The organism is Hydrogenophaga sp., from assembly GCF_030158645.1.
GTDB lineage: Bacteria > Pseudomonadota > Gammaproteobacteria > Burkholderiales > Burkholderiaceae_C > Hydrogenophaga.
The window spans coordinates 1-56189 of sequence record NZ_JAOASO010000013.1 but is presented as its reverse complement, the minus strand read 5'-3'; the positions used below and the strand labels follow the sequence as shown (position 1 = coordinate 56189).

Here is a 56189-nt window from a genome sequence, read left to right as displayed (position 1 = left end):
ACGTCAAAACCTTCACTCCGAAGCGCATACAGCAACGTGTCTGCGATGGCTTGTTCGTCTTCGAGCAGCAGGATGCGCTTTCGCATGGGCGGTTTCGGCGGGTGGATTTTGAGCGGCGGCTCATCTTAACGGTGGCCCTGGACACAGCTGGTTACCACCCTCACGCACAGGCTGCACATGCAGCGCACACCGATCCGGGACAATCTCCCCCCATGCCCAAGCCTTACCTTCGCCGTGCGGTGATCACCCTGGCCGTGATGCCCGCCGCCTTCTTCGCACCCGCCCTGCAGGCCTCAACCTTCGACCTGCCCCCGCTGGACAGCATCGTCAAGTACCAGCCCAAGTTGCCGCTGCAGGTGTTCACCGCCGACGGTGTGGAGATCGCGCAGTTCGGCACCGAGCGGCGCGAGTACCTGCCGCTGTCGCGCACGCCCAAGCTGCTGCAGGACGCCGTGCTGTCGGTGGAGGACGCCCGTTTTCGTGAGCACAACGGTGTTGACCCCCGGGGCATGGCCAGGGCGCTGGTGGCCGCCGTGACCGGTGGGCGCAAGCAAGGCGCGTCCACCATCACGCAGCAGCTGGTGCGCACCATGCTGCTCACGCGCGAGTTTTCCGCCGAGCGAAAAGCCAAGGAAATCTGGCTCGCCCTGAAACTGGAAGACGAGCTCTCCAAGGACCGCATCCTGGAGATTTACCTCAACGAGATCTTCCTGGGCCAGCGCGCCTACGGCTTTGCCGCCGCGTCACAAACCTATTTCGGGAAACCACTGGACAAACTCTCGCTGGCCGAGACCGCGATGCTGGCCGGTCTGCCGCAAAACCCTTACTACGCCAACCCGGTGGCCAACTTCGAGCGCGCCACACAGCGCCAGCGCGTGGTGCTGGAGCGCATGCGCGCGACCGACGCGATCACCGATGCGCAACTGGCCGCCGCGCGCGCCGAGAAGCTCACGATCCGCACGCCCGGCTTGCGCAGCGTGCACGCCGCCCACGTGGCCGAGATGGCGCGCCGCGCGGTGGTGGAGCGCTTCGGCACCGAGGCTTATTCGAACGGCTTGCGCGTCACCACGTCTTTGCGCGCGGCCGACCAGCGAGCGGCCCACGCAGCGGTGCAGCGTGGCGTGCTGGCCTTCGACCGGCGCGGTGCGTGGCGCGGACCGGAAGACATGGAGGCCCTGCCCTCGGGCGACGGCGCCGAAGTCGAACGCGCGGCCGCCGAAGCTTTGAAAGACCACCGTGACGACGAAACCCTGCGCGTGGGCATCGTGCTGTCCGCCAGCCCCAAGGCCATGCAGGTGCAGCTGTCCAGTGGCGAGCGCATCACCCTGCAGGGCGAAGGCCTGCGCTGGGCGCAGAAGGGCCTGGACCCCAAGGCCAAGGCGCCGTTGAAAGTCGCGCGCGGCGCCATCGTGCGGGTGGTGAGCGCGGGCAAGCTCAAGGGCCAGCCGGCCTGGGCCATTTCGCAATGGCCAGAAGCCGAGGCTGCGCTGGTGGCCATGGACAGCCACACCGGCCGCGTGCGTGCGCTGGTGGGTGGATTCGACTTCACCCAGCAGCCCTTCAACCACGTCACCCAGGGCTGGCGCCAGCCGGGATCGGCGCTCAAGCCGCTGCTGTATTCGGCCGCGCTCGAAGCGCGTGTGATGCCGGGCACCCTGGTCGACGACCTGCCTTTCACCGCGTCCAATGGCTGGAGCCCCACCAACAGCAACGGGCAGTACGCTGGCCCCATCACGCTGCGCCAGGCACTGGCCCAGTCCAGCAACATCGCCAGCGTGCGCGTGCTGCAGCACACCGGCACCCAGGTCGCACGCGACTGGACCGCCCGCTTCGGCCTGGACCCCGCGCGCCAGCCCAACGACCTCACCCTCGCCCTGGGCACGGGCAGTGTCACGCCGCTGCAGATGGCGCAGGCTTACGCCACGGTGGCCAACGGCGGCTGGAAGGTGGCGCCGGTGGTGGTGGAGAAGATCACCGATGCCCAAGGCAAGGTGCTGTTTGAAGCGCCCCCGCCCGAAGCGCTGACCGAGACCAACCGTTCGATCCCAGCGCGCAATGCCTTTGTGATGTCCAGCCTGCTCAACGAGGTGACGCGCAGCGGCACCGCCGCGCGCGCGCAGGCCATGCTCAAGCGGCCCGACGTCTACGGCAAGACCGGCACCACCAACGACGCGGTCGACGCCTGGTTTGCCGGTTACCAGCCCAGCCTGGCCACCGCCGTGTGGGTGGGCTACGACAAGCCGCGCAGCCTGGGCGGCGGTGAATCGGGCGGGCGCATCGCCCTGCCGATCTGGATCGACTACATGGGCGCTGCGCTCAAAAGCACGCCGGTGGCGCAGCCGCCCGCTGCGCCCGAAGGGCTGGCGCGCCAGGGAGAAGACTGGATCTACGCCGAATGGCAAGGCAGCGGCTCGGTGGCGCAGATTTCGGACCAGGGTGGCGTTCAGTACGCGCAGACGCCGGGTGCGGCGATTGGCGATGCCTTGAGCAGCTTCGGCGCCTGGTTGCGAGGCGACAACAGGCCCTGACCCAGGGCCTGCGTTGGGTGCTGATCTCGCTCCAGGCCCGCACGCTCACCAGCAGGCTCCACCCCAGGGCGATCAGCGCAAGCCGCGGCGGTACTTGTCGGCTTTCTGCGCTTCCAGAGCCGCTCGCTCGGCGTCCACCGAGGAACTCTCCTCCGTTTCTGTCGTGATCGGTTCGGACTGCAAAGGTGTGTCCACCGGAGCCGAGGGGCCTCCGCGTGGTCCGGAGAGCATCCGCTGCATGTAGAGCGCCAGTTCACGCAGGCGCTCGTTGTTGCTGCTCAGGGCCAGTTCGAGCACGGTTTGTGCGTATGCCGGATCGCTGAGCATGTTTTCCACTCGGATGCTGTGGCCAAACTCTCGCCGCATGGGCACCACCAGCTTGATCGCCTGGTGGACGAATGCACTCTGGTCGAAGGACATCACGGCCTCCTGGCTGTCGCATGCAGGCAGTCCACGTGCGGCATCACGTGGCGCTCTCGCCATGTTGAGCGAGGTCGAGCCCGACCATCTCCTGCTTCTCGGTCACCCGCAAGCCGATCAGCAGCTGTATGAATTTCAGCAACACGAAGCTGGTCACAAAGGCGTAGAGCATGACCGCCAAGCCACCCACCAGGTTGACCGCGAACGAACCCGATCCACCACCGACACCCGGCAGGGCAAACACAGGGGTCAGCAGGGTGCCCACCAAGCCGCCGATCCCGTGCAACGCGAACACATCCAACGAATCGTCAATGCCCGTGACCGTTTTCAAGCCGGTGACGGCAAAGAAACAGACCACGCTGCCCGCAGCGCCGATCGCCAGCGCACCACCCACGCCGGTGTAACCGGAAGCCGGCGTGATGGCGATGAGTCCGGCAATGGCGCCTGTGGCCATGCCCAGCACGCTCATCTGCTGACGGCGAAGCATTTCGCACACGCCCCAAACCAGCGCACCGGTACCCGCCGCCAGCTGCGTGCACAGCAGCGCGCCGGCAGCGCGGTTGCTGGCTTCGAAGGCAGAACCCGCATTGAATCCAAACCACCCTGCCCAGAGCAAGCCGGCGCCCAGAACGGTGAATGCGAGGTTGTGAGGAACCATGGGTTCGCGCCCAAATCCACGGCGTGGTCCGGCCGCCAGTGCAGCGGCCAAGCCGGTGGCGCCCGCCACGACATGAACCACAGTCCCCCCTGCGAAATCCAGGTGCCCCAAACCGGCGAGCCAACCTTCGGGATGCCACACCCAGTGAGCCACCGGGGCGTAGACCAGCACCAGCCACAACGCAGCAAACACCAGCGTCGCGCCGATCCGCATGCGCTCGGCGGTGGCGCCCAACACCAGGGCAAAAGCGATGATGGCAAAGGCCATCTGAAACAGAAAGAACACGGCTTCGGGAATGTGAGGCGCCAACACGTGTCCCGCGCCCTGGTTGCCGATCAGGCCAGCGGCCCACGCATTGCCGAACCCGCCCAACCAGGCTGAGCCCGACGCGAAAGCCAGCGAGTAGCCGATGACGGCCCAGAAAAACGTGATGACCCCGATCGCGCCAATGGTCTGAGCCATGATGGAAAGCGCATTGCGCTTGCGGAGCATGCCGCTGTAGAACAGCATGATGCCGGGCATGGTCATCAGAAACACGAGCACGGTGGACACCAGCATCCACGCGGTATCGGCACCGTTGATGCCGGTCGCAGGGGCCGGTGCCGGCACACCGGCAGCCGCGAACAATGGAAACATGAGGAGCGCTGTGAGCGCGCGGCGCAATGAAACAACGAACATGCGATTCACCTTGAAGGAAATAGAACCATGAACAACCCCCGGGCCGCAAAGTTGGCAGCCGGAATCGGTGACGCATCTTGTTTCAATTGTGGTTACTAGGTATGCATATTCCGATTGAAAGGTTATGAAATCCCGACGAAATAACTTTTTAGTATTCTTTTAGTGATGACTTGATGGGAGCAACCAGACTGGCAAAGACGCTTCCCCAGACACGACGGACCCTCTCCTGCCCTTCAAGTGACAGGCAAAAAAAAGCCGGCCTCAAGGCCGGCTGCGAAGCGATGGAGGGAGGGTCAGGGAGCGCAGATGCGCGCCTTGGCTTCCGCGTATTCGCGCTTGAAACGCGCCACCAGATCGGCCGCCGGCACCACTTCTCGGATCGCGCCGATGCCCTGGCCGCAGCCCCAGATGTCTTTCCAGGCCTTGGCAGCGTTGGCGCCCTCGCTGGTGCCGAAGTTCATCTTGCTCGGGTCGCTTTGCGGGAGGTTGTCCGGGTCCATGCCGGCATTCTGGATGCTGCCCTTGAGGTAGTTGCCGTGGATACCGGTGTAGAAGTTGCTGTAAACGATGTCGTCCGAGTTCGACTTCGTGATCATTTCCTTGTAGCCGTCCACTGCGCGCGCTTCGTCGGTGGCGATGAAGGCCGAGCCGATGTAGGCGAAGTCGGCGCCCATGGCTTGCGCCGCCAGGATGGCGCCGCCCGAGGAGATGGAACCCGACAGCGCCACCGGGCCGCCAAACCACTCGCGAATCTCCTGGATCATCGCGAACGGGCTCTTCACGCTGGCGTGGCCGCCGGCACCCGCCGCCACCGGGATCAGGCCGTCAGCACCCTTCTCGATCGCCTTGTGAGCAAACACGTTGTTGATCACGTCGTGCAGCACCACGCCGCCCCAGCTGTGCACACCCTGGTTCACGTCCTCGCGCGCGCCCAGGCTGGTGATGATGATCGGCACCTTGTACTTGGCGCACAGCTGCATGTCGTGCTCCAGCCGGTCGTTGCTCTTGTGCACGATCTGGTTGATGGCGAACGGCGCGGCCTTGTTGTCCGGGTGGGCTGCGTCGTGCGCGGCCAGGGCTTCGGTGATCTCGGCCAGCCACTCATCGAGCTGCGAGGCCGGGCGTGCGTTGAGCGCGGGCATGGAGCCCACCACGCCGGCCTTGCACTGGGCAATGACGAGCTTGGGGTTGCTGATGATGAACAGCGGCGAGCCGATCACCGGGAACTTGATGTTCTTGAGAACCGGGGGCAGGCTGCGGGCGGGTGCGGTCATGAAGTCTCCGTTGTGGTTGTGGTGGCGGATCAGAACGATTCGATGGCCAGCGACGTCACGGCCTCGGCACCTTCGACGATCGCATCGCGCGTGCCCGGGGCGCGGCTGAGGATGTGGTCGGCGTAGAAACGCGCGGTGGTGATCTTGGCCTGCATGAAGGCCACATCCTGTCCCTGGGCCGACAGGTCCTCGGCCACCATCAGCGAACGGGCGAGCTGCCAGCCAGCCATGAGGTTGCCGGCCAGCATCAGGTAGGGCACGCTGCCGGCAAACGCCGCGTTGGGGTTGCTGCGCGTGTTGGCGGCGATGAACTCGACCACGTCCACAAACGCCTCGCGCGCGGCCTTCAGGCGCTTGTGCACCGCCTTGGCGTTGGCGCTGTCGCGCTGGGCCAGCTCCGCCTCGGTCTTCTCGATCTGCGCCGCAATGGCCTTGGCACCGGTGCCGCCGTCGCGCGCGGTCTTGCGACCCACCAGGTCGTTGGCCTGGATCGCGGTGGTGCCTTCGTAGATGGTGAGGATCTTGGCGTCGCGGTAGTACTGCGCCGCGCCGGTTTCTTCAATGAAGCCCATGCCGCCGTGCACCTGCACACCCAGGCTGGTGACCTCCAGGCTCATCTCGGTGCTGTAGCCCTTGACCAGCGGCACCAGGAATTCGTAGAAGGCGGCGTTCTGCTTGCGCGTGTCGGCGTCCGTGTGGTGGTGAGCCGCGTCGTACGCGGCCGCGGCCACGGCAGCCATCGCACGGCAGCCCTCAGTCACCGATCGCATCGTCATGAGCATGCGCTTCACATCGGGGTGGTGGATGATGGGCGCAGCCGCAGAGAGCGTGCCGTCCACCGGGCGGCTCTGCACTCGGTCTTTCGCGTACACCACGGCCTTTTGGTACGCGCGCTCGGCGATCGCGATGCCCTGCACACCGACAGCGTAGCGCGCGGCATTCATCATGATGAACATGTACTCCAGACCGCGGTTTTCCTGGCCCACGAGGTAGCCCACGGCGCCGCCGTTGTCACCGTACTGCAGCACGGCGGTGGGGCTGGCCTTGATGCCCATCTTGTGTTCGATGCTCACGCAGTGCACGTCGTTGCGCGCACCCAGCGAGCCGTCCTTGCCGACCATGAACTTGGGCACCACGAACAGGCTGATGCCCTTCACGCCTTCGGGCGCGCCGGTCACGCGGGCCAGCACGAGGTGCACGATGTTCTCGGCCATGTCGTGCTCACCGTAGGTGATGTAGATCTTGGTACCGAACACCTTGTAGGTGCCGTCGGGTTGTGGCTCGGCTCGGCTGCGCACGGCGGCCAGGTCGGAGCCGGCCTGCGGCTCGGTGAGGTTCATGGTGCCGGTCCACTGGCCGCTCACCAGCTTTTCCAGGTAGGTGGCCTTGAGCTCGTCGCTGCCGGCGGTGAGGAGCGCTTCGATCGCACCATCGGTGAGCAGAGGGCAGAGCGCGAAGCTCATGTTGGCGCTGTTGAGGATCTCGCCACACGCGGCACCGATGGTCTTGGGCAGACCCTGACCACCGAAATCCGCCGGATGCTGCAGGCCTTGCCAGCCGCCTTCGGCGTATTGCTTGAAGGCTTCCTTGAATCCCGGCGTGGTGGTGACCTGGCCGTCCTTGAAGAACGAGGGGTTCTTGTCGCCCTCCCAGTTCAGCGGCGCGATCACGCCTTCGTTGAGCTTGGCACACTCCTCGAGCACCGCTTGGGCAGTTTCGAGTCCGGCATCTTCGAAGCCGGGCATCTGCGCCACCTGGTCGATACGCGCCAGGTGCTCGATGTCGAACAGCATGTCTTTGAGGGGTGCGGTGTAACTCACGGTCGTGTCTCCAGGAATGTCAGGGGTGCAGATACGAAAAGGGCATCGCGAACGATGCCCTTGCATTTTTCAGAGGGGTCAGAGTGCTTTGATCAATTCGGGCACGGCTTCGAACAGATCGGCCTCCAGGCCATAGTCGGCCACCGAAAAGATCGGTGCTTCAGGATCCTTGTTGATCGCCACGATGACCTTGCTGTCCTTCATGCCGGCCAGGTGCTGGATGGCACCGGAGATGCCGGCGGCGATGTAGAGCTGCGGTGCGACGATCTTGCCGGTCTGGCCCACCTGCCAGTCGTTGGGCGCGTAGCCCGCGTCCACCGCGGCGCGGCTGGCGCCCAGTGCGGCACCCAGCTTGTCGGCCAGCGGCGTCATCACGTCGTTGAACTTCTCGGCGCTGCCCAGCGCCCGACCACCGGAGACGATGATCTTGGCGGCGGTGAGTTCGGGGCGGTCGCTCTTGGCGATCTCGCTGCCCATGAACTTGCTCTTGCCGTCGTCGGCTGCTGCTGCTGCCGTTTCCACCGCGGCGCTGCCACCGGTGGCCGCTGCGGGGTCGAATCCCGTGGTGCGCACGGTGATCACGTGCGTGGCGTCCAGGCCCTGCACGGTGGCAATGGCGTTGCCGGCGTAGATCGGGCGCTCGAAGGTGTCGGCTGCAATCACCTTGGTGATGTCGGAGATCTGACCCACATCCAGCGCAGCGGCCACGCGCGGCGCCACGTTCTTGCCGCTGGCGGTGGCGGTGGCGGGGAACAGGATGTGGCTGTAGTTCGCGGCAATGGTCAGCACCTGCGCGGCCACGTTCTCGGCCAGGCCGTGTTCGAAGCGGGGGGCGTCGGCGTGGATCACCTTGCTCACGCCGGCGATCTGTGCGGCGGCGTCGGCGGCAGCGCCAGCGTTGTGCCCGGCGATGAGCACGTGCACGTCCCCTCCACATTGAGCGGCAGCGGCGACGGTGTTCAAGGTCGCGCCCTTGATGGAGGCGTGGTTGTGTTCGGCAATAACGAGTGCGGTCAATTGTCGGTTCCTCAGATCACTTTGGCTTCGTTCTTCAGCTTGTCCACCAGGGCGGCCACATCGGCCACCTTGACGCCCGCGCCGCGCTTGGGCGGCTCGCTGACCTTGAGCGTCTTGATGCGCGGCGTCACGTCCACACCGAGGTCTTCGGGCTTGAGGATGTCCAGCGTCTTCTTCTTGGCCTTCATGATGTTGGGCAGCGTCACATAACGCGGCTCGTTCAGGCGCAGGTCGGTGGTGATGACAGCCGGGATGGAGAGGGACACCGTTTCCAGGCCGCCGTCCACTTCGCGGGTCACATTCACTTTGTCACCGGCCACTTCCACCTTGCTGGCGAAGGTGCCTTGGGGCAGGTCGGCCAAAGCGGCCAGCATCTGGCCGGTCTGGTTGGCGTCGTCGTCAATCGCCTGTTTGCCCAGGATGATCAGGCCGGGTTGTTCTTTGTCGACCAGGGCTTTCAAGAGCTTGGCCACGGCCAGGGGCTGCAGCTCTTCGGTGGTTTCGACCAGGATGGCGCGGTCGGCGCCGATGGCCATGGCGGTGCGCAGGGTTTCCTGGCACTGCGTGACACCGCAGGAGACGGCGATCACCTCGGTGACCACGCCCTTCTCTTTCAATCTCACGGCCTCTTCCACCGCGATCTCGTCAAACGGGTTCATGCTCATCTTGACGTTGGCGATGTCCACGCCCGTGCCGTCGCTCTTGACGCGCACCTTGACGTTGTAATCCACCACGCGTTTGACGGGGACGATGACCTTCATGTTGGGTTGCTCCTGCTGTTGTGGAAAGGGACGTGCGAATTGACGTGCACGTCAACTGGCGGATTGTATGCCCCGCCCCTTTGCCGAGGGGGCCGGGGTGGGGAACGAGTCGGGATCTCGAAAAACGAACGATCGTGCTTTTTGGTGATTATAGGAGAACGATCCGAACCCACAAAGCCCTTATTTGTGGGCCCCCTCGCCAAGGTGTTTGCGCATTCACCGACCGAAGGGTCGGCGAACTCGGGTAAGCCATGAGACGGCGCACGATGGAACTGGCCTACATTGGCTGCGCTGATTTGTTTATGTTGAGCAACCATCTTCCTGCAAGCACATTGCACCCGTCCACAGGAGTTTCCGAATGAAGTCACGTTCCCTCGTTGCATTCGCCTTGTCATCCACCCTGCTTGCCAGCGGCTGGGTTTCGGCGCAAACGGTGTTCACCGTTTCCAGCTGGCTGCCGCCCAGCCACACGCTGAGCACATCGCAGAAGGCGTGGTGCGACATGCTGGAGAAGGAAAGCACCGGCCGCATGAAGTGCAACATCCTGCCCAAAGGGGTGGTAGCCGCCCCCGGCACCTTTGACGCGGTGCGCGACGGCCTGGCCGACATTTCGTACACGGTGGACGGCTACACCCCGGGTCGATTCATCAACACGCAGGTCGCCGAGTTCCCTTTTCTGGGCAACAACGCGGTGGCCACTTCAGTGGCTTACCAGCGGGTTTACAGCAAATATTTCGCCCCCCTGGGCGAGCACCGCGGCGTGAAGGTGCTGGCGGTCTTCACGCACGGCCCGGGCGTGATCTTCAACAGCAAGAAGCCGGTGAGTTCGGCCGCCGAAGCAGCGAGCCTGAAGTTCCGCATCGGCGGCGGCAACATCAACGAACTCTCCAAAGCCATGGGCTGGAACACCACGCTCAAGGCGGCGCCCGAGTCGTTCGAATTGCTGTCCACCGGTGTGATGGACGGCACATTCTTCCCGGACGAATCGATCGCCTCGTTCAAGCTCAGCATGATCAAGCACGCCACCGCCTTTCCTGGTGGCTTGTACAACACCAGCTTCGTCTTCATGATGAACCCGGCCAAGTACAACGCCCTCTCGGCGCAAGACAAGGCCGTGGTCGACAAGCTGTCGGGCGAGCCGGCCGCACGCCTGTTCGGCGAGGGCTGGGACAAGGTGGACGCGGCCAGCCGCGAGCTGCAAAAGACCCAGGGGGTGACCCGCATCACAGCAGACAAGGCTTTCGTGAAGGCGGTGATGGACAAGCAGGACTACCTGGAAACCAAATGGGCGGCCAGCGCGCAGGTCAAGGGCCTGAAGAACCCCAAAGAGGTGCTTGCAGAGTTCCGCGCAGAAATCGCCAAGGTGAAATAAAACCCGGGGCCACCTCGATGGCCCTGCCAGGCCGGCTGAGCGGAGCGCCCAGCCGGCCTTGTCACATCAAGACTCATCATGCTCAAGACGATCGAACGCACGCTGCGGTGGTCCACCGGACTCATGGCCGCCGTGGCCTTGTTCACCATCATGTGGCTCACCCTGGTGGACGTGACCGGGCGGCGCTTCTTTGACCACTCGGTGCCCGGCGGCCTGGAGATCACCGAGATCCTCATGGTCATCGTGATCTTCGGCGCCCTGCCCATGGTCTCCTGGCGCAACGAACACGTGGTGTTCGATTCGCTCGACACGTTCTTGCCCGACTGGGTTCGCGGCATCCAGGCCCGCCTGGTCAACCTGATCTGCGCGGGCGGCTTCGGTTTTCTCGCCTACCTCATGAGCACCCGCGCCGACCGTTTCGCCGAGTACGGTGACACCACCGTTTACCTTCAGGTCTCCATCGCCCCGGTGGCCTGGATGATGGCGCTGTTTCTGGCCATCACGGCCGCAGTGCACCTGCTGTTCGTGTTTGTCGTGGTGCCGGTGCCCTCGCCCCACCACCCGCCGCCGGCCGATCTGGAAGGAGCCTCCTCATGACCGAGGCCGCCCTGGGTTTTCTGGCCGTCTTTGCGATGGCCTTCCTGCGCATTCCGCTGGCGCTGGCCATGGCCATCGCAGGCCTGGCGGGACTGGGTCTCATGCGTGGCTGGCAGCCCGCATTTGCCAGCACCAGCCAGGTGATCTTCGAGACCGGCTTCGCCTACGTGCTGTCGGTGATCCCGCTGTTCATCCTCATGGGCAACCTCGTGGCGCGTGCCGGCATGGCGCGCGAGCTCTACACCGCTGCGAATGCTTTCGTCGGGCACCGCAAGGGTGGGCTGGCCATGGCCAGCATCATCGCCTCAGGCGGTTTCGGCTCGATCTGCGGCTCGTCGATCGCCACCGCCGCCACGATGACGCGCGTGGCCTACCCAGAGATGAAGCGCCACGGCTACAAGGACACACTGGCCACCGGCGCCATCGCGTCGGGCGGCACGCTGGGCATCCTGATCCCGCCTTCGACCATTCTGGTGATCTACGGGATCATCACCGAGACCGACATCGGCAAGTTGTTCATCGCGGGCATCCTCCCCGGTCTGGTGGCCATCATCTGCCTGTGCCTGGCGGTGGTCTACATCACCTGGCGCGACCCGCTCGCCGGCCCACCGGCCGAGCGTTTCAACTGGGCGCAGCGCCTGGCCGCCGTGCGCGGCATCTGGGGCGTGGGGTTGCTGTTCGCGCTGGTGATCGGCGGCATCTACGGCGGTGTGTTCACCGCCACCGAGGGCGCGGGCGTGGGCGCGGCGGGTGCGTTCTTCTTTGCCTTGTTGCGCGGCGCGCTCACCCCGCGCATCCTGCTCGACATTTTGGTCGAGAGCACCCGCACCACGGCCATGCTGTTCACCATCCTGATCGGCGCGATGGTCTTCACCAGCTTCATCAACTTCACCAGCATGCCGGGCGACCTGCGCGACTTCCTCCTGCAGTTCAGCCCGCACCCCCTCATGGTGGTGGTGGTCATGATGACGATCTACATCGCCCTGGGACTGGTGATGGAAGAGCTGTCGATGGTGCTGCTGACCATCCCGGTGTTTTTCCCGGTCATCACCGGGCTGGGCTTTGACCCGGTGTGGTTCGGCATCCTGATCGTGACCATCGTGGAGATCGGCATGATCTCGCCGCCGGTGGGCATGAACCTCTTCGTCATGAATTCCCTGCTGCCACTGGTGAAGCTCAAACACATCTTCCAGGGCGTCTGGCCGTTCGTCATGGCCGACATCGTGCGCCTGGGGATCCTGATCGCCTTCCCCGCCATCTCGCTGTGGCTACCGGGCTTCATGAACCGCTGAACCCCGAGGCTCGGCAGCGGGGGGCTGAATGTGCAGCACGCGCTGCGGATACGGGATCTGGATCTGGTTTTCGCGCAGCGCCTGCAGCACCTTGCGGTTGATCAGGGAGCGGATGTTGAGCGTGCCGTTCTCCGGATCGGCGATCCAGTAGCCCAGCGTGAATTCCAGGCCATCGGGCCCAAAGTTGGACAAGGCGACCGACGGGCCCGGCTCCTTGAGAACGCGGTCCTGGGTCAAGGCGGCGTCTCTCAGCAGCTCCATCACCTGGTCCACATCGCTCTCGTAACCCACCGACACCACCGTGGATTGCCACAGGCGGTCGTCGGCCAGCGACAGGTTTTCCACCCGGTTGATGATGAGCAGTTCGTTGGGCACAATGGACTCGCGCCCGGTGGTGGAGCGGATCACGGTGTAACGCGCGTTGATGTCGGTGATGATGCCTTCGAAGTTGTCGACCCGCACGTTGTCGCCGATGCGCATGCTGCGCTCGGCCAGGATCACGAAGCCGCTCACGTAGTTGGACGCGAGCTTCTGCAAACCGAAGCCAATACCGACACCGATGGCCCCGCCCAGCACCGACAGCGCAGTGAGATCGATGCCCACGGCCGAAAGCGCAATGATGAGACCGAAGAACATGAGCAACGCACGCGTGGCATTGCTCACCGCCTTGCGCAGCGAGAGGTCACCGCCCACCGCCTTGCGCAGCAGGCGCGTCTCGATGGCAGACGACACCCACAGCGACAGGATCAGCACCGCACCCGCCGTGAGGATGCCCTCGATCATGGTGCGCAAGCTCAGGGTGGAGGTGCCGATCTTCCAGGTGATCTGGTCCATTTCGGCCAGCACCACCGGCAGCAGCCCGCTCACCCACAGCACCATGGCCAGCCAAGCTACCCAAGAGATGGTGCGCTCCAGCACCCGCACCCAAGGCGCGGTGGCAAACGCCACCTGCAGCACCTTCACACCCACCCGGATCACCACCAGCGAGACCAGCACCGGAATGGCCACCTTGAAAGCGGCCAACGGCAGGCGCTCCATCAGCAAGGCGCGGGCCACATAGGTCAGCGTGAGCAGCAGCAGCGGGAACATCACGCCGTCGATGAGGTTGCGGCCAAACAGCACCGAGGCTTTGTCTTCCTGCATGCCCAGCGCCCGGCGCATCAGCCAGGTGACGCCCAGCGCCAACGCAATGCACACCACGAGCGCGCCGAGCTCGGTCAACACGGTGGGCTGGGTGAAGGCCGAGAGCCAAAGACCAAAATCGTCGATGGGTTTCGGGGCGGCTGAAGAAGTGGTTGCCATGGGGGAAAAAACGGTGTGCGTTGAAGGATCAGGCGCGCCAGCTTGGCGCGCGTTTGTCGATGAAGGCCTGCACGCCCTCTTGCGCCACGGGGTGCGCCATGTTGCAGGCCATGGTCTGCCCGGCGAGCTGGTAGGCCGCTTCGATGCCGGTCTCCAGCTGGCGGTAAAACAGCGCCTTGCCCATGGCAATGGCTTCGGGAGGTTTGGCCAGGATGCGGTCCACCAGGGTGGCCACTTCTTCGTCCAGTGCGTCGGGTGCCACCACCCGGTTGACGAGCCCACGCGCGCAGGCCTCGTCGGCCGAGATGAAATCGCCGGTGAGGAGCATTTCCATCGCCTGCTTGGGCAGGATGTTGCGCGACAAGGCCACGCCCGGTGTGGCACAGAACAGACCCACGTCGATGCCGTTCACGCCAAAGCTCGCGGCCTCGCTGGCCACCGCCAGATCGCACTGCGCGACCAGCTGGCAACCCGCCGCAGTGGCCAAGCCTTGCACGCGCGCGATGACCGGCACCTCCAGCTGGCGGATCGCCAGCATGAGCCGTGAGCAGCGCGCAAACAGCGCCTGGTAATAGGACCGCTCGGGGTTCGCCCTCATTTCCTTGAGGTCGTGTCCGGCGCAAAAAGCCTTGCCGCTGGCAGCGATCACGACCAACCGGGCTTGTGGATCAGCGGCCACCGCGGCGATGGCCGCCTGCAGCGCGGCGAGCATCGCTTCGGACAAGACGTTGAAGCTGCGCGGGGTATTGAGGGTGAGCGTGTGCACACCGCGCTCGTCGCGGGTGTGCATCAGCACGGCACCGTCAGCCGTGGGAGGTGAAGCGTTGGCGGTGTGGGTCATCGGCGCATTATCGGACGCCCATCCGCCGCCGAAGTTCAAACGTCGGCCAGCACCCGCAAATGCGCTTCCACGCTGCGGCCCAGCGCGCTCAGCGCGTAACCGCCTTCGAGGCAACTCACGATGCGGCCCTTCGCGTGGCGCTCGGCCACCTCCTTGATCCGCATCGTCATCCACGCATAGTCCTGCTCGACCAGACCGAGCTGCGCCATGTCGTCTTCGCGGTGGGCGTCGAAGCCGGCGCTGATGAAGACCATCTGCGGCTTGTGCGCGTCGAGCCGGGGGATCCAGCTCATGTCGATCAGCTCGCGGATGTCCATGCCTTTGGTGTAAGCCGGCACCGGCAGGTTGACCAGATTGGCAGCGGTGGAATGCTCACACGCCGGATAGAACGGGTGCTGGTAGAAGCTGCACATGAGGATGCGGTCGTCGCCCGCCACGATGTCTTCGGTGCCGTTGCCGTGGTGCACATCGAAATCGATGATGGCCACGCGTTTGAGACCATGACGCTCCAGCGCGTATTTGGCGGCCACCGCCACGTTGTTCACGAAGCAGAAACCCATGGCCTGATTGCGCGTGGCGTGGTGGCCGGGTGGGCGCACCGCGCAGAAGGCGTTGGGCATTTCGCCCGCCATCACCGCGTCGGTGGCGTCGATGGCGGCACCCGCGGCCATGAGGATGGCGTCCCAGCTGTGGGTGTTGATGGAGGTGTCGGGGTCGACCTGCGCGTGGGTCGGGCCGCCGGCTTTGATCTCGTCGCGCAGGTTGTCGCTCAGGCCGCGCAGCGACGCCAGGTGCATGCGGCCGTGGGCGAGTTCGAGGTCGGCCATGGAGGCGGCGGTGGCCTCGCGGCGCTCCAGCGCCACGTCGAGTCCGCTCATGAGCAAACGGTCCTCGATCGCGTCCAGACGCTCTGGGCATTCCGGGTGACCGGCGCCCATTTCGTGTCTCCAACAATCCTTGTGGGTGAAATACCCGGTGGCCTGGCCCATAACGGTTTTACGGTAAGGTTCGCGGCATGCAAGCCGACACAAAAATTCAACAATTGCTGAATCAGCTTAACACGGTGATCGTGGGCAAATCGCAGCAAGTTTCAGACTGCGTGGCCTGTCTTCTGGCCGGCGGCCACCTGCTGATCGAAGACGTGCCCGGCGTCGGCAAAACCACCTTGGCGCACGCGCTGGCCCGCTCGTTCGGCCTGCAGTTTTCGCGGGTGCAGTTCACAGCCGACCTCATGCCGTCCGACCTGGTGGGCGTGTCCATCTACGAGCGCGGTCGTGAAGGCTTTGTGTTCCACCCCGGCCCGGTGTTCGCCCAGGTGCTGCTGGCCGACGAGATCAACCGCGCCAGCCCCAAGACGCAGAGCGCGCTGCTGGAAGCCATGGAAGAAAAACAGGTGACGGTGGAAGGCGAAACCCGAGCCCTGCCCGAGCCCTTCTTCGTGATCGCCACGCAGAATCCGCACGACCAGCTGGGCACCTACGCGCTGCCCGAATCCCAGCTGGACCGTTTCCACATGCGCCTGTCGATCGGCTACCCCGACCGAGCCGCCGAGCGCGAACTGCTGCGCGGCCAGGACCGCCGCGACATGCTGGACAAGCTGCCGCCCGCCTTGACGCCGGCCGACCTCGCTGCCTTGCAGCACACCGTGAGCCAGGTGCACACCGCCGAGCCGGTGCTGGAGTACCTGCAAGACCTGGTGGCCGCCACGCGCAACGGGCAGTGGTTTGCGCAAGGCCTGTCGCCGCGCGCGGCGCTCGCCGTGGTGCGCTCGGCCAAGGCGCAGGCCTATTTGAGCGGGCGCGACTACGTGGCGCCCGACGACATCGCCGCCATCCTGCCGCAGACGGTGGCGCATCGGCTGATTCCGGTGCGCGATGCGGGGCGCGGGCCGGTGGAGCAGGTGCGCGCCATGCTGGAAGCCATTCCGCTCCCTTGACATGGTGGCCACCGCTGCGCGCTCGCCCGCTGGCGCCCTCACCTTGCAACCCTGGCGTCACCCGTGGCGCACGCTGCGTGCCCACCTGCAGACCTGGTGGCACAACCGTCTGCCCAAGTCCGACACGCTCACGCTGACCCAGCGCAACGTCTACATCCTGCCCACCCGCCCGGGCTGGATGCTGGCCATCACCCTGCTGCTGCTCCTCGTGGCCAGCATCAACTACCAGCTCAACCTGGGCTACCTGCTCACCTTCTTGCTGGCCGGCAGCGCGGTGGTGGGCATGCACGTGTGCCACGGCAACCTGCGCGGTACCACGCTGCTGCTCACGCCACCCGAGCCGGTGCATGCCGGGCAGGCGGTGGCGCTCACGGTGCGCCTCTCCAGCGATCGCCAGCGCACGCGCTACGGCCTCGGCATGGGCGTGATCGGCGCAGACCCCAAGCACGCACCCCTGGCGTGGACCGACGTGCCTGCACAGGGCAGTGCCCAGCTGCAGGTGAGCTTTCCGTCGCCCGAGCGCGGCTTGCACCCGCTGCCGCCACTGACCGCGCAGACCCTGTTTCCACTCGGCACCTTCCGCGTGTGGACCGTGTGGCGGCCGGCCTCGGGTGTGCTCGTGTACCCCGAGCCCGAGAGTCACCCGCCACCGCTGCCCCCGGGCGAGCCGCAAGCCGGCAGCTCGGGCGCGGCGCGTGTGCAGAGCACCGGTGAATTCGACGGCGTGCGCGCCTACCGCCGGGGCGATCCGCTCAAGGCGGTGGTGTGGCGCAAGGCCGCGCAGGCGTTCTCCAGCGGGCGCGACGATCTCGTGAGCCGCGACGCCTTGTCGCACCAGCGCCACCAGCTCTGGCTGGACCACGCGCAGTGCGGCGGCGCGGGCCTGGAAGCGCGGCTCTCGCGCCTCACGGCCTGGGTGCTCATGGCCGACCGGCAGGGGCTCGACTACGGCCTGCGCGTGCCCGGCCGCGAGATCGCACCCGACCAAGGGCCGGCCCACCGCGCGCGCTGCCTGGAGGCACTGGCCATATGTTGAACAACGAAGCAACCGGTTTTGCCGCCGGGCCGCCCCAAGGCAAAACGCGCCCCCTCGGGGGGCAGCGACCCGCGCAGCGGTGGAGCGTGGGGGCCACTCTACCCAGAGACACGCGCGACACGCTCTTTTTGCTCGCCGTCATCGGCTGGGTGGCCTTCATGCAGGTGGGTCACACGCCGTGGTGGTGCACCGCGCTCACCGCCGGTGTGCTGGTGTGGCGCACCACGCTCGCGCTGCGCGGCCTGCCGCTGCCCGGCTGGCCGGTGCGCGTGGGCTTGCTCTGCATCACGCTGGCCGCCACCTTCATGACCCACAGCACCCTGCTCGGGCGCGACGCGGGCGTGACGCTCATCGTGGTGCTGCTGGCGCTCAAAACCCTGGAGATGCGCGCGCGGCGCGACGCCTTCGTGGTGTTTTTTCTCGCCTTCTTCACGCTGCTCACACACTTCTTTTATTCGCAGTCGCTGTTGACGGCGGCGGGCATTCTGGTGGCGCTGCTCGGTTTGCTCACCGCGCTGGTGAACGCCCACATGCCGGTGGGGCGCCCGCCGCTGGCGCAGGCCGCGCGCATCGCCGGTGGCATGGCGCTCATGGGTGCGCCCATCATGCTGGTGCTGTTTCTGCTGTTTCCGCGACTCTCGCCACTGTGGGGCGTGCCGGGGCAAGACGAAACCGGGCGCAGCGGCCTCTCGGGTTCCATGAAGGTGGGGCAAATCGCGCAACTGGTTCTGGAAGACAGCATCGCCTTCCGCATCCGCTTCGAGGGCGCACCGCCGCCGCAAGGCCAGCTGTATTTCCGCGGCCCGGTGCTCAGCAGCTTTGACGGCAGCGAATGGCGCGCGCTGCGCTCAGGCTTCCCACCGTCGATGGCATTGCCCGCCGACCTGCAGGTGTCGGGCCCGCCCGTGCGCTACGACGTGACCATGGAGCCCAGCCGCCGGCCCTGGCTGTTCGTGATGGAGTCCACCCCGCAGGCGCCCGAGGTGCCCGACAACGCAGTGCGCATGAGCAACGAGCTGCAGTGGTTCACCCAGCGCCCGCTCAACACGCTGGTGCGCTACAGCGCCGAGAGTTACCCCAGCTTCCGCCACGGGCCGCTGTCGCAGGTGGTGAGCCTGCAAGACCAGATTGAACTGCCCGGCGGCTTCAACCCGCGCACGCTCGCGTTGGCCCAGGCGCTGCGGCGCGAACACGGCGCCGGCCCCGAGGCCAACCCCCAACTCATCGACGCCGTGATGAACCGCCTGCGCACCGGCGGCTACACCTACACGCTGGAGCCCGGCGTGTATGGTGCCAACACCGCCGACGAGTTCTGGTTCGACAAACGCGAAGGTTTCTGCGAACACATCGCCAGCAGCTTCGTCATTCTCATGCGCGCGCTCGACATCCCGGCGCGCATCGTCACCGGCTACCAAGGCGGCGAACTCAACGGCCTGGACGGCTACTGGACCGTGCGTCAGCGCGACGCCCACGCCTGGACCGAAGTCTGGTTGCAGGGCCAAGGCTGGGTGCGCGTGGACCCCACGTCTGCCGTGGCGCCGGGGCGCATCGGTTCGCTGGAGCGCCTGCGCGCACCGCAAGGCGCGCTGGCCGGCGCCATCGGCAACCTCAACCCCAACCTCGCTGCCCAGCTGCGCGCCGCCTGGGAAGCCATGAACAACAGCTGGAACCAGTGGGTGCTCAACTACACCCAGGGCCGCCAGTTGGACCTGCTGAAAAACCTGGGCTTCCAATCCCCCAGCTGGGCCGACCTGGCCTACGTGCTCATCGGCGTGGTGGTGTTCGTGAGCTTGCTGGGCGCCGCGTGGACGCTGTGGGAGCGCCAGCAACACGACCCCTGGCTGCGCCTGTTGCGCCGCGCCCGCGCGCGCCTGCACAAGCTGGGCGTGGAGAGTGCCGAGCACACGCCCCCGCGCGAGCTCGCTCGGCGCGTGCAAGACCACTGGGGTCACGGGGGCGCCGCCGCGCCGCTTGCACAATGGCTGCTGCGGCTCGAAGCCCAGCGTTACGCGCGACCCGGCGCCGGCCATGCCACGCTGGCCAGTCTGCAGAGCGAATTTCAACGACTGGCCTGGCCGAAAAGTCCCGACACCTGACAACGAACCCCACCACCAAGGCACCCCTTGTTTCATGTGAACCGTCTCCTCTGTGCCCTCGCCTCCGCCCTGCTGGTGAGCGCACCGGTCCTGGCCCAATCACCCGCCAAGGCCCGGCCCAACAACGCGGCCAAAGCCGCACCCGTCTTCACCTACGACCAGAGCGAAGCCGCCATGGCCTTCGCCACCGACCTGGCCGTGCGCCGCAACCTCGATCCCGCCTGGGTGCGCCAGCAGATCGGCCAGGCCCAGCGCATGCCCAACATCATTCGCCTGATGCAGCCCGCGCCCACCGGCACGCCCAAAAACTGGGCCGCCTACCGCGCCCGCTTCATCGAACCCATTCGCCTGCGCGCCGGGCAACGATTCTGGGAAGACAACCGCGAAACACTGGCCCGCGCCGAACTGGAATACGGCGTGCCCGCCAGCCTCATCGTGGGCGTGATCGGCGTGGAAACGCTCTACGGTCAGCACACCGGCAACCACCGCGTGATCGACGCGCTGAGCACACTGGCCTTCGACTTCCCGGCCAGCCACCCGCGCGCCAGCGCGCGCACCGAGTTCTTCAAAAGTGAACTCGAACAATTCCTGAGCCTGAGCGAACGCACCGGCACCGACCCGCTGAGCCCGCGCGGCAGCTACGCCGGCGCCATGGGCTGGCCGCAGTTCATGCCCAGCAGCTGGGTGAAGTACGCCATCGACTTCGACGGCGACGGCAAGGTGGATCTGTTTGACAGCCAGGCGGATGTGATCGGCTCGGTGGCCAACTACTTCAAGGCCTTCGGCTGGCAAACCGGCATGCCCACCCACTACCCGGTGAGCTTCGACACGACCAAGCTCCAGCTGGACACCCTGCTCGCCCCCGACATCCTGCCCAGCTTCAGCGTGGAGAGCTTCACCGCCAAAGGCGCCGTGCTCGACGGCCCCGCCCTGCAACACCCCGGCAAGCTCGCCCTGGTGCTGCTGGAAAACGCCGGCGCTGCGCCGACCTATGTAGCGGGCACGGAGAACTTTTACGTGGTGACGCGCTACAACTGGAGCAGCTACTACGCGCTGGCGGTGATCGAGTTGGGGGAGGCGGTGCGGTCGTTGATGCCGGCGCGCTGAGGGTCGAGACGAAACCCGTCAACCCATGCAAACGGGGGCCGAAGCCCCCGTTGTTCAGTCGACGAACACCGATCAGATGGCGTTGCGGCGGCGCAGGGCACCGGCGGCCAACAGGGCCACAGCCACCAGGGCCAGCGTGCCCGGCTCGGGCACTTCGCTCGATGCCAGGTCAGCGGTGCCCACGAACTGGGCGCGGAAGGCGCCAGGACCACCGTTGTTCTGGATCACGAAAGACAGCGTGTTCAAGCCAGCGACGAAACCACTGTCGAGCGTGAAGGCGTGCAACTGGTTGAAGTTCTGCACCACCACGCCCATCAGTTCGTCGCCGGTGCTCACGCCGTTCAGCAGAATGTCCAGGCCCTGGTTGTCAGCGCCCCACAAGCCGTTCAGCACAGCGGTGCTGGCGTTCAGGCCGGTCAGGTCGAAGGTGGTGGTGAAGGTGTAGGTCTGGTTGCCTTGCGCGTTGTTGGCCCAGATCCACTGCGACGTGGCGTTGTTGGCCACGTAGGCGGCGTTGGTCACCACGATCGGTGCCGTGCTCAGGCCGATGGTGTAGTGCGTGTCCGAACCGCCGAGCGCCAAACCACCCAGACCGACGCCTGCGGCGTTGACGCCGGTGTTGAAGATGGAGATGGGCGCGGCGAAAGCAGCCACGGGGACCAGCGCGGCTGCGGCCAGGGAAAGGGTGGCGACCGCGTGCTTGAAATTGAACGTCATGTGAACTGTATCCAACTGGGTTGATTTGTGCCTAGATGTTAATCACTATGCAGGTTCTGTGCCGGATAGATTTATCCATATGAATCAATGGACTTCCGGGATTTCTCTCGGGTCCGAACGTCAGCGTGTAAACGATCCCGACAGTAAGCGAATCAGCCACCGTGATGGAGTTCACGGCCCACAAAGACCGGCTGCGGACCAGCGCGCGATGCCCGCGAACCACCCAACCCTGCACGCGACAGCTGGGTTGGCACTGAAGTTGCTGCATCCTGACCCAGAGAGGCGCTGTGCCCAGCACACGCCAGCCTTGAAGACCGCTAGGGTTCCGGGCTCAGATCGCTTGCCGAACTGAGCTGTCTGGTCCGAGAGCAGTCGGCCACCATCGCGTGGTTCCACGGAGGGACAAAAGCCCGGGAGACGCTTGCGCTGCAAAGCCCATGCCTCTCCGCCTTTTGTCCCCCGCTCAGGAGCCCCGCATGTCCTTGCCTCTTGCCCCCCCCGCCACGGCGCCGCGCGCTGTTGGTGCACCCACCCGGCCCAGGAAACGCTCCAACCTGTTCATCGTGCGCGCCGGCATCTCGCGGCGCACCTATTGGGTGCTTGCGCTCACCGGTTTGTTCACACCTTTGGTGCTTTGGGCGGCGGTCGGCATCTGGGGCGGGATCGACCCGGTGTTCATGCCCACGCCGCTGGCGGTGCTGGCCAAGACCTGGACCTGGGCCACCGAGACGGGGCTCTTTGAAGACATGGGCATCAGCACTTACCGCGTGGTGGCGGGTTTTGTGCTCTCGGCGGTGATTGCGCTGCCGCTGGGCTTGTTGATCGGTTCGTTCCGCTCGGTGCAGGCGCTGCTGGAGCCGCTGACCGATTTCATCCGCTACATGCCGGCGGTGGCTTTCATTCCGCTGGTGATGCTGTGGGTGGGCATTGGCGAGGGTTCGAAGATCGCCATCATCTTCATCGGCACCTTTTTCCAGATGGTGCTGATGGTGGCCGAAGACGTGCGCCGCGTGCCGGCCGCGCAGGTGGAAGCGGCGCAGACCATGGGCGCCAGCCGCAGCGAACTGATTGAAAAGGTGATCTTGCCAAGCGCCAAGCCCGCGCTCATGGACACCTTGCGCATCACCATGGGCTGGGCCTGGACGTACCTCGTGGTGGCCGAGCTGGTGGCCGCCAACTCGGGCCTGGGCTACGCGATCCTGCGCGCGCAGCGCTTCCTGCAGACCGACACCATCTTCGCCGGGATCATCGTCATCGGCCTCATCGGCTTGGTCACCGACCAGCTGTTTCGCTGGGGGCATCGACGTGCGTTCCCCTGGCTCTACCTGAAAGGCTGAAGCCATGAGCACCGCCCACGTTCCCCTGCCCAAGATCGTCATCCGCAGCCTCACCAAGCGGTTTGACGGCGCCGCCATCAACGCGCTGGAAGGCATCAACCTCGACATCGGCGAGAACGAGTTCGTCACCTTCGTGGGTGCGTCGGGCTGCGGCAAGTCCACGCTGCTGCGCACCATCGGCGGGCTGGAAACCCAAACCAGTGGCGACCTGCTGGTGGACGGCCGCGCGGTGGACGGCCCGGGCATCGACCGCGCCATGGTGTTCCAGCACTACAGCCTCTACCCCTGGATGACGGTGATGGAGAACATCAAGTTCTGCCGCCGGCTCAAGGCCCACACCGACGGCAGCAGCTCGAGCGATGTGGAAGCCGCATCAGGGCGCGCCGACGCATTGCTGCGCCTGATGGGTCTGCAGCCCGTGGCCAACGCCTGGCCCAACCAGCTCTCGGGCGGCATGCAGCAGCGCGTGGCGATTGCGCGCGCGCTCATGGGCCGCCCCGACGTGGTGCTGATGGACGAACCGTTTGGCGCGCTCGACGCGCAAACCCGCGAGGTGATGCACGACCTGATCCGCTACGTGCACAAGCTGGAGAAAGCCACCATCGTATTCGTCACGCACGACGTGGAAGAAGCGCTCTACCTGGGCTCCCGCGTGGTGTTGATGGCGCCGCGCCCGGGCCGCATCGACACCATTTACGACGTTCCTTTTGGCGACGAGCGCGTGCAAGACCTCAAGCACGAGCCCGCGTTTGTGCAGCTCAAGCGCGACATCCTGGAACGCATCCGCGAGACCTCGGGCATGAAGACCGATCTGGAACAGCTGCAACGCCTCTCGGGCGTGGGCGTTTGATTTTTCAAGGAGACACCACATGAACCCACAAGACATCGCAGACCCGCTCACCGTGGTTCCGCCCAACCCGCCGCCGGCCGCGCCCGTGGACACCCCCGCGCTGTGGCAGCGCTTCCCCGCCGCGGCGCTGCAAGGCGTGGACACCGCCAAAGCCATGTGGAGCGAGGTGGTGCCCGGCGGCAGCCACTGGAGCTGGCGCATGCCGCGCGGCAGCGCCATCCGCTTTGTGGCGCTGGAGGCCGGGGCCAACGTGAGCCTGGTGCTGTATTCCGCGTTGGAAAAGCTGGAGCGCTACAACATGCCCGACAGCCTGAAGGCGCAGCACACGGCGCACTACACCCAGGGCCATGTGCTCATGAGCGACATGGGCCGCAGCATGGCCAGCTTCACGGCCGACAGCCTGGGCTGGCACGACCCGCTGGGCGCCCTGCTCGATGCCGAGCTGATGCAGCAGAAATACGGTGAGAAGCGCTACGAGCACGCGCGCAACGCCATGCACCGTTCGGGCAAAGACGGCCTGCTGATCGAGATCGGCAAGTACGGCCTTACCAAGCGCGATCTGATCGCGCCGGTGAACCTGTTCAGCAAGGTGGGTGTGGACGCACAGGGGCGCTTTGCCTTTGTGCCGGACCACGCCAAAGCCGGCGACTTTGTGGAACTGCGCTTCGACATGGACGTAATCCTGGCCATGAGCACCGCGCCGCACGGGCTGGACACCGCGCCCACCTACGCGCCCAAGAAGGTGGGTTTGCTGGCCTGGCGCTGCGGCGCTGCGCCGGCGAACGATGCGTGCCGCGCCTTCCGCCCGGAGAACGCGCGCGCCCTGCACAACACCGACATGCTGTACCTGTGAGGAGCCCCCGATGAACACCGAAGCCACCGACATCCGCATCCTGGAGAGCAGCCTCGACCCGGCCCACGCCGTGATGGACCAGCGCCACCCGGCGGGCGAGCCCATCCTGTTTGAAGTGAAGCGTGGGCAGACGCTGCGCATCGTCGACCTGGAGGGCAACCAGGCGGCCGATGTGCTGTTCTACAACCGCCACGACCCAGCCGAGCACTACAGCGCCACCAACACCATGCAGCGCCAGGGTGGCATCTACCTCACCACGGGTTCGGTGATCCGCAGCAACGACGGCAGCGCCATGCTCACCATCGTGGCCGACACCTGCGGCCGCCACGACACGCTGGGCGGCGCCTGCGCGGCCGAGAGCAACACCGTGCGCTACGCGCTGCAGAAGAAGTTCATGCACAGCTGCCGCGACAACTACCTGATCGCCCTGCAACACGCCGACGTGGGCCTGGGCAAACGCGACCTGGTGCCCAACATCAACTTCTTCATGAACGTGCCGGTGACAGCCGACGGCGCGCTGAGTTTTGAAGACGGCGTGTCGGGCCCGGGCAAGTACGTGGAGATGCGCGCCGACATGGACGTGTGGGTGCTGATCAGCAACTGCCCGCAACTGAACAACCCGTGCAATGCCTACAACCCCACGCCCATCCAGCTCCTCGTGTGGAACCCGGCTTGAACCTTCGCCGATGCGCGCAGCGGGACGACCCGCTGCCGCGTGACCCTTTCGCAGGACGGCCTGCCCTCTTCGATCCAAGGTTCCACCCATGTTCAGCAAGGTCCTGATTGCCAACCGCGGCGCCATCGCCTGCCGCATCATCCGCACGCTCAAAACCCTGGGCGTGCAGAGCGTGGCCGTGTACTCCGAAGCCGATGCGCAGGCCCGCCATGTGCGCGAGGCCGACGAGGCGTATGTGCTGGGCCCGGCCCCGGCGGCCGAGAGCTACTTGCGTGCCGACCGCATCCTGCAGATTGCGAAAGACTGCGGCGCGCAAGCCATCCACCCTGGCTATGGTTTCCTCTCCGAGAACCCGGCGTTTGCCGAAGCGTGCGAAGCCGCGGGTATCGCCTTCATCGGCCCTGCGCCCGCGCAGATGCGCGCCTTCGGCCTCAAGCACACGGCACGCGCTCTAGCCGAGCAGCGGGGCGTGCCGCTGCTGCCGGGCTCCGGCCTGTTGACCGACGTGGCGCAGGCGCAGAGCGAAGCGGCGCGCGTGGGCTTTCCGGTGATGCTCAAGAGCACGGCGGGCGGCGGCGGCATCGGCATGCGGCTGGTGGGGAACGCGACCGAACTCACCGACGCCTTCGACTCGGTCGGGCGCATGGCGCAGGCCAACTTCAAGGACGCGGGCCTGTTCATCGAAAAATACGTGGAGCAGGCGCGGCACATCGAGGTGCAGGTGTTCGGCGACGGCGCAGGCGGTGTGATCGCCCTGGGCGAGCGCGACTGTTCGGTGCAGCGGCGCAACCAGAAGGTGATTGAAGAAACCCCCGCGCCGGGCCTGAGCGACGCGCAGCGCAGCGAGCTGCACGCCACCGCCGTGCGGCTGGCCCAGGCGGTGAACTACCGCTCGGCCGGCACGGTGGAGTTCGTCTACGACGCGTCCACCGGTGCGTTCTATTTCCTCGAAGTGAACACCCGCCTGCAGGTGGAACACGGCGTGACCGAGCAGGTGTGCGGTGTGGACCTGGTGGCGTGGATGCTGCAGCTCGCGGCCGGCGACCTGCCGCCACTGCACACGCTGCAACCCTCACCCAAGGGCGCGTCGATTCAGGTGCGGCTGTACGCCGAAGACCCGGCAAAGAACTTCCAGCCGAGCGCGGGCCTGCTCACCGAGGTGGTGTTTCCCACCGATGCGCGGGTGGACAGCTGGGTGGAGCGCGGCACTGAGGTGCCCGCCTGGTACGACCCCATGCTGGCCAAGCTGATCGTCACCGCCGACACGCGCGACGAAGCGCTGACCAAGATGGAAGACGCGCTGGACGCCACGCGCCTGGCCGGCATCGAAACCAACCTGGGCTACCTGCGCCAGGTGGTGCGCGACCCGGTGTTCCGCGAGGGTAGGCAGGTCACGCGGTTTCTCTCCACCTTCGCCTACCACCCGGCCACCATCGATGTGATCGAACCCGGTGTGCAGACGAGCGTGCAGGACTGGCCGGGCCGCCAGGGCTACTGGGACGTGGGCGTGCCGCCCAGCGGCCCCATGGACATGCACGCTCACCGCGCGGCCAACGCGCTGGTGGGCAACACACCCGACGCCGCCGCGCTGGAGATCACGCTGGCCGGGCCCACACTGCGCTTCAACACCGCCACGGTGGTGGCGGTGACGGGTGCGCCCGCCAAGCTCACGCTGAACGGCGAAGTGGTGCCGATGTGGCAGGCCATTGACGTGCCCGCGGGCGGCACGTTGGCCGTGGGCCGCTGCGAACACGGTGTGCGCTTGGCACTGGCGGTGGCGGGCGGGCTCGACGTGCCGCTGTACCTGGGCAGCCGCAGCACCTTCACGCTCGGCCAGTTCGGTGGACACGCCGGGCGGCATCTGCGCACGGGCGATGTGCTGCACCTGGCGGGCGCGGCGCAGCAGGCGCCCACCCCCGAGGTTGTGATCCCCGATTACTCAAACCACTGGGACATCGACGTCCTCTACGGCCCGCACGGCGCGCCCGACTTCTTCACGCCCGACGACATCACGATGTTCTTCGGCACCGACTGGAAGATCCACCACAACAGCAGCCGCACCGGCGTGCGCCTCATCGGCCCCAAGCCGCAGTGGGCGCGCACCGACGGCGGCGAGGCCGGCCTGCACCCGTCGAACATCCACGACAACGCCTACGCCATCGGCGCGATCGACTTCACCGGCGACATGCCGGTGATCCTCGGCCCCGACGGCCCGAGCCTGGGCGGCTTCGTGTGCCCGGCCGTGGTGCTGCACGACGAGCTGTGGAAGCTGGGGCAACTGCGCCCCGGGGACACGGTGCGGTTTCACCGACAGGCCAACTCACCACTGAGCCCCATCCTCGACGACCGCGCAGCGCAAGGCGACCGCCCGCGCCGCGTGATCCGCCAGGCCGGTGATCGCTACATCCTCATCGAGTTCGGCCCGCTCACGCTGGACCTGGAACTGCGCATGCGCGTGCAGGCCTTGCTGCACGGCCTGCAAGAGAAGCAACTCCACGGCGTGATCGACCTCACCCCCGGCATCCGTTCGCTGCAGGTGCACTTTGATCCGGCCCTGCTGCCGCGCGAACAACTGCTGCGCACCGTGGCGGAGGTCGACGACGCGCTGCCGCCGGTGGACGAAATGGTGGTGCCTTCGCGCACGGTGGTGCTGCCGCTGAGCTGGGACGACCCGCAGACGAAACTCGCCATCGAAAAGTACATGCAGTCGGTGCGGCTGGACGCGCCCTGGTGCCCGAGCAACATCGAGTTCATCCGCCGCATCAACGGGCTGGACAGCATCGAAGACGTCTTCAAGATCGTGTTCGACGCGCGCTACCTCGTGCTCGGCCTGGGCGACGTGTACCTGGGCGCGCCGGTGGCCACGCCGCTGGACCCGCGCCACCGCCTGGTGACCACCAAGTACAACCCCGCGCGCACCTGGACGCCCGAGAACGCCGTGGGCATTGGCGGCGCCTACCTCTGCGTCTACGGCATGGAAGGCCCGGGCGGGTACCAGTTCGTGGGCCGCACGCTGCAGATGTGGAACCGCTGGCGCCACGGCACACCGGGCTCCGACTTCGAACAGCCCTGGCTGCTGCGCTTCTTCGACCAGATCCGCTTCGAGCCGGTGAGCGAAGACGTTCTCAAAACCATCCGCGCGAACTTCCCGCACGGCGGCTACGCGCTGCGCACCGAAGAAGGCACCTTCAGCCTCAAGGACTACCGGCGCTTCCTCGCCGACAACGCCGGGAGCATCGGCGCCTTCAAAGCCACCCAACAAGCCGCCTTCGAAGCCGAGCGCGAACGCTGGGTGGCCGCCGGGCAAAACGACTTCAACAGCGACGACGCCGCCGCCAGCGCGGGCGTGGCCGACGAGGTGGACCTGCCCGAGGGCGGGCGCGTGCTAGCCACCAGCGTGCCGGGCAACGTGTGGAAGGTGGCGGTGAGCGTGGGCCAGCAGGTGCAGGCCGGCGACGTGCTGCTGGTGATCGAGTCCATGAAGATGGAATTCAACTTGCTTGCACCTGCCAACGCCACGGTGCACAGCCTCATGTGCGCGCAAGGCGGTGCGGTGTCGGCCGGGCAGAACGTGCTGGTGCTGATCGACGAAGCCCTCTGAGTCCAGAACAACCACGGAGTGATTCCATGTCATTGAGCCAACTGTCTTTCGACCTCGCCAGCCTGCAAGCCGCCTGGCGCAGCGGCACCACCGCGCGCGAGGTGATCGCCGAGGCGCTGGCGCGCTGCCGCGCCGACACGCACCACGCCTTCATCCATGTGCTGACCGACGCCGAGGTGGCGCCCCTGGTGGCCCGGCTCGACGGCGTGGACCCGGCGAGCCTGCCACTCTTCGGGGTGCCCTTCGTGATCAAGGACAACATCGACCTCGCCGGCATTCCGACCACCGCCGGTTGCCCCGAGTTTGCGTACACACCCACCGAGAGCGCCTTCCTCATCCAGCGGCTCCTGGCGGCCGGTGCGGTGCCGGTGGCCAAGGCCAACCTCGACCAGTTCGCCACCGGCCTCAACGGCACCCGTTCCCCCTATGGCGCCTGCCGGAACGCGTTCGATCCCGACTTCATCTCGGGCGGCTCCAGCTCGGGCTCGGCCGTGTCGGTGGCCAAGGGGTATGCCACGTTTTCGCTGGGCACCGACACCGCCGGCTCGGGCCGTGTGCCGGCTTCGTTCAACAACCTGGTGGGCCTCAAGCCCACGCTGGGCCTGCTCTCGGGCACGGGCGTGGTACCGGCCTGCCGGTCGGTGGACACGGTGAGCATCTTTGCGCTCACCGCCGCCGACGCGCAGGCCGTGCTGGGCGCGGCCGCCGCGTTCGACGCAGGCGACGCCTACAGCCGTCCGGCCCAGCCCTTCGGCGTGGACTTCTCGGGCGGACCGTTCCGCTTTGGGGTGCCGCGCGCGCAAGACCTGGAGTTCTTCGGCAACGACGCGGCGGCGGCGCTGTTCAGCACGTCGGTGGAACGGCTCAAGTCTTTGGGCGGAACGCCGGTTGAAGTCGATCTCACACCCTTCCTGGAAGCCGCGCGCCTGCTCTACGACGGCCCGTGGGTGGCCGAGCGTTATGTGGCCATCCACGACTTCATCAACGCGCAACCCGAGGCCGTGTTTGCCCCGGTGCGCACCATCATCGAAGGCGGCCGCCTCGTGACCGGTGCGCAGGCGTTTGCCGCGAGCTACCGGCTGAAAGCGCTCAAGCGCGTGTGCGATGCGGTGTGGACCGACATCGACTGCCTGCTCACGCCCACCGCCGGCACCATCTACCGCATCGACGCCATGCAGGCCGATCCGATCCAGCTCAATTCCAACCTGGGCCGCTACACCAACTTCATGAACCTGCTGGACTACAGCGCGGTGGCCGTGCCTTCGGGCTTTCTGGCTGGCGGCGAGGCGCAGGGCCTGCCCTGGGGGGTGACGCTGGCCGCACCGGCCTTCAAGGACCTTGCGCTGCTGCGTTTGGCCGACCGGTTTCACCGCGCCGAGGCCTTCACACTCGGCGCCACGCCCACGCCGCTTGGCGGCACACCCGTCTGCACCGGCCTGCCCTCGGGCGAGGTGGGTGCGGCGGGCAGCGGCACGGTGCGCGTGGCTGTGTGCGGCGCGCACCTCTCGGGCCTGCCCCTGAACCACCAACTCACCTCGCGCGGCGCACGCCTCATCGGCAGCCCGCACTCGGCACCCGAATACCAACTGCACGCCCTGGCCGGTGGCCCGGTGCAGCGGCCCGGCATGGTGCGCGTGGCCCAGGGCGGATCGGCCATTGCGCTGGAGGTGTGGGAAATGCCCGCCGCGCACTTCGGCAGTTTCGTGGCCGGCATCACCGCGCCGCTGGGCATCGGCAAGGTGAAACTGGCCGATGGCAGCGAGGTGCCGGGGTTCATCTGCGAAGGCATCGGCATCGCGGGCGCCACCGACATCACGCACTTCGGCGGCTGGCGCGCCTGGCTGGCGGCGGGCGCACCGCGCTGAACGGCCAAGCGCCAGCGTCAGCGCGCAGGTCGGCGCACCAGGTGGTTCACCACCCAACCTTCGCACGCATCCTGGATGCAGGCCAGGGTGCGGTCGTAGCCGGTGGCCGCCGGGTCGGGAATGGTGGTGATCTTTTCCCGCCGCGCGTAGTGCGCCAGGTGGCGGATCTTGTGGCGCTGGTGGTCGGCGGCGATGGCCTCGGCCAGTGCGTGGCTGTCCCAATCCATCGCCAGCACGAGGTCGTGGCTGTCAAAGTCCCCGGCCGTGAGTTCGCGGGAGCGCAGGTGACCGATGTGGATCCCCGCGCGCGCCGCTTCGAAAATCGCCTCGCGCTCGGGCGGCTCACCGCCCGGCCAGACGTGGGTGCCGGCCGCATCCACCTGCACATGACCCAAGCCGGCGGAGTTGAGCTCGGCGCGCAGGAAGCCCTGCGCCAGCGGGCTGCGCACGCGGTTGCCGATGCACACCAGAAGGATGCGGCGCGGGGTGGTTTCAGATTTGGTTGTCATCAGAAATCCAATGTGGCTTGCGCGGGGATTTCGAGCTTGCGCGGTTTCGAGAGGTTCTCCGCTTTGCGGTTGCGCGAGCCGTGGCGCTTGACGATGCTGGCCTGCACCGCAGCCACGGCCGGGTCGGTGCGCAGCGCGTAGACGCGCTCTTTGGCTGCACGCGTGGCCAATTCCAGATCCACCAACGGCACCGCAATGTCCACGCCCACCGTCACGCCGCAGCGCGCCTGCAGCTCGGGCGGCATGAGCCAGGGCTGGAACAGCCAGGTGTCGGGCACGCGCTGCATCGCCGGTAGCCAGCGGCGCACAAAGTGGCCGTGCGGGTCGTGGTCCTGCGCCTGTTTGATCGGGTTGTAGACGCGGGTGGTGTTGATGCCGGTGGTGCCGCTCTGCATCTGCAGCTGGCTCCAGTGGATGCCGGGTTCGTAGTCGATGAACTGGCGCGCCAGCCACTCGCCCACCGGGCGCCAGTGCAGCCACAGCGGGTACGCCGCCACCGACACCAGCATGGCGCGCATGCGGAAGTTGATCCAGCCGGTCTCGCGCAGCATGGCCACGCAGGCGTCCACCAGCGGCCAGCCGGTGCGTCCATCCCTGAGCGCCTGCAAATGCGCCGGGTTGTGGTCGTGCTCGCGCAGGCCCTGGTAGCCGGGGTGCATGTTGTGGTGTTCGATGGCGGGCTCGGTCTCCAGCTTCTGGATGAAGTGGCAGTGCCAGTGCAGCCGGCTCATGAAGCCTTCCAGCCCCTGGCGCTGGCGGCCCGGCAGGCACGGGTCGTCCAGGCGGCTGCGGGTGGCCTGCACCACCTCGCGCAGGCTGAGGTTTCCCCAGGTCAGGTACGGTGAGAGGCGCGAACAGGCGCTGGGCGCCGAGAGCGGCGACGAGATACCGCCGCGGTAGCTGGCGCTGCGCTCGTGCAGGAAGCTCTGCAACACCTCCAGGCCTCGCGCGCGACCACCGCGTTGTCGCCCGGGTGGTTCGTGTGGGTCGAGGCCCAGTTCGTCTGCACTTGGCCAAGGGTCGGTGAAGCGCGGCAGCTCGGCCGCTTGCAGCGCCGGCGCGGGCGCTGGCTCGGCGTGCGTGAGCTGCTCCCACTGCCGCACCCAGTGCTTGCGTTCACGCAGGCCACGCACCACGCCGAACTGACGGAACTCGCGCCACGGCACGGCGCGTTCGGCGCACCACCCCTTGACGCGGCGGTCGCGCTCGTAACTGGCCGCATTGCCGGTTTCTTCGTGCGACAGCAGTTCAAGAAAAGGGGCTGCGTTGTGCAGGCGTTCCAGCACGTCCACCGCATCGCCCACCGCGAGCTGCAGCCGGCCGCCGAGGCGTTTGAGTTCGGCTTGCAGGTCTTTCAGGCTCTCCTGCACGAAGCCCAGGTGCTGTCGCGCGGCATCGGGCTGGTGCCACAGCGCGGGCTCCAGCACGTACAGGCACAGCACCGGCCCCAGGCGCGCGGCCTCGACCAGCGGCGCGTGATCCCACACCCGCAGGTCGCGCTTGAACCAGACCACCCGATACGTCATCGGGAGATTCTGATTCGTGTGGCACGGAGGTGCGTGGCTGGGGGCTTTGCCGATCGGTTTGTGGCCAGGCGAAAAAAAACCAGACCCGAAAGTCTGGTTTTCTTGATCAGGCGGTGGAGGCCTGAGCAGGATCAACGCGGGCTGCGACGGGCCATGGGGCGCGACGGTGCGCCTTCAGGGCGGCGCGGTGCGAATTCACCGCGCATGGCGCCGCGCTCGGCGTTGCCACGGTCGCTGAAGCCGCCGCGCTCTGCGCCACGATCGCCACCACGGTCACCCATGGGCTTGTCGCTGCGGCCGAAGCTGTTGAAGCCACCGGGCTTGGGGCCGAAGCCGGGGCGCGCCGGGGCGCGGTCGGCAAAGTTGCGGCCAGCAGCGGGGCGCGTGTCGGGGCGGTAGCCACCGGCATCACCACGGTTCTCGCCGCGGTTGTCACCACGGTCACCGAAACGGTTTTCACCGCGGTTGTCGAAGCGACCTTCCGGGCGCTGTGGCTCGGCACGGCCTTCGAAACGCGGGTCAAAGCGCGTGCCGGGGCGGCTGTGGTCCACGCGGGGTGCCTCGTTGCGGGCTTCGAAACGTGGCGCTGGGCCACGGCGGTCGTTGTTGCCGGCAAAGCGGTCGTTGCCACCGAAGCGGTCGTTCGAGCGGCCAGCCGGGCGGCCGCCGCGGCCGAAGGCCTCGTTTTGCGGCGCGCGCTGGCGTGGCTCGAGGCCGGTCACGGTTTCCACGTTGATGCGCTGGCGCGTGTAAGCCTCGATGTCGAAGATCTTGCGGCGGTCGCGCAGCTCGGCGAACGTGATGGCCAGGCCATCGCGGCCGGCACGGCCGGTGCGGCCGATGCGGTGCGTGTAGTCCTCGGCCTTCATCGGCAGGCCGAAGTTGAAGACGTGGGTGATGGTGGGCACGTCGATGCCGCGGGCGGCCACGTCGGTGGCGACCAGGATCTGCACCTGGCCGGCGCGCAGCGCCATCAGGCGGCGGTTGCGGATGCCCTGGCTCAGGGCACCGTGCAACGCGACGGCCGAGAAGCCTTCTTGCTGCAGGTCGTTGGCCAGGCCGTCGCACTCGATCTGGGTGCTGGCGAACACGATGGCCTGGTTGATGCCGGCGTCGCGCAGCCAATGGTCGAGCAGCTTGCGCTTGTGGTCGGCGTTGTCGGCCCAGAACAGCACCTGCTTGATGTTGGCGTGCTGCTCTTGCGGGTTGTCGATCTGCACCTTTTGAACGTGCTTGCCGTTCTCGTGCATCACGCGCATGGCGAGCTGCTGGATGCGCGGCGCAAACGTGGCGCTGAACATCATGGTCTGGCGGCGCTGGCTGGTGAGGTCGTTGACTTCGGCCAGGTCGTCGGAGAAGCCCAGGTCGAGCATGCGGTCGGCTTCGTCAACCACCAGGAACTGCACCTGGTCGAGCTTGAGCTGCTGCGAGCGCTGCAAATCCAGCAGACGGCCAGGGGTGGCCACCACGAGGTCGGCGTTCTGCAGCTTGGCGATCTGCAACTGGTAAGGCATGCCGCCCACCACGTTGGCCACGCGCAGGCCACGGCAATGGCGCACCAGGTCGATGGCGTCGTTGGCCACCTGCTGGGCGAGTTCGCGCGTGGGGCACAGGATCAGGGCGCCGGGGGTGGCGGCCTTGAAGTTGCGCGAGCTGGTCGGGTCCTTGCGCTTGGGCGCCTTGGGCGGCGCTTCGCCGCGGGCCAGGGCTTCGGCGGTCAGGCGTTCGCGCTCGGCGCGTTCCTTGGCGTCGGCATCGGCGCGCTGCTGCAGCAGGGTGTGCAACACGGGCAGCAGGAAGGCGGCGGTCTTGCCGCTGCCGGTCTGGCTGGAGACCATCAGGTCGGCAAAACGCGCTTCGCCCTGGGCCAGCATGGCCTTGGGGATGACGTTGTTCTGCACCTGGGTGGGCTGCACGTAGCCGAGATCGGCACAGGCTTGCACCAGCTCGGGTGCGAGACCCAGCAGCTGGAAGCCGTTGGGGCCTGCGGGCACTTCAGGTGCTGCGGCCTCGACGGTGTCGGTGGTGGAAATGATCTCTGCGTCGGTGTCGGCGGAGAGTGTTTCAGGCGTGAATTCGCCCATCGTTTCAAAAGAGTCGCTCATGTTCGTCCATGCGCCAAAAAATGCGCAATTGATCGAATGAAGACGCTGGGAAGATCAGCCGACCCGCAGTGGGGTGGCCGCTCCATGGCGCTAGATCCGTTCGTGGTTACAAAACATCAACCATCAAACGGTCTACGCGCCTTCGGTCAGCCTGGAAAAATTCCGGTGACGCTGGGAGCGAATGGTCCCCATCCGTTGGGCCAGGCTCTGAGGAGCTTGGCGGGTGTTGCGGTCTTTTCAGGGACTGCGCCACCGTTGCAATCGGGGGGCCTGTGTGTGAGGCAGATGCACAAATCATCGCAGTTGCCTGCGAAGCCGCTGATTATAGCCCGATTTTCAGGGAAAACCCTGAACTCTTTTTCGCCATCAGCTGAGAACACCCCTGACGATGTAGAAAAGCACCGCAGCGAGCACCGCCGTGGCGGGCACGGTGACGATCCACGCCGCCACGATGCGCATGACGGCCGAGCGCTTGACGATCTCTTTCTTGATCGCCTTCTTCATGGCCCGCTGCTCCCTCTTGGCCAGCAGGGCGCCCTCAGCGGTTTCGGTCGCCTGGCGTTGCCTGGTGCGCTGCTTCATCTCGGCGAGCATGCGTTTTTTCTCCTGCACCTCGGCCGCTTCGAAGCGGTGCAGGTAGGCCTCGACCTCGGCGCGGTCGGCACCCTGATGGCCGGCGAACACCACCGCTTCCATCTTGGCGTAGTTCACCTTGAGCAGTTCGCGCAGGAACCCCACGCCGAACACCGCGCCAATGGAAATATGCGTGGTGGACACCGGCATGCCGAGCTGCGAGGCAACGATCACGGTGAGCGTGGCCGACATGGCGATGGAGTAGGCACGCATGTTGTCGAGCTCGGTGATCTCCTTGCCCACGGTGCGGATCAGGCGCGCGCCGTAGAGTGCCAGACCGACCGACAAGCCCAGGGCACCGAGCACCATGACCCACAGCGGCGTGCCCGCCTTGGTGGCAATGGCGCCCTCTTTCACCGCTTCGTAGATGGCGGCCAGCGGCCCGATGGCGTTGGCCACGTCGTTGGCACCATGCGCAAAACTCAGCAGGGCGGCCGAGCAGATCAGCGGCCAGGTGAACAGGCGGTTGACGCCGTCCTTGCTGTTGTCCTGGCGGTTGGCCATGCGCGCGATCGGCTTGCGGATCAGCCACCAAACGACCACGGACACCACGAAACCGATGACCAGGGCGGTCAGGAAACCGATCTTGACCAGCTGGCTCACCCCTTTGAGCAACATGTAGGTGGTGTAGGCCCAGACCATGAGCGAGATGAGCACCGGTACCACACGGCTGGCGGCCTCGGTCTTGTCGCTGCGGTAGGTCACGCTGCGCTTGATGAGGTAGAGAAAACCTGCCGCCATGGCGCCACCCATCAACGGCGAGATCACCCAGCTGATGACGATGGCGCCGATGGTGTCCCAGTTCACCAGGCCCCACCCGCCCGCCGCAATGCCGGCGCCCATGACGGCGCCGATGATGGAGTGGGTGGTGGACACCGGCGCGCCCACCGCCGTGGCCAGGTTCAACCAGAGTGCACCGGCCAGCAGGGCCGAGAACATGACCCAGGCAAACAACGCGGGGTCGTTGATGGCGGCGGGATCGATGATGCCGCCCTTGATGGTGCCGACCACGTCGCCACCGGCGACGATCGCGCCCAGCGCCTCGAACACGGCGGCCACCAGGATGGCCCAGCCCATGGTCATGGCGCCCGAGCCCACGGCCGGTCCCATGTTGTTCGCCACGTCGTTGGCACCGATGTTCATGGCCATGTAGGCGCCCACACTGGCCGCCACGATCAGCAGCCACACCGCCGAGGAGGTCAGGCCCACGGTGGAGGCGCCGGTGAGCGAGGCATACACGCCCACCAGGATCAGGAACAGCACCGCAGCGCCCAGTTGCAGGGCCTCCTGGTGCTTGGAGATGAAGCGGCTACGGGCTTTTTTGGGCATGTGAATCTCGCGTGAATGTCACGATTCTGTCATGTTGATCAGGGGCGACCTCGCGCGGAAAGACCAGCGCGAAGGGCCGCTGCGCTCAGCGCAGGAAGTGCGTGCGGTAGTGTTCCAGCTCGTCGATGGACTCGTGCACATCGGCCAGCGCGGTGTGCTTCTGGTGCTTCTTGAAGGCGTCGTACACCTCGGGCCGCCAGCGTTTGGCCAGCTCCTTGAGCGTGCTGACGTCCAGGCAGCGGTAGTGAAAGTACGCCTCCAGCTTGGGCATGTACTTCACGAGGAAGCGGCGGTCCTGGCTGATGGTGTTGCCACACATGGGCGACCCGCTGCGCGGCACGTACTTGCCGATGAAGGCCAGCAGCTCGGCCTGTGCCTGCTCTTCGGTCACGGTGCTGGCCTTGACCTTGTCGATCAGGCCGCTCTTGCCGTGTGTGCCCTTGTTCCAGTTGTCCATGGCGCCCAGCACCGCGTCGCTCTGGTGGATCACCAGCACCGGGCCTTCGATGCGCGGCGTGAGGTTCGGGCCGGTGATGATCACCGCGATCTCCAGCAGGCGTTCCTTCTCGGGATCCAGTCCGCTCATCTCGCAGTCGATCCAGACCAGGTTCTGGTCGCTTTTGGCGAGGGTGGGGGTGTCGATGGCGGCGGGCGCCGGGGCCATGTTGGCCGGGTTGGGGGCTGAAGTCATCCCGCGATTTTCACCGATCGGCCGAATGCCCCGGACGGGCAAGGGCTGGGCATGGCCCTCGGAGCGTCTGGCGCAGGCGCTCTTCGATAGACTCGCACCCCATGGACACCGCTTCGCTCACCTTCACCGCCCTCTTCTGCGCCCTGCTGGTGCTCGGTCTGATCACCCGCACCGTGCTCGCGAGTCGACAGATCCGGCACGTGGCGCGCCACCGAGGCACCGTGCCGCCCGCGTTCAGCGACACGATTTCAACGACGGCCCACCAAAAGGCCGCCGACTACACCATCACCAAAACACGTTTCGGTCTGCTGGAGATCGCCATCGACGCGGCCCTGCTGCTTTGCTGGACGCTCCTGGGTGGCCTGGACTGGCTCAACCAGGCACTGCTCGCGTTCCTGGGCGGCGGCATGGTGCAGCAACTGGCGCTGCTGGGCTCGTTTGCGGTGATCGGCGGCCTGATCACGTTGCCGCTGGGCTGGTACGCCACCTTCCGCATCGAAGAGCGCTTCGGGTTCAACAAAATGACCACGTCGCTGTGGCTGGGTGATCTGATCAAAGGTGCGCTGGTGGGGGCGCTGGTGGGTCTGCCCATCGCCGCGCTGGTGCTGTGGCTCATGGGCGCGGCCGGCCCAGGGTGGTGGCTGTGGGCCTGGGGCGTGTGGATGGCCTTCAACCTGCTCGCGCTCGTGTTCTACCCCACGGTGATCGCGCCGATGTTCAACAAGTTCGAGCCGCTGGCCGACGAATCCCTCAAGGCCCGTGTGAACGCCCTGATGCAGCGCTGCGGCTTCGCGGCCAAGGGCCTGTTCGTGATGGACGGCAGCAAGCGCAGCGCCCACGCCAACGCCTATTTCACAGGCTTCGGTGCAGCCAAGCGCGTGGTGTTCTTCGACACCCTGCTCAAGCAATTGAGCCCCGAAGAGATCGACGCGGTGCTGGCGCACGAACTCGGTCACTACAAACGCCGCCACATCATCAAGCGGATCGTGCTGATGTTCTCGCTCAGCCTGGCGGGTTTTGCGCTGCTGGGCTGGCTGTCCAGTCAAGCCTGGTTCTTCACAGGGTTGGGCGTCATGCCCTCGCTGGACACGCCCAACAACGCGCTGGCCCTCATCCTGTTCATGATGGTCGTGCCGCTGTTGACCTTCTTCCTGTCGCCGCTGATGGCACAGCTCTCGCGCAAACACGAGTTCGAGGCCGACGCCTACGCCGTGGAACACACCAACGGGCCCGATCTGGCCAGCGCCCTGCTCAAACTCTACAAAGACAACGCCAGCACACTCACACCCGATCCGGTGTACGCCCGCTTCTATTACTCCCACCCACCTGCCAGTGAGCGCCTGTCGCGCCTGCAGGCCGCTGTCTGAACACATTCATGAACCCCATCCACCAGAACCGCCGGGCCCTGTCGGCCACCGAAATCGTGAGCCAGCTCACCCAGCTCAACGGCGAGTCCGTGCCGGGCTGGAAGCTGATCGACGGTGCGCTGGAGAAGGCCTTCACCTTCGCCAATTTCCACGAAACCATGGCCTTCGTGAACGCCGTGGCCTGGATCGCCCACCGCGAAGACCACCACCCCGACCTGGCCCTGGGCTACAGCCGCTGCACGGTGCGCTTCAACACGCACGACGTGGGCGGCATCTCGTTGAGCGACTTCCACTGCGCGGGTGCGGTGGACGCACTGCAGAAGGCCTGATGGCCGAACTGCAAACCGGGCTGGTCGTGGCGGCCCACGGTCGCCACTGCATGGTGGAAAGCACCGACGGCGAACGCCGCATCTGCCACCCGCGGGGCAAGAAGAACCCGGTGGTGGTGGGTGATCAGGTGCAATGGCAGATCACCGGCGACGAAGGCAGCATCGAACGCGTGAACGAGCGGCGCAACCTGTTCTACCGCCAGGACGAGATGCGCACCAAGTCGTTTGCGGCCAACCTCGACCAGGTGCTGGTGCTGGTGGCCGCCGACCCCGAATTCTCCGAGAGCCAGTTGACGCGAGCACTGATCGCTGCGCAGGCCGAGCGCATCGAGGTGCTGATCGTGCTCAACAAGAGCGACCTGCAGCCCGCGTTTGACCGGGCCTGGGCGCGGCTCGACCCCTACCGCCGCATGGGTTGCAAGGTGATGCCGCTGCGACTCAAGGCCGAAGGCCAGGATGCCGGTGGTGACGATGGCCTGGACGCGCTGCAACAGCGCCTGGCGGGCCAGCGCACGTTGGTGCTCGGGCCCTCGGGCGTGGGCAAGAGCACCCTGGTGAACCGGCTCGTGCCCACGGCCAAGGCGCTCACCGGCGAGATTTCTCGCGCGCTGAATTCTGGCAAACACACCACCACCAGCACCTCCTGGTACTGGGTGGACGAAGCCCGCACCACCGCGCTGATCGACTCACCCGGGTTCCAGGAGTTCGGCCTGAACCACATCGAACCCATGCAGCTCGCGCACCTGATGCCCGACCTGAACGCCACGCTGGGCAGCTGCCGCTTCTACAACTGCACCCACCTGCACGAGCCGGGCTGTGCGGTGGTGGCGCATGTGCAGACGGGGGACGCGGAGGTGACCGGGGGCGATCCGCTGGCGATCAGCGAGAACCGCTACCGCCTCTACCGCGAGCTGTTCGCCGAGCTCTCCGACAAACGCAAGTACTGAGGCAAGTACTGAGCTCGCTCAGAAACGCGCAAGCGTGACCAGCGCGAGCAGCAGCATCCACAGGACCACCGCGCGCCACACCAGCCCCACCACGCTGCCGAGGTGCGCCAGTTGCGGCTCGGGCCGGCTGCCGGGGTCGCCTTCTTCGGGCACCACCAGGGGATCGGGCTGCGGCGTGAGGCGCACGTTGAGCGCCCCCGAGGTGGCGGCCAGCACCACCCCGTTGCTCCCGGGTGCGAAGCGTTCGGCGTCGCCGCGCCAGCTGGCCACGGCCTCTTCGAAGTTGCCCACCACCGCGAAGCCCAGTGCCGTGACGCGAGCGGGCACGTGGTCGACGAAGGCCCAGGCCCTGGCGGCGGTCCGTTGCAATGCCACGCTCGGCGTGCCGTCTGGGCGCGCACGCCAGTTGCGCGACAGGTACTCGGCCGAGCGGTAGAACACCGCACCCGCTGGCCCCAGGCCCAAGGCCCAGAACACCACAAAACACACCAACACACCGAACACATGGCGGTGCGCCGAGAGCACCGAGTGCTCGATCACCTGGCGCAGCAGCTCGCTGCGCGGCAGGGTGGAGGCGTCCACCCGAAGCCAGGCGGCGAGCTTCTCACGCGCCAGCGCGTCGTTGCCCTCTTCGAGCGCGTTGCGGATCTCGCTGAAGTGGTGGCTGAACTGGCGAAAGCCCAAGGTCACGTAGAGCACCGCCACCATCCACGCGAAGGCCAGTACCGAGCTGAACCACCACAGACCCCAGTGCACGAGCGCCACGGTGAGCGCAGGCACACCCACAGCCAGCGACCAGGCCACCCACCCGTGCGACGACTCGCCCGCGTCGAGGTTGCGGCGAACCGTGCGCGACCAACCGCGCAGCGCGGCGTGCACCACGTTGTCGTAGGCCAGTGGACGGGCCTGTTCCAGAAGCAAGGCGATGAGGATGGCGAAAAAACCCATGGGTCGATCATAGTGGCCTGCACAGCGCAGGCAGCGGGGCCACTCAGGCGCTGAGCAGCCGGTAAAAGTTGCGCAGCATGCCCGCGGTGGCGCCCCAGATGAAGCGCTCCTGGTCACCGTCCTGATAGGGCATGGAATACCACTCGCGCACCACACCCTCGAAGTCGAACGCGTGCCGGCGGTGGTGCCGCGGATTCATGAGGAAGGACAACGGCACCTCAAATACATCGTCCACCTCGTCAGGATTGGGCACGAGCTCGAACCCCGGCTGCACCAGCCCGACCACCGGCGTGACGATGAACGAGGTGCCCGTGACATACACAGGCAACGTGCCCAGCACCTCGATGCGCTCGGGTGGAATGCCGATCTCTTCAAAGGTTTCTCGCAATGCCGCGGCGGTGGGGTCGGCATCGGTGGGGTCGATCTTGCCGCCGGGCAAGGCGATCTGGCCCGAATGGGTGGAAAGGTGGGCGGTGCGTTGCGTGAGCAGCAAGGTGAGCTCGTCGCGCATCACCAGCGGCAGCATCACAGCCGCATGGGCTGGCACCCGGTCGGCGAACTTGATCTCGCGCACCAGCTCGGGTGTCCATGTTGGCGGGTTGGCGAACAACTGGCGCAAACCTTGGGCCGTGAGGCGTTCGGGGTGCGCAGGGTGCGTGATCTCCTCTGCGTTGACGATGGGCACCAGGCGGGGATCGAAAACAGGCAACAGTTGGGTCATGGGTCGCAGAGCATAGGCCAGACGCAAAAAAGCCGCTCCAGGGAGCGGCTTTTTGATGGCGAGGCACACGAAGGCTTATGCAGCCTTGGCGCCCAGCTTTTCCTTGATACGTGCCGACTTGCCGCTGCGGTCGCGCAGGTAGTACAGCTTGGCACGGCGCACATCACCGCGGCGCTTGACTTCGATTTTGGCGATCAGCGGGCTGTACAGCGGGAAGGTGCGCTCGACGCCTTCACCGTTGGAGATCTTGCGAACGATGAAGCTGGAGTTCAAGCCACGGTTGCGGCGGGCGACCACCACACCTTCGTAGGCCTGCAAACGTTTGCGGGTGCCTTCGATCACGTTCACGCTGACGATCACCGTGTCGCCGGGGGCGAACGGCGGAATGACTTTGCCGAGGCGAGCAATTTCTTCTTGCTCAAGGGTCTGGATGAGGTTCATGGTTTCCTGTTCGTCGATCATTCCCGCGCTGCACTAAAGGCCACGAATCCGGCAGGGGCCCTGTCCAACCTGTTGCAGAAGATCTGCTGGGGTTGCGGGCTGACCCGGTCGCGGCGGCCGGTAGAGGATCGAAAAGCCTTGGATTATAGCAAGCCCTGCGCTCGCAGGAAACTTTGGTCGGCGGCGTCGAGCAAACCCTGCTCCCGGGCACGGGTCAACAGGTCGGGCCTTTGGCGGGCCGTGACCAGCAAACTCTGCTCGCGCCGGTGGCGGGCAATGCGTTCGTGGTGACCGCCCAGCAGCACCTCGGGCACCGGCATCGGTCCTTGGGGACCGTGCCAGATTTCGGGGCGCGTGTGGTGTGGGCTGTCGAGGAGGCCGTCCAGCGCAGGGTTGAAACTGTCCTGCTGGTGGCTGCCTTCGTCGCTCAGCACGCCGGGCTGCAGGCGTGCCACCGCATCGAGCAGCGCCATGGCGGCAATCTCGCCGCCCGAGAGCACGAAATCACCCAGGCTGATCTGCTGGTCGACACAGGCGTCGATGAAACGCTGGTCGATGCCCTCGTAGCGGCCGCACAGCAGCACGGCGCCCTGGCTGGCAGACCAGCGCTCGACACCGGTGTGGTTGAGGGCTTCGCCAATGGGCGAAAACAAAACGACTGGCGCACGGGCGTCTTCGGACTCACCGCGTTCCGCGCGCACCGCCTGCAAGCACTGCCACAGCGGCTCGGCCATCATGACCATGCCTGGGCCACCCCCGAACGGACGGTCGTCCACACGGCGGTAATTGCCTTCGGCAAAGTCGCGCGGATTCCAGAGGTGAACGTCGACCAGCCCGGCTTCAAACGCGCGTCGGTTGATGCCGTGTTGCAGAAACGGCGCAAACAGTTCGGGAAACAGCGTGATGACGTCGAAGCGCATCAGGACGTATCAATAGTCTGTTTGCCAGTCGGCGGTGATGCGGCGTGCCGCCTTGTCCACGTTGTCGATGTAGGCCGCGACAAACGGAATCATGCGTTCGGCCGTTTGCTCCACGCCGTCGACGGTATCGGTGTATTCGAGCACCAGCACGGCGTTGGGGCCGGTGGCCATGAGGTCGCGAACCACGCCCAGGTGCACGCCTTCGCGGTTGACCACGTCCAGGCCGATCAGGTCGACCCAGTAGTACTCGCCTTCGGGTGTGGCCGGGAAGGCACTGCGCGGCAGGTAGATGCGCACACCCTTGAGCGCTTCGGCCGAATTGCGGTCGTTCACGCCTTCGATCTGGGCCACCAGACCGTCGGTGTGGGGCTTGACCTCGGCAAGGCCGATGCTCACGCAACCCGAAAACGCCGAAAAGCCGCGCGCGAAGCGGGCTTCGGGCGGCTCCAGGAACCATTGGGAGGAGGCGATCAGCGCCGAGGTGTCGGCGCTGTAGGGCAGGATGCGAACCCAGCCCTTGATGCCCCACGCGTCCTGTACTCGGCCCAGCTCGACGGCGTCGGCCGGGAGGGACGACGCCGTGAAGGCGCCGGACGCGGGGTTGCTCACCGTGGGGTCAGCAGGATCAGGCCGCGACAACGGCCTTGGCGGCGTTTTGCTTGACCAGACGCTCGACCGTGTCGGACGGGGTGGCACCCACGCTCGTCCAGTAGGTCAGGCGATCCAGGGCGATGCGCAGCGGCTCTTCGCCACCGCGTGCCAAGGGGTTGTAGAAGCCGATGCGCTCGATGAAACGGCCGTCGCGGCGGTTGCGCTTGTCAGCGACAACGATGTTGTAGAAAGGACGGGACTTTGAGCCGCCGCGGGAGAGTCGAATGACGACCATGATTTATCCTTCGGGTGGAGAGGTGCCGAAATTGGCACATCACTGGATCTTTCGATCCGCTTGATTGCAGCGCTTGAGACACACGACTGACCACCCGGCCAGCGAAACGCCACGAAACCCGCGATTATAGCCCGTCTGTTGACCCCGAAGCTCACAGACTCCACCCTGCTCGTTCTGAAACATCCCATGCCCACGATCCGCCCCAGCCGAGAAGACGATCTCGATGCCATCACCCGCATTTACGGCCACCACGTGCTGCACGGCACCGGCACCTTCGAGACCACCCCGCCCAGCCTGGCCGACATGACCACGCGGCGCGCCGACGTGTTGTCCAAAGGCCTGCCCTGGCTGGTGGTCGAAGACGGCGGCCAGGTCGTGGGTTTTGCCTACGGCAACTGGTTCAAGCCCCGACCAGCCTACCGCTTTTCGGTGGAAGACTCGATCTACATGGACCCGGCCGCGCACGGCAAGGGCCTTGGCCGTGCACTGCTGGCCGAGCTGATGGCTGCGCTGGAGCGCAGTGGCGTGCGCAAGGTCATGGCCGTGATCGGCGACTCGGCCAACGCCGGTTCGATCGGCGTGCACAAGGCGCTGGGCTTCGAGACGGTGGGCGTGGTGCAGTCCTGCGGCTGGAAGTTCGACCGCTGGCTGGACATCGTGCTGATGCAGAAAACGCTGGGTGTCGGTGACACCACACCGCCTGAAAGTGCCGCGTGACCGGCCGCGGCAAGAACAAGACGCTGGCCGCGGTGCTGGCGGTGCTGGGGGGCACGCTTGGGCTGCACCGTTTTTACCTGCGCGGTCTGGGCGACTGGATCGGCTGGCTGCACCCGATCCCTGCGGCCTTGGGCTGGTGGGGTGTGGACCGTGTGCTGACCTACGGTCAGGACGACAAGCTCTCGTGGGTGCTGATCCCGCTGCTGGGCATGACGATTGCCGCCAGTTGCCTCACCGGCATCGTGTACGCGCTCACCGATCGCGAGAAGTGGAACCGCTGGTTCAACCCGACGCTGCCGGTGGATGCCAACGCCGGCGCCACGCACTGGCTCACCATCGGCACGCTGGTGCTCGCGCTGCTCATGGGCACCGTGGCCTTCATGGGCACCCTGGCGTTTGGCATCCAGCGTTACTTTGAATACCAGATCGAAGAGGCCCGAAAGATCAGCCAATGACGGTGATCAGTTGATCCACGACATGGCCAGCATGAAAAAGCTCAGCGTGAAGAGCGACACCAGCGTGGTCATGCCCATGCTGGCGGTCGTGAGTTCCTGGGCAGCGTCGTAGCGCTGGGCGAACAGGAACACGTTGGCCCCGATGGGCAGCGCGCCGGCGACCACGATCACGGTCAGGGGCAGACCGGTGATCCCCATCGCCCAGGCGCTCAGGCCCACCATCACGGGCAACACGAGGTTCTTGGAGACGGTGATCCACAGCGCGTCGCGCAGGTGACCTCTCAAAGGGGTGCTGGCGAGCGTCACGCCCATCAACACGAGCGACAGCGGACCAAAGGCGTTGCCCAGCAGCAGCAGCGGCTTGTCGATCACCGCCGGCAGCGTCAGGCCGGTTTGCGAGAACAGCAGACCGCTGATGATGGGCAGGGGAATCGGGTGGATCAGCGCCCCCTTGATGGCCGAGAACGCGGTCTGCCACAGGTGGGGCGCACGCTCACCACCCGCGCGGGCCTCGCGCGCCACCGCCAGCTCCAGCACGATGGATCCGGTGGTCAACAGGATGAGCGCGTGCACCGACACGAGCGTCAGCAGCGTGACCAGCCCGGCCTTGCCGTAGGCCAGTTCCACCAGCGTGATGCCGATCATGACCATGTTGGAAAACACCCCCGCCATGGCCATGACCACGCTGGTGCGGTTGAAGCCGCGCCACGCGATCGACGCGGCCAGCAGCAAGAGCGCCGCGGGAAAATAGGCCAGCACCGGCCTCAGGTCGAGTTCTTCGAAGCGCACCGCGCTCATGGTGCGAAACAGCAGCGCCGGGATCAGCACCAGAAACACGAGGTTGGAGAGGTCCTTCACCGAGGCGTCGCGGATCCACTGCAGCCGCCCGGCAAGAAAGCCGATGGCCATGAGCAAAAAGACGGGGGTGAGGGACGCGACGGCGGGGTGGGCAGCAAAGTTCACCCGCCGATGGTAGCCGCGCTAGGGCACGCCCACGGCGTTGGTGATGCGGTAGTACAGGCCGTAGGGATCGTTCTGCAGCACGTGGAAGGTGCCTTCAACCACCACCGCTTCCAGCTTGTATTTCACCGGCGTCTTGGTGCGCACTTCGACCATGCTCTCGGGCCCGCCCGGGGTGCAGAAACCACAGGTGAGCGGCACCGACGCCAGCAGGAAGTGGCGCTGGTTTTCGCCGGGTTCCAGCGGCATCATGAAGCCCTGCAGGCGCAGCGTTTTCTGGTGGAGCGCGGCCACCGGCGCGGGGTACACCGGCACGATGCGCTTTTTCTCGACCTTGGTGGTGATGTCGGTCAGTGTGGACCACGCCACCACGTCGGTGCGTTTGGGCAGCGGCGCAAACGGACTCAGCGGGCTGTGCACGCCGGCGCCCTGCCCGTGCGGCAAAGCCGAACCCGAAGGCTGCGGGGTGTCCGGCGGCAGCGGTGAGCTCAGCGTCTGCGCGGACACGCCGGCCACCAGAACACTGCTCAGCCACAGGCCAGTGAAGAAGGTTCGCATCGGCTCAGGCTCCTGGGTGGATGCACGGGATGTCAGTGGGCGTGGCGCATGCCACAGTACTTGCCCAGAGCCAGACCCTTGCAGGCCGCCTGGAGTTCCGCCATGCAGACTTTTTCACCTTTCCCGGCCTCCAGGCACTTGGCCGCGCCTTCGTGCGCAGCGGCCATGCCGCGGTGGCGCTGGATGTCTTCTTTCACTTCCTGGTCGGAGTGTTGGGCCATGGCGGAGGCGCACAGGAGCACGGCGGACAGGAACAGAACGGTTTTTTTCATGGGATCACCTCGAGTTGAGAAGTTGGGAAACATCGACACGGTAGGCACTGACAACCGGCACCAGCGCCGCCACCACCGCCACGCCCAAGGCCAGCACAGGCACCCAGGCTTCGCCAGGGACCCATGACCAGGCGTTGATGGCCAGCGACTGGCTGTCCATCAACAGGGAACCGAGCAACGCCGCCAGACCGTGCGCCGCCAGCAGACCGAGCACACAGGCCAGCGCCGCCAGCCACAGGGCCTCGCACAGCAGCAGCAGGCCCACGCGCGTGGCGGGTGCACCCAGCATGCGCAGCATGGCGAGGTCGCCCCGGCGCTCGCGCACCGCGCTCCACAGCGCGATGAACACCGAGAGCGCGGCCACGCCCAGCAGCACGGCACCCAGACCCTGGAGCAGTTGCGTGCCCACACCCACCATGGACAGCAGACGTGTGATCTCCAACGCCGGCGCAGCGGCCTGCATCGACGTGGTGCTGTTGATGAGGCGCGGGAAGCTCACCGCCGCCAGGGGCGTGTTGTAGGTGATGAGCGCCAGCGTCACCTCGCGTTCCTCGGCCAATGCCTCGGCGAGTTCCAGGCGCTCGGCCGCGTCCATCTGGTCGCCCGCGTGCATGTCGTCGTGCACCTGCCAGACCGATTCGGTGGCGGTGAGCACCAGCCGGTCGAGCACGCAGCCGCACGGTGCGAGCACACCGCTCACGGTGTAGGGCGTTTCGCCGTGCATGGCGCCGCCCGCGCCCAGACCGTGCGCTCCTTCAAACGCCTGGCCCGGTTGCAGCCCGGTGATACTGGCCACCTGGGCGCCGAGCACCGCCTGCATCGGCGTTGACCAGAGCGCCCCTTGCGCAAGTTGCGCGCCGTAGTGCGCGGCGTAGTCGGTCGTGGTGCCCACGATGCGGAAACCCTGCAGGTTGTCGCCCAGGCTCAGGGGGATGAGTTTGCCCACCTGCGGGTGCTGCGCGAGCCGCTGCACCTCGGCCAGCGGGATGTTGCCCGGCGGCACGTCGAGGTGGAACACGCCCGCGAGGATCAACTGCATGGGGCTGCCCTTGGCGCCCACCACCACGTCGATGCCGGCCAGGTCGCGTTCAAACGCGCGGTCGATCTGGTCGCGCGCGATCAGCACGAACGCGATCGACGCCAGGCCGAGCGCCAGCAGCAGCAGGTTGAGCGCGGTGGCCAGCGGGCGCGACCACAGGTAGCGCCACGAGAGACCGAACACGTTCATGCGGCCACCGGCACAGCGATGTCGAACGCGAGCACGCTGGCCTGTGGCAGCGCCTGTACCACCCGCGCGTCGTGCGTGGCGATCACCAGGGTGGCGTTGAGCTCGCTCGCGCAGCCGCGCAGCAGGTCGACCGCAGCCGCGCACGCCGCGTCGTCGAGGCTGGCGGTGGGCTCGTCGGCCAGGATCACGCTGGGGCGCAGCAACAGCGCGCGGGCCAGCGCCACGCGCTGGGCCTGTCCGCCCGAGAGTTGTGCCGGCTTGCGCGCGGCCAGGGGCGCCAGGTCGAGGGCCTGCAGGGCATGGGCCACCGCGGCCTTGTCCTGCGGCAAGCCAGCGGCAAAAAACACCAGCCCCAGGTTGTCGGTCACCGACAAGGCTTCGCTCAGGTGCAGCTTCTGCGGCAGAAAACCGATGTGCCGTGCGCGCCAGGCATCACGCGCGGCGGCGGCCAACACGCCCACCGACTGGCCGCCCACCACCACCTCACCCTCGGTGGGCGTGAGCAGGCCACTGGCCAACGCGAGCCAGGTGGACTTGCCGCTGCCCGAAGGGCCGCGCAACAGCAGCGTGCCGCCCTGCGCCACCGACACATCCGCAAAGCACAGCGGCTCGGCACCCGGGTAGGCGAACCGCAACCCGCGGCTCTGGATCATGCGTCTGACCCCGCGCAGCCCGCGCAGGTGCCGTGGATCGACACGTCCACCCGGTTGCCCTGGTGGCCGAGGCGCGCCAGCGCCGCAAACAGGTCGTGCGTCACGGCGCGCGTGGGCTCGCTGGCATCGGTGAGGTGGAACTGCCGATGGCAGGCATCGCATTCAAATCGCGGCGGGGCACCCTCTTCCTGCCCTGGCGGCGAAATCAACGCCAGGCTGAAGTGCCAGGTGCGCGCGTCGTCGGCCTGGCGTTGCAGCACGCCGCAGGCGGCCAGGCGGTCCAGCAGGCGATAGAGCGTGACGCGGTTGATGTCGAGGCCGCGCGCCGTCAGCGACGCCAGCGCCTGCGCGTGCGTCAGGCCGCCGGGCGGGCGGGCCAGGAACAGACCGAGCACGGCGCGGGTGGCGAGCGTGCGGCGCAGCCCGGCCTTCTCCAGGCGGGACTGGATCTCGGGCGGAACGCCCAGGGGTTCTTTGGGTGTGCGTGGGTTCAAGGGACACGTCTTCGCTTTATCGCAACTGGGTTGCGTTATGATGCCTGCTACCGCAATTCAGTTGCATTATCGCCGCCCCAAGGAACCCCGTGCAAGCCCACCCCGCCGCCGCCAGCAGCCCCCCGGCCATCGCGCTGCGCAACCTCACGCTGGGCTACGAGCAACACCCGGCCGTGCACCACCTGTCCATCACCATCGACCCGGGTTCGCTCGTGGCGGTGGTGGGGCCCAACGGCGCCGGCAAGTCCACGCTGGTCAAGGCCATGGCGGGTCGGTTGCGGCCCATCCAGGGCCGGGTCGAGGGCCTCGAACACCACCGCGTGGCCTGGCTGCCGCAGCACAGCGGCATCGACCGCAGCTTTCCCATGTCGGTGCAGGAGCTCGTGATGCTGGGTCTGTGGCACGAGGTGGGTGCATTGGGCCGCTTCACGCCGGCACACCACGCAAGCTGCCACCGCGCGTTGGACGCCGTGGGTCTGCTGGGTTTCGAGCGGCGCAGCATCGACACGCTCTCGGGCGGCCAGATGCAGCGCGCCCTGTTTGCCCGCCTGATCCTGCAAGACGCGCCCGTGGTGCTGCTCGACGAACCTTTTGCCGCGGTGGACCAGCGCACCACCGACGACCTGCTGGCCTTGCTGCACCGCTGGCACGTGCAGGGCAAAACCGTGGTGGCGGTGCTGCACGATCTGTCGCAGGTGCGTGCGCACTTCCCCCAGACACTGCTGCTGGCGCGCGAGCCGGTGGCCTGGGGTGCCACGGGCGAGGTGTTGACGCCGGCCCACTGGCAACGCGCGCTGCGCATGCAGGAACCGTTTGACGACGACGCGACCCTGTGCGCTCCGGCCAGCACCCATGCACACCGCCATGGAGTCTCGGCATGACCCCGCTGGACGCCGCCGACGCCACCACGCAGTTCCTCTGGGCTCACCTGTGGCTGGGGCCGTTCGTGGAATTTGGCTTCATGCGCAGCGCCTTGCTGGGCTGCGTGGCCCTGGCGGTGAGCGCCGCGCCGGTCGGCGTGTTTCTCATGCTGCGGAGCATGAGCCTCACCGGCGACGCCATGGCCCACGCCATCCTGCCCGGCGCGGCCATCGGCTATCTGGTGGCCGGCCTGTCGCTCGGCGCCATGACCTTCGGCGGCATCGTCGCCGGCCTGGCGGTGGCGGTGGGCTCGGGCCTGGTGGCGCGCAACACCGTGCTGCGCGAAGACACCAGCCTGGCCGCGTTTTATTTGTTGTCGCTCGCACTGGGGGTGCTGATCGTCTCGGTGCGCGGCAACAGCGTGGACCTGCTGCATGTGCTGTTCGGCACCGTGCTGGCACTGGACAGCGCTGCGCTCACCCTGCTGGGCAGCATCGCCCTGATCACCCTGGTGTCGCTGCGCGTGCTCCACCGCCCGCTGGTGCTGGACTGCCTGGACCCGGGTTTTCTGCGCGGCCACAGCCGCTGGAGCCCGGTGGCGCATTACGGCTTTCTGGCCCTGCTGGTGATCAACCTCGTGGCCGGCTTTCACGCCCTGGGCACGCTGATGTCGGTCGGCATGATGGTGTTGCCCGCCGCCACCGCGCGCTTCTGGGTGCGCCACCTGAGCGCCTTGCTGGGCCTGGCCGTGCTGTTCGCCCTGCTGGCCTGCGTGGTGGGCCTGCTGGTCTCCTACCACGCCGACTGGCCCACCGGGCCGGTGATCGTGCTCAGCCTGGGCAGCGCCTACCTCTTCTCGCTGGTGTTCGGGCCGCACGGCCTGCTGCGTCACCAGCGCCCCCAGTCCCTCCACCTCCAGGCCTGAACCGAAAGACCACCATGTTCCCCACCACGCGCTTTCCACGCCGCGCCCTCCTCGCTTTCGCCACGCTGGCCCTCACCGCCTGGTCGGCCCAGGCCCAGGCCCCCATCCAGGCCGTGGCCAGCTTCAGCATCCTGGGCGATCTGGTGCGCCAGGTCGGTGGTGACCGGGTCCAGGTCCACGTGCTGGTGGGCCCCGGCAGCGACGCCCACGTGTTCCAGCCCACGCCTGCGCAGGCGCGGCTGGTCGGACAGGCGCAGGTGGTGTTCTCCAACGGCCTGGGGTTTGAGGGCTGGATGAGCCGCCTGCTCAAGACCGCCGGCTACAAGGGACAGCAAGTCGTGGTCAGCCAGGGCATCGAGCCGATGAAGGAAGCCGGTCACGAGGAGAAGAAAGGTCACGCGCACGGCGCCCACGACCACGGCGAGACGGACCCCCACGCCTGGCAGAGCGTGGGCAACGCCAAGGTGTTTGTGAAAAACATCGCCCAGGGCCTGTGCCGCGCGGACGCAGCGGCGTGTGACGTGTACGACCGCAACGCCAGGGCCTATGTGGCGAAGCTGGACGCGCTGGACCGCGAGATCCGCGCGGCCTGGGCACCGATCCCGGTCGCCCAGCGCAAGGTGATCACCTCGCACGACGCCTTTGGCTACTACGCGCGCGACTTCAGCGTGAAGTTCCTGGCCCCGCAAGGCGTGAGCACGGAGAGCGAAGCGTCGGCCAAGGGTGTGGCCCGGCTGGTGCGCCAGATCAAACAGGAGCAGATCAAGGCCCTGTTCGTCGAGCGCATTGCCGATCCGCGCCTGATCGATCAGATCGGCCGCGAGACCGGCGTGAAACCGTCGGGAGAGCTGTTCTCCGACTCCCTCTCGGCTGCGGACGGCGCCGCACCCACCTACATCGACATGATGCGTTTCAACACGCGCGCGCTCACCACCGCCGTGCGCGGCGAGTGAGCGCCGCCCGCGCTGTCGCCTGACAGACTGCGCGGTGGCCGTTGCCTGGGATGCACGTGGCTACACTGGCGCCCCACCCTCCACCGCGGACCGATCCTTGCCCACCACCCACCTCCTGCTCGCCCTCTCGGTGGTTTTCGTCTGGGGCACCAACTTCGTGGTGATCCGCTGGGGACTGGACGGCTTGCCGCCGTTCCTGCTCGCCACGCTGCGATTCGCGCTCTCCGCCCTGCCCTGGTTGCTCTTCATTCCCCGGCCCACGGCGCCTTGGCACAAGATCGCGGCCTTCGGCGTGCTGCTGGGCGTGGGCCAGTTCGGCCTGCTGTTTCTGGCCATGCGCAGCAGCATCTCGCCGGGTCTGGCCTCGCTGGTGGTGCAGCTGCAGGTGTTCTTCACCATCGGCCTGTCGCTCTGGCTCATGGGCGAGCGCGTGCGCGGCTTCCAGATCGCCGGGTTGTTGCTCGCGATCTGCGGCCTGGGCGTGATTGCGGCCCACCTCGACGCCACGGTCACGCTGCTGGGCATCGGCACGGTGCTCAGCGCAGCGTTCTTCTGGTCGCTCGCCAACCTGGTGGTGAAGTCGCTCGGCCCGGTGAACATGCTGCACTTCATGGTGTGGAGCAGCCTTTTTGCGGTACCCCCGCTGTTCGCCCTGTCGTGGTTCATCGAGGGGCCAACGCTCATGCGCACCTCGGTTGAACAAGCCAGCGGTCTGGTGTGGGTCAGCGTGCTGTGGCAGGCCGTGGGCAACACGCTGTTTGGCTACGGCGTGTGGAACTGGCTGCTGGCGCGACACCCGGCCGCCACGGTGACGCCTCTGGCCTTGTTGATCCCGGTGTTCGGCATGGGCGCTTCGGCACTGTCGCTGGGCGAAACCTTGCCACCGTGGAAGCTCGGTGCTGCGGCGCTGGTGCTGCTGGGCCTGGCCGTGATCGTCTGCTGGCCGCTGGCGCAGGCCCGGCTCAAACGGGCCTGAATCCAGGGCCTTGAGACACTACTTCGCCAGACGCGCGAAGGTCTTGCGAAACTTCGCCACCTTGGGCGCCGCCACCATCATGCAGTAGCCCTGGTTGGGGTTGCGCTCGAAGAAATCCTGGTGGTAGGCCTCGGCGGCCGAGTAGTTGTCCAGCGGCACCACCTCGGTCACGATGGGTTTGCCAAACGCCTTGTCGCCGGTCAGCTCGTCGATCAGGTCCCGCGCCACCTCCGCCTGTTGGGGCGTGGTGAAGTAGATACCGCTGCGGTACTGCGTGCCCACGTCGTTGCCCTGGCGGTTCAGCGTGGTCGGGTCGTGGATCAGGAAAAAGATCTCCAGGATCTCGCGCGTGCTGATCTGCGCCGGGTCGTACTCCAGCCGCACCACTTCGTTGTGCCCGGTCGTGCCGGTGCACACCGCCTCGTAGCTCGGCTGCTTCACGTGGCCGTTGCTGTAGCCCGACTCCACGTCGGTCACGCCCTTGACCCCCACGTACACCGACTCGGTGCACCAGAAGCAGCCACCGCCCAAAACCAGAACCTGTCTGTCGCTCATCGTTCTCTCCATGTGTGTGGACCTGCATCGGTCGTTGCCGGCGCCGGTTTCTTTCAACGCCTCACTGTAGTGGTTGGGCAAAGCCACGCACCGCGCCCAGGAATGCCCCCAGCGCGGCCTGGTCTCTGTCGGTTTTCCACAGGCAGTGGGTTTCATAAGGCGGCGTGTCCACATCCAGCGGCACGAACACCGCGCCGGGCAGCCCGGCCTGCTGCAGCGCGGCCGGCACCAGCGCGCAGCCCAACCCCTGCGACACGATGGACACCACACTGAGCCAGTGGCGCAACTCAAACCGGATCTCGGGCGAAAAGCCCGCGTCGGCGCACAGACCGAGGATGCGCTCGTGGTAGTCGGGCGAGACAGCGCGCGAGACCACCGCAAACGGCTCGCCCTGCAGGCGCGCCAACGACAAGCGCTTGCGCTTCGCCAGCGCATGGTCGACCGGCAGGCAGGCCACGAACGGCTGGCTGGACACCAGGATCTGCGAGAAGCCGGCCGGCACGCGCGTGGTGTGCACGAAGCCGATGTCCAGCCGTTCGTGCATCAGGTCGATCAGCTGGTCGCTCGAACTCAGTTCGCGCAGCACCAGGCGCAGCTTGGGGTGGTCCACCGCGAAGCCTTGAAGGATTTGCGGCAACCCCCGGTAAAGCACGGTGCCGGCAAAACCGATCTGCAAACTGCCCAGCATGCCCTGCGACACCTCGCGAGCCTCCCGCGCGGCCAGGCCCGCCTGGTCCAGCAGCGATCGCGCGGCCGGTACGAACGCCTGCCCGGCGGCGGTGAGCTGCACGCCGCGGCTGTTGCGTGTGAAGAGCTGCGCGCCCACCGAGGCTTCAAGCTGCTGGATGTTGAGCGACAGCGGCGGCTGGGTGATGGCCAGGCGCTGCGCGGCCCGGCCGAAATGCAGTTCTTCGGCCAACACGAGGAAATAGCGCAGGTGGCGGAATTCCATGAATAGCTTTCCTGTATGGACGGATACCTATTCGATATTAGACAGGTATTCTTGAGCGGCAGACAATGCACGCATTGCCCCCCAACAACCGGAGACACCGACCATGCTTTCCCCCATCAAAGCCAAAGCCAGTTTCAGCTGGGAAGACCCCTTCCACCTGGACGCCCAGCTCACGGACGATGAGCGCGCGGTGCGCGATGCGGCCCACGCCTACTGCCAGGAAAAGCTGCTGCCGCGTGTGACCGAGGCCTTCCGCCACGAAAAGACCGACCCGGCGATCTTTCGCGAAATGGGTGAACTCGGACTGCTGGGCCCCACCATCCCCGAGGTCTACGGCGGCAGTGGTTTGAACTACGTCTGCTACGGCCTGGTGGCGCGCGAGGTCGAGCGCGTGGACTCGGGCTACCGCTCCATGATGAGCGTGCAGAGCTCGCTGGTGATGGTGCCCATCAACGAGTTCGGCACCGAAGAACAGAAACAGAAGTACCTGCCCAAACTCGCCAGCGGCCAGTGGATCGGCTGCTTCGGCCTGACCGAACCCAACCACGGCTCCGACCCGGGCAGCATGGTGACACGCGCCAAGAAAGTGGCCGGCGGCTACAGCATCTCGGGCAGCAAGATGTGGATCAGCAACAGCCCGATCGCCGATGTGTTCGTGGTCTGGGCCAAGGACGACGAAGGTTCGATCCGCGGCTTCATCCTCGACAAAGGCATGAAGGGTCTGAGCGCCCCGGCCATCCACAGCAAGGTCGGCCTGCGCGCCTCCATCACCGGCGAGATCGTGATGGACGGCGTGTTCTGCCCCGAAGAGAACGCCTTCCCCGAGGTGCGTGGCTTGAAGGGCCCGTTCACGTGTCTGAACAGTGCGCGCTACGGCATCGCCTGGGGTGCGCTGGGTGCGGCCGAGGACTGCTATTTCCGTGCCCGCCAGTACGTGATGGACCGCCACCAGTTTGGCCGCCCCTTGGCTGCGAACCAGCTGATCCAGAAGAAGCTGGCCGACATGCTGACCGAGATCAGCCTGGGCTTGCAGGGCTGCCTGCGCCTGGGCCGCATGAAGGACGAAGGCACGGCGGCGGTGGAGATCACCTCGATCTTGAAACGCAACAGCTGCGGCAAAGCGCTGGACATCGCGCGGCTGGCACGCGACATGATGGGTGGCAACGGCATCAGCGACGAGTTCGGCGTGGCGCGCCACCTGGTGAACCTGGAAGTGGTGAACACCTACGAAGGCACGCACGACATCCACGCGCTCATCCTGGGCCGCGCCATCACCGGCATCCAGGCATTTTCCTGAAGCGGCGGGGCACCGCCCCGTTTGCCAAGGCTTTACCCGCGGGACACGGTGGGCAGATGGGGTGTGGGGTATATTTAATAACCCACCGGTCATTAAAACCAGCCGCATGCCCCTGACTCCCGCCTCAGACCCCCGCCTCGCCGCAGACCCGGACGCACCGCAGCGCCGGACCCGCCGCAAACAGGCGCGGCCGGGGGAGCTGCTGGATGCAGCGCTCACACTGTTTGTTGAAAAAGGCTTTGCCGCCACCCGGGTGGAAGAGGTCGCCGCCATGGCGGGCGTTTCCAAGGGAACCCTCTTCCTGTACTTCCCGAGCAAGGAAGAACTGTTCAAGGCGGTGGTGCGCG

The 56189-nt window shown here is 66.5% G+C and carries 55 protein-coding genes and 1 riboswitch (1 of these 56 running past the window's edge); of the genes, 25 read left to right on the top strand and 30 right to left on the bottom strand.

The features are described from left to right. Positions 1–86, bottom strand: partial view of a two-component system response regulator CreB gene (creB, locus tag Q1W68_RS00930; protein WP_300647982.1) — the beginning only. It extends 610 nt beyond the left edge of the window; only the first 86 of its 696 coding nucleotides appear in the window; its start codon is at positions 84–86; its stop codon lies off the left edge, out of view. A 126-nt stretch (positions 87–212) separates the two neighbouring features. Here creB and Q1W68_RS00925 point away from each other — a divergent pair, with 126 nt between their 5' ends. Beyond that, a complete protein-coding gene (locus Q1W68_RS00925; protein ID WP_300647980.1) occupies positions 213–2528 on the top strand; it encodes a PBP1A family penicillin-binding protein in 2316 nt (771 codons plus the stop codon). Positions 2529–2600: 72 nt separating this feature from the next. On the opposite strand, the gene Q1W68_RS00920 is transcribed toward Q1W68_RS00925, so the two are convergent. The 6 genes from Q1W68_RS00920 to Q1W68_RS00895 form a co-directional block, all read right to left on the bottom strand. Next, positions 2601–2948 (bottom strand): hypothetical protein, encoded by a 348-nt coding sequence (locus tag Q1W68_RS00920; protein WP_300647978.1) that lies wholly within the window; start codon positions 2946–2948, stop codon positions 2601–2603. A 43-nt stretch (positions 2949–2991) separates the two neighbouring features. After that, complete coding sequence (locus Q1W68_RS00915) at positions 2992–4284, bottom strand: ammonium transporter (protein WP_300647977.1); 1293 nt, start codon at positions 4282–4284, stop codon at positions 2992–2994. 293 nt (positions 4285–4577) lie between these two features. Continuing rightward, positions 4578–5558 (bottom strand): nitronate monooxygenase family protein, encoded by a 981-nt coding sequence (locus Q1W68_RS00910; RefSeq protein WP_300647976.1) that lies wholly within the window; start codon positions 5556–5558, stop codon positions 4578–4580. 29 nt (positions 5559–5587) lie between these two features. Continuing rightward, positions 5588–7378, bottom strand: coding sequence for an acyl-CoA dehydrogenase (locus Q1W68_RS00905; RefSeq protein WP_300647974.1), 1791 nt, complete (start codon positions 7376–7378; stop codon positions 5588–5590). A gap of 78 nt (positions 7379–7456) precedes the next feature. After that, entirely contained in the window at positions 7457–8395 is a 939-nt protein-coding gene (locus tag Q1W68_RS00900) for an FAD-binding protein (protein WP_300715436.1), read from the bottom strand. Positions 8396–8406: 11 nt separating this feature from the next. Further along, on the bottom strand, positions 8407–9156 hold the full coding sequence (locus Q1W68_RS00895; RefSeq protein ID WP_300715435.1) for an electron transfer flavoprotein subunit beta/FixA family protein: 750 nt from the start codon (positions 9154–9156) through the stop codon (positions 8407–8409). Positions 9157–9514: 358 nt separating this feature from the next. Here Q1W68_RS00895 and Q1W68_RS00890 point away from each other — a divergent pair, with 358 nt between their 5' ends. The 3 genes from Q1W68_RS00890 (at position 9515) to Q1W68_RS00880 (ending at position 12417) form a co-directional block, all read left to right on the top strand. Beyond that, positions 9515–10528, top strand: coding sequence for a TRAP transporter substrate-binding protein (locus Q1W68_RS00890; protein ID WP_300647967.1), 1014 nt, complete (start codon positions 9515–9517; stop codon positions 10526–10528). Between the two features lie 78 nt (positions 10529–10606). Continuing rightward, positions 10607–11125 carry a TRAP transporter small permease gene (locus Q1W68_RS00885; protein WP_300647964.1) on the top strand — a complete coding sequence of 173 codons (519 nt, stop codon included), beginning with the start codon at positions 10607–10609 and terminating at the stop codon, positions 11123–11125. Beyond that, positions 11122–12417: a TRAP transporter large permease gene (locus Q1W68_RS00880; RefSeq protein WP_300647961.1), complete on the top strand. Its 1296-nt coding sequence runs from the start codon at positions 11122–11124 to the stop codon at positions 12415–12417. Before Q1W68_RS00885 ends, Q1W68_RS00880 begins: the two co-directional genes overlap by 4 nt. On the opposite strand, the gene Q1W68_RS00875 is transcribed toward Q1W68_RS00880, so the two are convergent. From Q1W68_RS00875 to Q1W68_RS00865, 3 genes are read right to left on the bottom strand one after another with little or no spacing between them, the layout of a single operon-like run. Further along, complete coding sequence (locus Q1W68_RS00875; RefSeq protein ID WP_300715434.1) at positions 12394–13719, bottom strand: mechanosensitive ion channel domain-containing protein; 1326 nt, start codon at positions 13717–13719, stop codon at positions 12394–12396. The two genes, Q1W68_RS00880 and Q1W68_RS00875, sit on opposite strands and share 24 nt — an antisense overlap. A 28-nt stretch (positions 13720–13747) precedes the next feature. Further along, positions 13748–14560, bottom strand: coding sequence for an enoyl-CoA hydratase (locus Q1W68_RS00870; protein WP_300715433.1), 813 nt, complete (start codon positions 14558–14560; stop codon positions 13748–13750). A gap of 35 nt (positions 14561–14595) precedes the next feature. Beyond that, positions 14596–15549: a histone deacetylase family protein gene (locus tag Q1W68_RS00865; RefSeq protein WP_300647953.1), complete on the bottom strand. Its 954-nt coding sequence runs from the start codon at positions 15547–15549 to the stop codon at positions 14596–14598. 26 nt (positions 15550–15575) lie between these two features. Here Q1W68_RS00865 and Q1W68_RS00860 point away from each other — a divergent pair, with 26 nt between their 5' ends. The 4 genes from Q1W68_RS00860 (at position 15576) to mltB (ending at position 20735) form a co-directional block, all read left to right on the top strand. Continuing rightward, on the top strand, positions 15576–16496 hold the full coding sequence (locus tag Q1W68_RS00860) for a MoxR family ATPase (protein ID WP_300647951.1): 921 nt from the start codon (positions 15576–15578) through the stop codon (positions 16494–16496). Between the two features lies 1 nt (position 16497). Beyond that, on the top strand, positions 16498–17532 hold the full coding sequence (locus tag Q1W68_RS00855) for a DUF58 domain-containing protein (protein WP_300715432.1): 1035 nt from the start codon (positions 16498–16500) through the stop codon (positions 17530–17532). Between the two features lie 86 nt (positions 17533–17618). Next, a complete protein-coding gene (locus Q1W68_RS00850) occupies positions 17619–19628 on the top strand; it encodes a DUF3488 and transglutaminase-like domain-containing protein (protein ID WP_300715450.1) in 2010 nt (669 codons plus the stop codon). A 174-nt stretch (positions 19629–19802) separates the two neighbouring features. Then, positions 19803–20735, top strand: a complete 933-nt coding sequence (gene mltB / locus Q1W68_RS00845) for a lytic murein transglycosylase B (RefSeq protein ID WP_300648299.1) — start codon at positions 19803–19805, stop codon at positions 20733–20735. 72 nt (positions 20736–20807) lie between these two features. Here the strand turns inward: mltB and Q1W68_RS00840 are convergent, their stop codons facing one another. Then, the gene (locus Q1W68_RS00840) at positions 20808–21452 is read right to left on the bottom strand and encodes a PEP-CTERM sorting domain-containing protein (RefSeq protein WP_300647944.1); all 645 of its coding nucleotides are present in this window, start codon (positions 21450–21452) and stop codon (positions 20808–20810) included. Between the two features lie 306 nt (positions 21453–21758). After that, positions 21759–21871: riboswitch (guanidine-I (ykkC/yxkD leader) on the top strand. Positions 21872–21928: 57 nt separating this feature from the next. Between Q1W68_RS00840 and Q1W68_RS00835 the strand changes: the two genes are divergently transcribed. The 6 genes from Q1W68_RS00835 to atzF all read left to right on the top strand — a co-directional run bounded on the left by Q1W68_RS00835 (position 21929) and on the right by atzF (position 30634). Further along, entirely contained in the window at positions 21929–22789 is an 861-nt protein-coding gene (locus tag Q1W68_RS00835) for an ABC transporter permease (protein ID WP_300647942.1), read from the top strand. A 4-nt stretch (positions 22790–22793) separates the two neighbouring features. Then, positions 22794–23639 (top strand): ABC transporter ATP-binding protein, encoded by an 846-nt coding sequence (locus Q1W68_RS00830; RefSeq protein ID WP_300715431.1) that lies wholly within the window; start codon positions 22794–22796, stop codon positions 23637–23639. A gap of 154 nt (positions 23640–23793) precedes the next feature. Next, on the top strand, positions 23794–24492 hold the full coding sequence (locus Q1W68_RS00825) for an urea amidolyase associated protein UAAP1 (RefSeq protein WP_300715449.1): 699 nt from the start codon (positions 23794–23796) through the stop codon (positions 24490–24492). 31 nt (positions 24493–24523) lie between these two features. After that, positions 24524–25168 (top strand): urea amidolyase associated protein UAAP2, encoded by a 645-nt coding sequence (locus tag Q1W68_RS00820; protein WP_300715448.1) that lies wholly within the window; start codon positions 24524–24526, stop codon positions 25166–25168. An 88-nt stretch (positions 25169–25256) separates the two neighbouring features. Further along, on the top strand, positions 25257–28769 hold the full coding sequence (locus Q1W68_RS00815; RefSeq protein WP_300715430.1) for a 5-oxoprolinase/urea amidolyase family protein: 3513 nt from the start codon (positions 25257–25259) through the stop codon (positions 28767–28769). A 26-nt stretch (positions 28770–28795) separates the two neighbouring features. Next, positions 28796–30634: an allophanate hydrolase gene (gene atzF, locus Q1W68_RS00810; protein WP_300715429.1), complete on the top strand. Its 1839-nt coding sequence runs from the start codon at positions 28796–28798 to the stop codon at positions 30632–30634. Positions 30635–30651: 17 nt separating this feature from the next. Here the strand turns inward: atzF and Q1W68_RS00805 are convergent, their stop codons facing one another. The 5 genes from Q1W68_RS00805 to orn form a co-directional block, all read right to left on the bottom strand. Beyond that, positions 30652–31143: a low molecular weight protein-tyrosine-phosphatase gene (locus Q1W68_RS00805; protein ID WP_300647931.1), complete on the bottom strand. Its 492-nt coding sequence runs from the start codon at positions 31141–31143 to the stop codon at positions 30652–30654. Next, positions 31143–32669 (bottom strand): FAD-binding domain-containing protein, encoded by a 1527-nt coding sequence (locus Q1W68_RS00800; protein ID WP_300659797.1) that lies wholly within the window; start codon positions 32667–32669, stop codon positions 31143–31145. Before Q1W68_RS00800 ends, Q1W68_RS00805 begins: the two co-directional genes overlap by 1 nt. A gap of 131 nt (positions 32670–32800) precedes the next feature. Beyond that, complete coding sequence (locus Q1W68_RS00795; RefSeq protein WP_300647925.1) at positions 32801–34774, bottom strand: DEAD/DEAH box helicase; 1974 nt, start codon at positions 34772–34774, stop codon at positions 32801–32803. Between the two features lie 366 nt (positions 34775–35140). Then, positions 35141–36736, bottom strand: a complete 1596-nt coding sequence (locus tag Q1W68_RS00790; protein WP_300647922.1) for an inorganic phosphate transporter — start codon at positions 36734–36736, stop codon at positions 35141–35143. 85 nt (positions 36737–36821) lie between these two features. Further along, entirely contained in the window at positions 36822–37400 is a 579-nt protein-coding gene (gene orn / locus Q1W68_RS00785) for an oligoribonuclease (protein WP_300648293.1), read from the bottom strand. 128 nt (positions 37401–37528) lie between these two features. On the opposite strand from orn, the gene Q1W68_RS00780 reads away from it, so the two are divergent. The 3 genes from Q1W68_RS00780 to rsgA are packed head-to-tail and all read left to right on the top strand — an operon-like array spanning position 37529 to position 40070. After that, on the top strand, positions 37529–38794 hold the full coding sequence (locus Q1W68_RS00780; protein ID WP_300647920.1) for a M48 family metallopeptidase: 1266 nt from the start codon (positions 37529–37531) through the stop codon (positions 38792–38794). Between the two features lie 8 nt (positions 38795–38802). Beyond that, on the top strand, positions 38803–39123 hold the full coding sequence (locus Q1W68_RS00775; RefSeq protein ID WP_300647918.1) for a 4a-hydroxytetrahydrobiopterin dehydratase: 321 nt from the start codon (positions 38803–38805) through the stop codon (positions 39121–39123). Then, on the top strand, positions 39123–40070 hold the full coding sequence (gene rsgA / locus Q1W68_RS00770; protein WP_300647916.1) for a ribosome small subunit-dependent GTPase A: 948 nt from the start codon (positions 39123–39125) through the stop codon (positions 40068–40070). The genes Q1W68_RS00775 and rsgA overlap by 1 nt, the downstream gene beginning before the upstream one ends. Before the next feature lie 18 nt (positions 40071–40088). On the opposite strand, the gene Q1W68_RS00765 is transcribed toward rsgA, so the two are convergent. The 6 genes from Q1W68_RS00765 to rpsP all read right to left on the bottom strand — a co-directional run bounded on the left by Q1W68_RS00765 (position 40089) and on the right by rpsP (position 43986). Beyond that, positions 40089–41018, bottom strand: coding sequence for a CobD/CbiB family protein (locus Q1W68_RS00765; RefSeq protein WP_300647913.1), 930 nt, complete (start codon positions 41016–41018; stop codon positions 40089–40091). A gap of 43 nt (positions 41019–41061) precedes the next feature. Beyond that, positions 41062–41739, bottom strand: a complete 678-nt coding sequence (locus Q1W68_RS00760; protein ID WP_300647910.1) for a CoA pyrophosphatase — start codon at positions 41737–41739, stop codon at positions 41062–41064. Positions 41740–41814: 75 nt separating this feature from the next. Further along, positions 41815–42180 carry a 50S ribosomal protein L19 gene (gene rplS, locus Q1W68_RS00755; RefSeq protein WP_069048777.1) on the bottom strand — a complete coding sequence of 122 codons (366 nt, stop codon included), beginning with the start codon at positions 42178–42180 and terminating at the stop codon, positions 41815–41817. Between the two features lie 143 nt (positions 42181–42323). Further along, positions 42324–43100, bottom strand: a complete 777-nt coding sequence (gene trmD, locus Q1W68_RS00750; RefSeq protein ID WP_300647906.1) for a tRNA (guanosine(37)-N1)-methyltransferase TrmD — start codon at positions 43098–43100, stop codon at positions 42324–42326. Between the two features lie 9 nt (positions 43101–43109). Beyond that, positions 43110–43709 (bottom strand): ribosome maturation factor RimM, encoded by a 600-nt coding sequence (rimM, locus tag Q1W68_RS00745; RefSeq protein ID WP_300647903.1) that lies wholly within the window; start codon positions 43707–43709, stop codon positions 43110–43112. Between the two features lie 16 nt (positions 43710–43725). Next, complete coding sequence (gene rpsP / locus Q1W68_RS00740; protein ID WP_300647900.1) at positions 43726–43986, bottom strand: 30S ribosomal protein S16; 261 nt, start codon at positions 43984–43986, stop codon at positions 43726–43728. 186 nt (positions 43987–44172) lie between these two features. Here rpsP and Q1W68_RS00735 point away from each other — a divergent pair, with 186 nt between their 5' ends. Both Q1W68_RS00735 and Q1W68_RS00730 read left to right on the top strand, forming a co-directional pair. Next, positions 44173–44703 carry a GNAT family N-acetyltransferase gene (locus Q1W68_RS00735; protein WP_300715428.1) on the top strand — a complete coding sequence of 177 codons (531 nt, stop codon included), beginning with the start codon at positions 44173–44175 and terminating at the stop codon, positions 44701–44703. Further along, positions 44700–45158, top strand: coding sequence for an NINE protein (locus Q1W68_RS00730; RefSeq protein WP_300659821.1), 459 nt, complete (start codon positions 44700–44702; stop codon positions 45156–45158). Before Q1W68_RS00735 ends, Q1W68_RS00730 begins: the two co-directional genes overlap by 4 nt. Positions 45159–45164: 6 nt before the next feature. Here the strand turns inward: Q1W68_RS00730 and Q1W68_RS00725 are convergent, their stop codons facing one another. Genes Q1W68_RS00725 through Q1W68_RS00700 form a run of 6 tightly spaced genes read right to left on the bottom strand, consistent with a single transcriptional unit; the run spans position 45165 to position 49323 of the window. Beyond that, complete coding sequence (locus tag Q1W68_RS00725; protein ID WP_300654546.1) at positions 45165–46121, bottom strand: AEC family transporter; 957 nt, start codon at positions 46119–46121, stop codon at positions 45165–45167. Between the two features lie 18 nt (positions 46122–46139). Next, positions 46140–46676, bottom strand: a complete 537-nt coding sequence (locus Q1W68_RS00720) for a DUF3299 domain-containing protein (protein WP_300654545.1) — start codon at positions 46674–46676, stop codon at positions 46140–46142. Positions 46677–46708: 32 nt separating this feature from the next. Then, the gene (locus Q1W68_RS00715; RefSeq protein WP_300654542.1) at positions 46709–46948 is read right to left on the bottom strand and encodes a hypothetical protein; all 240 of its coding nucleotides are present in this window, start codon (positions 46946–46948) and stop codon (positions 46709–46711) included. 4 nt (positions 46949–46952) lie between these two features. Further along, positions 46953–48176: an FtsX-like permease family protein gene (locus tag Q1W68_RS00710; protein WP_300654539.1), complete on the bottom strand. Its 1224-nt coding sequence runs from the start codon at positions 48174–48176 to the stop codon at positions 46953–46955. After that, positions 48173–48829 (bottom strand): ATP-binding cassette domain-containing protein, encoded by a 657-nt coding sequence (locus Q1W68_RS00705; protein WP_300654536.1) that lies wholly within the window; start codon positions 48827–48829, stop codon positions 48173–48175. Before Q1W68_RS00705 ends, Q1W68_RS00710 begins: the two co-directional genes overlap by 4 nt. Next, on the bottom strand, positions 48826–49323 hold the full coding sequence (locus Q1W68_RS00700) for a Fur family transcriptional regulator (protein ID WP_300654534.1): 498 nt from the start codon (positions 49321–49323) through the stop codon (positions 48826–48828). The genes Q1W68_RS00705 and Q1W68_RS00700 overlap by 4 nt, the downstream gene beginning before the upstream one ends. An 89-nt stretch (positions 49324–49412) precedes the next feature. On the opposite strand from Q1W68_RS00700, the gene aztA reads away from it, so the two are divergent. From aztA to Q1W68_RS00680, 4 genes are all read left to right on the top strand, one after another. Then, on the top strand, positions 49413–50204 hold the full coding sequence (aztA, locus tag Q1W68_RS00695) for a zinc ABC transporter ATP-binding protein AztA (RefSeq protein WP_300654533.1): 792 nt from the start codon (positions 49413–49415) through the stop codon (positions 50202–50204). Continuing rightward, the gene (locus Q1W68_RS00690) at positions 50201–51109 is read left to right on the top strand and encodes a metal ABC transporter permease (RefSeq protein ID WP_300654531.1); all 909 of its coding nucleotides are present in this window, start codon (positions 50201–50203) and stop codon (positions 51107–51109) included. The genes aztA and Q1W68_RS00690 overlap by 4 nt, the downstream gene beginning before the upstream one ends. 14 nt (positions 51110–51123) lie before the next feature. Then, positions 51124–52062, top strand: a complete 939-nt coding sequence (locus Q1W68_RS00685) for a metal ABC transporter substrate-binding protein (RefSeq protein ID WP_300659824.1) — start codon at positions 51124–51126, stop codon at positions 52060–52062. A gap of 97 nt (positions 52063–52159) precedes the next feature. Then, positions 52160–53038 (top strand): EamA family transporter, encoded by an 879-nt coding sequence (locus tag Q1W68_RS00680; protein ID WP_300654526.1) that lies wholly within the window; start codon positions 52160–52162, stop codon positions 53036–53038. A gap of 18 nt (positions 53039–53056) precedes the next feature. Here Q1W68_RS00680 and msrA read toward each other — a convergent pair whose 3' ends face one another. Continuing rightward, entirely contained in the window at positions 53057–53593 is a 537-nt protein-coding gene (gene msrA / locus Q1W68_RS00675; RefSeq protein ID WP_300715427.1) for a peptide-methionine (S)-S-oxide reductase MsrA, read from the bottom strand. A gap of 61 nt (positions 53594–53654) precedes the next feature. Beyond that, a complete protein-coding gene (locus tag Q1W68_RS00670; RefSeq protein WP_300654521.1) occupies positions 53655–54545 on the bottom strand; it encodes a LysR family transcriptional regulator in 891 nt (296 codons plus the stop codon). A gap of 103 nt (positions 54546–54648) precedes the next feature. Here Q1W68_RS00670 and Q1W68_RS00665 point away from each other — a divergent pair, with 103 nt between their 5' ends. Continuing rightward, positions 54649–55842, top strand: coding sequence for an acyl-CoA dehydrogenase (locus tag Q1W68_RS00665; RefSeq protein ID WP_300659827.1), 1194 nt, complete (start codon positions 54649–54651; stop codon positions 55840–55842). A 106-nt stretch (positions 55843–55948) separates the two neighbouring features. Beyond that, positions 55949–56189, top strand: a 241-nt coding sequence (locus Q1W68_RS00660) for a helix-turn-helix domain-containing protein (protein WP_300715426.1), incomplete at its 3' end; no start/stop codon positions are given.

Coding starts and splice junctions, on each gene's coding strand:
- Q1W68_RS00895 (WP_300715435.1), bottom strand. CDS start 9,156: ATGAAGGTCATCGTCCCCGTCAAACGCGTGGTGGATTACAACGTCAAG.
- Q1W68_RS00720 (WP_300654545.1), bottom strand. CDS start 46,676: ATGCGAACCTTCTTCACTGGCCTGTGGCTGAGCAGTGTTCTGGTGGCC.
- orn (WP_300648293.1), bottom strand. CDS start 37,400: ATGGCCCCGGCGCCCGCCGCCATCGACACCCCCACCCTCGCCAAAAGC.
- Q1W68_RS00735 (WP_300715428.1), top strand. CDS start 44,173: ATGCCCACGATCCGCCCCAGCCGAGAAGACGATCTCGATGCCATCACC.
- Q1W68_RS00865 (WP_300647953.1), bottom strand. CDS start 15,549: ATGGGCCAGGCCACCGGGTATTTCACCCACAAGGATTGTTGGAGACAC.
- Q1W68_RS00775 (WP_300647918.1), top strand. CDS start 38,803: ATGAACCCCATCCACCAGAACCGCCGGGCCCTGTCGGCCACCGAAATC.
- mltB (WP_300648299.1), top strand. CDS start 19,803: ATGGCCTTCGCCACCGACCTGGCCGTGCGCCGCAACCTCGATCCCGCC.
- Q1W68_RS00835 (WP_300647942.1), top strand. CDS start 21,929: ATGTCCTTGCCTCTTGCCCCCCCCGCCACGGCGCCGCGCGCTGTTGGT.
- Q1W68_RS00880 (WP_300647961.1), top strand. CDS start 11,122: ATGACCGAGGCCGCCCTGGGTTTTCTGGCCGTCTTTGCGATGGCCTTC.
- Q1W68_RS00795 (WP_300647925.1), bottom strand. CDS start 34,774: ATGAGCGACTCTTTTGAAACGATGGGCGAATTCACGCCTGAAACACTC.
- Q1W68_RS00805 (WP_300647931.1), bottom strand. CDS start 31,143: ATGACAACCAAATCTGAAACCACCCCGCGCCGCATCCTTCTGGTGTGC.
- Q1W68_RS00885 (WP_300647964.1), top strand. CDS start 10,607: ATGCTCAAGACGATCGAACGCACGCTGCGGTGGTCCACCGGACTCATG.
- atzF (WP_300715429.1), top strand. CDS start 28,796: ATGTCATTGAGCCAACTGTCTTTCGACCTCGCCAGCCTGCAAGCCGCC.
- Q1W68_RS00825 (WP_300715449.1), top strand. CDS start 23,794: ATGTGGAGCGAGGTGGTGCCCGGCGGCAGCCACTGGAGCTGGCGCATG.
- Q1W68_RS00800 (WP_300659797.1), bottom strand. CDS start 32,669: ATGACGTATCGGGTGGTCTGGTTCAAGCGCGACCTGCGGGTGTGGGAT.
- Q1W68_RS00870 (WP_300715433.1), bottom strand. CDS start 14,560: ATGACCCACACCGCCAACGCTTCACCTCCCACGGCTGACGGTGCCGTG.
- Q1W68_RS00815 (WP_300715430.1), top strand. CDS start 25,257: ATGTTCAGCAAGGTCCTGATTGCCAACCGCGGCGCCATCGCCTGCCGC.
- Q1W68_RS00685 (WP_300659824.1), top strand. CDS start 51,124: ATGTTCCCCACCACGCGCTTTCCACGCCGCGCCCTCCTCGCTTTCGCC.
- Q1W68_RS00875 (WP_300715434.1), bottom strand. CDS start 13,719: ATGGCAACCACTTCTTCAGCCGCCCCGAAACCCATCGACGATTTTGGT.
- trmD (WP_300647906.1), bottom strand. CDS start 43,100: ATGCGCTTCGACGTCATCACGCTGTTTCCCGAACTGTTTGCGCCGTTT.
- rpsP (WP_300647900.1), bottom strand. CDS start 43,986: ATGGTCGTCATTCGACTCTCCCGCGGCGGCTCAAAGTCCCGTCCTTTC.
- Q1W68_RS00840 (WP_300647944.1), bottom strand. CDS start 21,452: ATGACGTTCAATTTCAAGCACGCGGTCGCCACCCTTTCCCTGGCCGCA.
- Q1W68_RS00710 (WP_300654539.1), bottom strand. CDS start 48,176: ATGAACGTGTTCGGTCTCTCGTGGCGCTACCTGTGGTCGCGCCCGCTG.
- Q1W68_RS00860 (WP_300647951.1), top strand. CDS start 15,576: ATGCAAGCCGACACAAAAATTCAACAATTGCTGAATCAGCTTAACACG.
- rplS (WP_069048777.1), bottom strand. CDS start 42,180: ATGAACCTCATCCAGACCCTTGAGCAAGAAGAAATTGCTCGCCTCGGC.
- Q1W68_RS00830 (WP_300715431.1), top strand. CDS start 22,794: ATGAGCACCGCCCACGTTCCCCTGCCCAAGATCGTCATCCGCAGCCTC.
- Q1W68_RS00715 (WP_300654542.1), bottom strand. CDS start 46,948: ATGAAAAAAACCGTTCTGTTCCTGTCCGCCGTGCTCCTGTGCGCCTCC.
- Q1W68_RS00705 (WP_300654536.1), bottom strand. CDS start 48,829: ATGATCCAGAGCCGCGGGTTGCGGTTCGCCTACCCGGGTGCCGAGCCG.
- Q1W68_RS00665 (WP_300659827.1), top strand. CDS start 54,649: ATGCTTTCCCCCATCAAAGCCAAAGCCAGTTTCAGCTGGGAAGACCCC.
- Q1W68_RS00920 (WP_300647978.1), bottom strand. CDS start 2,948: ATGTCCTTCGACCAGAGTGCATTCGTCCACCAGGCGATCAAGCTGGTG.
- Q1W68_RS00890 (WP_300647967.1), top strand. CDS start 9,515: ATGAAGTCACGTTCCCTCGTTGCATTCGCCTTGTCATCCACCCTGCTT.
- Q1W68_RS00855 (WP_300715432.1), top strand. CDS start 16,498: ATGGTGGCCACCGCTGCGCGCTCGCCCGCTGGCGCCCTCACCTTGCAA.
- Q1W68_RS00790 (WP_300647922.1), bottom strand. CDS start 36,736: ATGCCCAAAAAAGCCCGTAGCCGCTTCATCTCCAAGCACCAGGAGGCC.
- Q1W68_RS00765 (WP_300647913.1), bottom strand. CDS start 41,018: ATGGGTTTTTTCGCCATCCTCATCGCCTTGCTTCTGGAACAGGCCCGT.
- Q1W68_RS00780 (WP_300647920.1), top strand. CDS start 37,529: ATGGACACCGCTTCGCTCACCTTCACCGCCCTCTTCTGCGCCCTGCTG.
- Q1W68_RS00760 (WP_300647910.1), bottom strand. CDS start 41,739: ATGACCCAACTGTTGCCTGTTTTCGATCCCCGCCTGGTGCCCATCGTC.
- msrA (WP_300715427.1), bottom strand. CDS start 53,593: ATGAGCGACAGACAGGTTCTGGTTTTGGGCGGTGGCTGCTTCTGGTGC.
- rsgA (WP_300647916.1), top strand. CDS start 39,123: ATGGCCGAACTGCAAACCGGGCTGGTCGTGGCGGCCCACGGTCGCCAC.
- Q1W68_RS00670 (WP_300654521.1), bottom strand. CDS start 54,545: ATGGAATTCCGCCACCTGCGCTATTTCCTCGTGTTGGCCGAAGAACTG.
- Q1W68_RS00910 (WP_300647976.1), bottom strand. CDS start 5,558: ATGACCGCACCCGCCCGCAGCCTGCCCCCGGTTCTCAAGAACATCAAG.
- Q1W68_RS00915 (WP_300647977.1), bottom strand. CDS start 4,284: ATGTTCGTTGTTTCATTGCGCCGCGCGCTCACAGCGCTCCTCATGTTT.
- Q1W68_RS00690 (WP_300654531.1), top strand. CDS start 50,201: ATGACCCCGCTGGACGCCGCCGACGCCACCACGCAGTTCCTCTGGGCT.
- Q1W68_RS00925 (WP_300647980.1), top strand. CDS start 213: ATGCCCAAGCCTTACCTTCGCCGTGCGGTGATCACCCTGGCCGTGATG.